Annotated in this window: 52 protein-coding genes and 1 pseudogene (2 of these 53 running past the window's edge); 14 read left to right on the top strand and 39 right to left on the bottom strand. The window is 65.8% G+C overall.

Annotation, left to right across the window (positions count from 1 at the left end):
* From ON29_RS01330 to ON29_RS01290, 8 genes and pseudogenes are all read right to left on the bottom strand, one after another.
* Window positions 1–414, bottom strand: the start of a protein-coding gene (locus ON29_RS01330; RefSeq protein ID WP_157172622.1) for a nucleotidyltransferase family protein. It extends 759 nt beyond the left edge of the window; the window shows 414 of its 1,173 coding nt (coding positions 1–414); its start codon is at window positions 412–414; the stop codon falls past the left edge of the window.
* A gap of 43 nt (window positions 415–457) precedes the next feature.
* The gene (locus ON29_RS34410) at window positions 458–2,749 is read right to left on the bottom strand and encodes a peptidase domain-containing ABC transporter (RefSeq protein ID WP_083863165.1); all 2,292 of its coding nucleotides are present in this window, start codon (window positions 2,747–2,749) and stop codon (window positions 458–460) included.
* Window positions 2,746–3,963, bottom strand: coding sequence for a condensation domain-containing protein (locus ON29_RS01320; RefSeq protein ID WP_157172621.1), 1,218 nt, complete (start codon window positions 3,961–3,963; stop codon window positions 2,746–2,748). Before ON29_RS01320 ends, ON29_RS34410 begins: the two co-directional genes overlap by 4 nt.
* Window positions 3,964–4,886: 923 nt before the next feature.
* Window positions 4,887–5,787, bottom strand: a pseudogene (locus ON29_RS34405) (IS5 family transposase).
* Between the two features lie 287 nt (window positions 5,788–6,074).
* Window positions 6,075–6,341 (bottom strand): phosphopantetheine-binding protein, encoded by a 267-nt coding sequence (locus ON29_RS01305; protein WP_040864230.1) that lies wholly within the window; start codon window positions 6,339–6,341, stop codon window positions 6,075–6,077.
* 67 nt (window positions 6,342–6,408) lie between these two features.
* Window positions 6,409–7,626 carry an acyl-CoA dehydrogenase family protein gene (locus ON29_RS01300; RefSeq protein WP_051174756.1) on the bottom strand — a complete coding sequence of 406 codons (1,218 nt, stop codon included), beginning with the start codon at window positions 7,624–7,626 and terminating at the stop codon, window positions 6,409–6,411.
* On the bottom strand, window positions 7,623–8,861 hold the full coding sequence (locus ON29_RS01295; RefSeq protein WP_051174778.1) for a type III PLP-dependent enzyme domain-containing protein: 1,239 nt from the start codon (window positions 8,859–8,861) through the stop codon (window positions 7,623–7,625). The genes ON29_RS01300 and ON29_RS01295 overlap by 4 nt, the downstream gene beginning before the upstream one ends.
* Window positions 8,854–10,311 carry a class I adenylate-forming enzyme family protein gene (locus tag ON29_RS01290; protein ID WP_040864229.1) on the bottom strand — a complete coding sequence of 486 codons (1,458 nt, stop codon included), beginning with the start codon at window positions 10,309–10,311 and terminating at the stop codon, window positions 8,854–8,856. The genes ON29_RS01295 and ON29_RS01290 overlap by 8 nt, the downstream gene beginning before the upstream one ends.
* Before the next feature lie 795 nt (window positions 10,312–11,106).
* Here ON29_RS01290 and ON29_RS01285 point away from each other — a divergent pair.
* The 3 genes from ON29_RS01285 (at window position 11,107) to ON29_RS34400 (ending at window position 15,016) form a co-directional block, all read left to right on the top strand.
* Window positions 11,107–11,937, top strand: a complete 831-nt coding sequence (locus tag ON29_RS01285) for an LLM class flavin-dependent oxidoreductase (protein WP_040864228.1) — start codon at window positions 11,107–11,109, stop codon at window positions 11,935–11,937.
* A gap of 91 nt (window positions 11,938–12,028) precedes the next feature.
* Entirely contained in the window at window positions 12,029–13,291 is a 1,263-nt protein-coding gene (locus ON29_RS01280) for a cytochrome P450 (RefSeq protein ID WP_040864227.1), read from the top strand.
* A gap of 18 nt (window positions 13,292–13,309) precedes the next feature.
* Complete coding sequence (locus ON29_RS34400) at window positions 13,310–15,016, top strand: NHL repeat-containing protein (RefSeq protein WP_157172620.1); 1,707 nt, start codon at window positions 13,310–13,312, stop codon at window positions 15,014–15,016.
* A 115-nt stretch (window positions 15,017–15,131) separates the two neighbouring features.
* On the opposite strand, the gene ON29_RS01270 is transcribed toward ON29_RS34400, so the two are convergent.
* The 10 genes from ON29_RS01270 to ON29_RS34395 all read right to left on the bottom strand — a co-directional run bounded on the left by ON29_RS01270 (window position 15,132) and on the right by ON29_RS34395 (window position 24,704).
* The gene (locus ON29_RS01270) at window positions 15,132–16,139 is read right to left on the bottom strand and encodes a phosphotransferase (protein ID WP_157172619.1); all 1,008 of its coding nucleotides are present in this window, start codon (window positions 16,137–16,139) and stop codon (window positions 15,132–15,134) included.
* Window positions 16,140–16,345: 206 nt separating this feature from the next.
* Window positions 16,346–16,960, bottom strand: a complete 615-nt coding sequence (locus ON29_RS01265; RefSeq protein ID WP_040864224.1) for a phosphotransferase-like protein — start codon at window positions 16,958–16,960, stop codon at window positions 16,346–16,348.
* The gene (locus tag ON29_RS35525; RefSeq protein WP_157172618.1) at window positions 16,953–17,510 is read right to left on the bottom strand and encodes a hypothetical protein; all 558 of its coding nucleotides are present in this window, start codon (window positions 17,508–17,510) and stop codon (window positions 16,953–16,955) included. The genes ON29_RS01265 and ON29_RS35525 overlap by 8 nt, the downstream gene beginning before the upstream one ends.
* Before the next feature lie 270 nt (window positions 17,511–17,780).
* On the bottom strand, window positions 17,781–19,022 hold the full coding sequence (locus ON29_RS01260; protein WP_083863163.1) for an ATP-grasp domain-containing protein: 1,242 nt from the start codon (window positions 19,020–19,022) through the stop codon (window positions 17,781–17,783).
* 2 nt (window positions 19,023–19,024) lie between these two features.
* Window positions 19,025–19,756, bottom strand: a complete 732-nt coding sequence (locus ON29_RS01255; protein ID WP_157172617.1) for a TylF/MycF/NovP-related O-methyltransferase — start codon at window positions 19,754–19,756, stop codon at window positions 19,025–19,027.
* Between the two features lie 59 nt (window positions 19,757–19,815).
* A complete protein-coding gene (locus tag ON29_RS01250; RefSeq protein WP_040864222.1) occupies window positions 19,816–20,997 on the bottom strand; it encodes a serine hydrolase in 1,182 nt (393 codons plus the stop codon).
* 3 nt (window positions 20,998–21,000) lie between these two features.
* Window positions 21,001–21,894, bottom strand: coding sequence for an aKG-HExxH-type peptide beta-hydroxylase (locus tag ON29_RS01245; protein WP_040864221.1), 894 nt, complete (start codon window positions 21,892–21,894; stop codon window positions 21,001–21,003).
* Complete coding sequence (locus tag ON29_RS01240) at window positions 21,891–23,066, bottom strand: radical SAM protein (RefSeq protein ID WP_040864220.1); 1,176 nt, start codon at window positions 23,064–23,066, stop codon at window positions 21,891–21,893. Before ON29_RS01240 ends, ON29_RS01245 begins: the two co-directional genes overlap by 4 nt.
* A 108-nt stretch (window positions 23,067–23,174) precedes the next feature.
* Window positions 23,175–23,354, bottom strand: a complete 180-nt coding sequence (locus ON29_RS01235; protein WP_040864219.1) for a hypothetical protein — start codon at window positions 23,352–23,354, stop codon at window positions 23,175–23,177.
* A 336-nt stretch (window positions 23,355–23,690) separates the two neighbouring features.
* Window positions 23,691–24,704 (bottom strand): ParB/RepB/Spo0J family partition protein, encoded by a 1,014-nt coding sequence (locus tag ON29_RS34395; protein WP_157172616.1) that lies wholly within the window; start codon window positions 24,702–24,704, stop codon window positions 23,691–23,693.
* Between the two features lie 339 nt (window positions 24,705–25,043).
* Here ON29_RS34395 and ON29_RS01230 point away from each other — a divergent pair, with 339 nt between their 5' ends.
* Window positions 25,044–25,781: a FadR/GntR family transcriptional regulator gene (locus tag ON29_RS01230; protein WP_040864218.1), complete on the top strand. Its 738-nt coding sequence runs from the start codon at window positions 25,044–25,046 to the stop codon at window positions 25,779–25,781.
* An 8-nt stretch (window positions 25,782–25,789) separates the two neighbouring features.
* Entirely contained in the window at window positions 25,790–26,500 is a 711-nt protein-coding gene (locus ON29_RS01225) for a sterol desaturase family protein (RefSeq protein ID WP_083863161.1), read from the top strand.
* Window positions 26,501–26,552: 52 nt separating this feature from the next.
* On the opposite strand, the gene ON29_RS01220 is transcribed toward ON29_RS01225, so the two are convergent.
* The gene (locus ON29_RS01220) at window positions 26,553–27,110 is read right to left on the bottom strand and encodes a TetR/AcrR family transcriptional regulator (protein ID WP_040864217.1); all 558 of its coding nucleotides are present in this window, start codon (window positions 27,108–27,110) and stop codon (window positions 26,553–26,555) included.
* A gap of 117 nt (window positions 27,111–27,227) precedes the next feature.
* Here ON29_RS01220 and ON29_RS01215 point away from each other — a divergent pair, with 117 nt between their 5' ends.
* The 4 genes from ON29_RS01215 to ON29_RS01200 all read left to right on the top strand — a co-directional run bounded on the left by ON29_RS01215 (window position 27,228) and on the right by ON29_RS01200 (window position 31,558).
* The gene (locus tag ON29_RS01215; protein ID WP_040864216.1) at window positions 27,228–27,980 is read left to right on the top strand and encodes a carboxymuconolactone decarboxylase family protein; all 753 of its coding nucleotides are present in this window, start codon (window positions 27,228–27,230) and stop codon (window positions 27,978–27,980) included.
* Between the two features lie 133 nt (window positions 27,981–28,113).
* A complete protein-coding gene (locus ON29_RS01210; protein ID WP_040864215.1) occupies window positions 28,114–28,320 on the top strand; it encodes a heavy-metal-associated domain-containing protein in 207 nt (68 codons plus the stop codon).
* A gap of 16 nt (window positions 28,321–28,336) precedes the next feature.
* Window positions 28,337–29,272 carry a DUF8832 domain-containing protein gene (locus tag ON29_RS01205; RefSeq protein ID WP_051174754.1) on the top strand — a complete coding sequence of 312 codons (936 nt, stop codon included), beginning with the start codon at window positions 28,337–28,339 and terminating at the stop codon, window positions 29,270–29,272.
* Window positions 29,273–29,308: 36 nt separating this feature from the next.
* Window positions 29,309–31,558, top strand: coding sequence for a heavy metal translocating P-type ATPase (locus ON29_RS01200; RefSeq protein ID WP_040864214.1), 2,250 nt, complete (start codon window positions 29,309–29,311; stop codon window positions 31,556–31,558).
* A 265-nt stretch (window positions 31,559–31,823) separates the two neighbouring features.
* Here the strand turns inward: ON29_RS01200 and ON29_RS01195 are convergent, their stop codons facing one another.
* Both ON29_RS01195 and ON29_RS01190 read right to left on the bottom strand, forming a co-directional pair.
* The gene (locus ON29_RS01195) at window positions 31,824–32,168 is read right to left on the bottom strand and encodes a hypothetical protein (protein ID WP_157172615.1); all 345 of its coding nucleotides are present in this window, start codon (window positions 32,166–32,168) and stop codon (window positions 31,824–31,826) included.
* 105 nt (window positions 32,169–32,273) lie between these two features.
* A complete protein-coding gene (locus ON29_RS01190; protein WP_040864314.1) occupies window positions 32,274–33,137 on the bottom strand; it encodes an SDR family oxidoreductase in 864 nt (287 codons plus the stop codon).
* Between the two features lie 85 nt (window positions 33,138–33,222).
* Between ON29_RS01190 and ON29_RS01185 the strand changes: the two genes are divergently transcribed.
* Window positions 33,223–34,050 carry a helix-turn-helix domain-containing protein gene (locus ON29_RS01185; protein WP_217999062.1) on the top strand — a complete coding sequence of 276 codons (828 nt, stop codon included), beginning with the start codon at window positions 33,223–33,225 and terminating at the stop codon, window positions 34,048–34,050.
* Between the two features lie 115 nt (window positions 34,051–34,165).
* Window positions 34,166–34,738 carry an esterase/lipase family protein gene (locus tag ON29_RS01180; protein WP_051174753.1) on the top strand — a complete coding sequence of 191 codons (573 nt, stop codon included), beginning with the start codon at window positions 34,166–34,168 and terminating at the stop codon, window positions 34,736–34,738.
* A 279-nt stretch (window positions 34,739–35,017) separates the two neighbouring features.
* Here the strand turns inward: ON29_RS01180 and ON29_RS01175 are convergent, their stop codons facing one another.
* The 10 genes from ON29_RS01175 to ON29_RS01130 all read right to left on the bottom strand — a co-directional run bounded on the left by ON29_RS01175 (window position 35,018) and on the right by ON29_RS01130 (window position 47,592).
* Window positions 35,018–36,112, bottom strand: a complete 1,095-nt coding sequence (locus tag ON29_RS01175) for a glycosyltransferase (RefSeq protein ID WP_040864212.1) — start codon at window positions 36,110–36,112, stop codon at window positions 35,018–35,020.
* A complete protein-coding gene (locus tag ON29_RS01170) occupies window positions 36,109–37,476 on the bottom strand; it encodes a glutamate-1-semialdehyde 2,1-aminomutase (protein WP_051174752.1) in 1,368 nt (455 codons plus the stop codon). Before ON29_RS01170 ends, ON29_RS01175 begins: the two co-directional genes overlap by 4 nt.
* Before the next feature lie 172 nt (window positions 37,477–37,648).
* The gene (locus ON29_RS35290; RefSeq protein WP_051174751.1) at window positions 37,649–38,983 is read right to left on the bottom strand and encodes a GNAT family N-acetyltransferase; all 1,335 of its coding nucleotides are present in this window, start codon (window positions 38,981–38,983) and stop codon (window positions 37,649–37,651) included.
* On the bottom strand, window positions 38,980–40,338 hold the full coding sequence (locus ON29_RS01160; protein WP_040864211.1) for a glycosyl hydrolase family 28-related protein: 1,359 nt from the start codon (window positions 40,336–40,338) through the stop codon (window positions 38,980–38,982). The genes ON29_RS35290 and ON29_RS01160 overlap by 4 nt, the downstream gene beginning before the upstream one ends.
* The gene (locus tag ON29_RS01155; RefSeq protein WP_040864210.1) at window positions 40,335–41,600 is read right to left on the bottom strand and encodes a hypothetical protein; all 1,266 of its coding nucleotides are present in this window, start codon (window positions 41,598–41,600) and stop codon (window positions 40,335–40,337) included. Before ON29_RS01155 ends, ON29_RS01160 begins: the two co-directional genes overlap by 4 nt.
* A gap of 11 nt (window positions 41,601–41,611) precedes the next feature.
* A complete protein-coding gene (locus ON29_RS01150) occupies window positions 41,612–42,922 on the bottom strand; it encodes a hypothetical protein (protein WP_245548767.1) in 1,311 nt (436 codons plus the stop codon).
* A gap of 35 nt (window positions 42,923–42,957) precedes the next feature.
* Window positions 42,958–43,974, bottom strand: a complete 1,017-nt coding sequence (locus ON29_RS01145) for a CgeB family protein (protein WP_040864209.1) — start codon at window positions 43,972–43,974, stop codon at window positions 42,958–42,960.
* A gap of 2 nt (window positions 43,975–43,976) precedes the next feature.
* On the bottom strand, window positions 43,977–45,230 hold the full coding sequence (locus ON29_RS01140; RefSeq protein ID WP_051174775.1) for a lipopolysaccharide biosynthesis protein: 1,254 nt from the start codon (window positions 45,228–45,230) through the stop codon (window positions 43,977–43,979).
* Window positions 45,231–45,388: 158 nt separating this feature from the next.
* Window positions 45,389–46,519, bottom strand: a complete 1,131-nt coding sequence (locus ON29_RS01135) for a glycosyltransferase family 4 protein (RefSeq protein WP_040864208.1) — start codon at window positions 46,517–46,519, stop codon at window positions 45,389–45,391.
* Window positions 46,516–47,592 carry a glycosyltransferase family 4 protein gene (locus ON29_RS01130; protein ID WP_245548792.1) on the bottom strand — a complete coding sequence of 359 codons (1,077 nt, stop codon included), beginning with the start codon at window positions 47,590–47,592 and terminating at the stop codon, window positions 46,516–46,518. Before ON29_RS01130 ends, ON29_RS01135 begins: the two co-directional genes overlap by 4 nt.
* Before the next feature lie 260 nt (window positions 47,593–47,852).
* Here ON29_RS01130 and ON29_RS01125 point away from each other — a divergent pair, with 260 nt between their 5' ends.
* Window positions 47,853–48,671 (top strand): glycosyltransferase family 2 protein, encoded by an 819-nt coding sequence (locus tag ON29_RS01125; RefSeq protein ID WP_040864207.1) that lies wholly within the window; start codon window positions 47,853–47,855, stop codon window positions 48,669–48,671.
* 42 nt (window positions 48,672–48,713) lie between these two features.
* Here ON29_RS01125 and ON29_RS01120 read toward each other — a convergent pair whose 3' ends face one another.
* Both ON29_RS01120 and ON29_RS01115 read right to left on the bottom strand, forming a co-directional pair.
* Window positions 48,714–48,923 (bottom strand): hypothetical protein, encoded by a 210-nt coding sequence (locus ON29_RS01120; protein ID WP_157172614.1) that lies wholly within the window; start codon window positions 48,921–48,923, stop codon window positions 48,714–48,716.
* Window positions 48,924–49,012: 89 nt separating this feature from the next.
* Window positions 49,013–50,113, bottom strand: a complete 1,101-nt coding sequence (locus tag ON29_RS01115) for a class I SAM-dependent methyltransferase (RefSeq protein ID WP_040864205.1) — start codon at window positions 50,111–50,113, stop codon at window positions 49,013–49,015.
* 14 nt (window positions 50,114–50,127) lie between these two features.
* Between ON29_RS01115 and ON29_RS01110 the strand changes: the two genes are divergently transcribed.
* Window positions 50,128–50,691: a dTDP-4-dehydrorhamnose 3,5-epimerase family protein gene (locus ON29_RS01110; protein WP_040864204.1), complete on the top strand. Its 564-nt coding sequence runs from the start codon at window positions 50,128–50,130 to the stop codon at window positions 50,689–50,691.
* Here ON29_RS01110 and ON29_RS01105 read toward each other — a convergent pair.
* From ON29_RS01105 to ON29_RS01090, 4 genes are read right to left on the bottom strand one after another with little or no spacing between them, the layout of a single operon-like run.
* Window positions 50,669–51,703 carry an NAD-dependent epimerase/dehydratase family protein gene (locus ON29_RS01105; RefSeq protein ID WP_040864306.1) on the bottom strand — a complete coding sequence of 345 codons (1,035 nt, stop codon included), beginning with the start codon at window positions 51,701–51,703 and terminating at the stop codon, window positions 50,669–50,671. The genes ON29_RS01110 and ON29_RS01105 overlap by 23 nt on opposite strands.
* A 5-nt stretch (window positions 51,704–51,708) precedes the next feature.
* Complete coding sequence (locus tag ON29_RS01100) at window positions 51,709–52,359, bottom strand: PIG-L deacetylase family protein (protein WP_040864203.1); 651 nt, start codon at window positions 52,357–52,359, stop codon at window positions 51,709–51,711.
* Window positions 52,356–53,129, bottom strand: coding sequence for a glycosyltransferase family protein (locus ON29_RS01095; RefSeq protein WP_040864202.1), 774 nt, complete (start codon window positions 53,127–53,129; stop codon window positions 52,356–52,358). Before ON29_RS01095 ends, ON29_RS01100 begins: the two co-directional genes overlap by 4 nt.
* Window positions 53,126–54,406, bottom strand: a complete 1,281-nt coding sequence (locus ON29_RS01090; protein WP_051174750.1) for a class I SAM-dependent methyltransferase — start codon at window positions 54,404–54,406, stop codon at window positions 53,126–53,128. The genes ON29_RS01095 and ON29_RS01090 overlap by 4 nt, the downstream gene beginning before the upstream one ends.
* Window positions 54,407–54,857: 451 nt before the next feature.
* Between ON29_RS01090 and ON29_RS01085 the strand changes: the two genes are divergently transcribed.
* A complete protein-coding gene (locus ON29_RS01085) occupies window positions 54,858–56,375 on the top strand; it encodes a sugar transferase (protein ID WP_040864201.1) in 1,518 nt (505 codons plus the stop codon).
* 226 nt (window positions 56,376–56,601) lie between these two features.
* On the opposite strand, the gene ON29_RS01080 is transcribed toward ON29_RS01085, so the two are convergent.
* Together ON29_RS01080 and ON29_RS01075 are read right to left on the bottom strand one after the other, a co-directional pair.
* Window positions 56,602–57,345 (bottom strand): lysophospholipid acyltransferase family protein, encoded by a 744-nt coding sequence (locus tag ON29_RS01080; RefSeq protein WP_040864200.1) that lies wholly within the window; start codon window positions 57,343–57,345, stop codon window positions 56,602–56,604.
* Between the two features lie 11 nt (window positions 57,346–57,356).
* A protein-coding gene (locus tag ON29_RS01075) for a lysophospholipid acyltransferase family protein (protein ID WP_040864199.1) crosses the window boundary here: on the bottom strand, window positions 57,357–57,671 show its end. The gene runs 435 nt beyond the window's last position; 315 of the gene's 750 nt are visible here — the last part of the coding sequence; the start codon falls outside the window, past its right edge; its stop codon occupies window positions 57,357–57,359.

Genomic DNA, 57,671 nt, shown 5'->3' with positions numbered 1-57,671 from the left:
CGACAACCGTCGCGATCCATCGCCGTTGTATACCAGATACTGCAGCACAACGCCCTTCGTCGCCAACGCCGGAAATCCTCTTTCCTGCAATACGCCGGCGATCTGCACTGCTTCCGAGGTCAACACGCGATTCCGGATGCGATTGGCGTTCAAATTTGTTCTGAGGAATTCTCGCACTTGCGGATAGAACAAGTCTTTTCTATCAGTTAGTTCAATCAGTGTGGCAAGCGCTCCGGCTATCTTTTGTCTGATCGCCATATTCACAAGGGTCATGCTGTCAGCTCGTCCCGCAGTAAGCGGAGAGAGCCAATCTTCTATCCACCCTTCCGGGGCGTCAGAGATAGGCGTGACACACAGCCGCTTCAACATGCACCATTCAAGTTCACTGGCCAGATCGCCCGAGAACCCACTCATAGGACACAACCTTTCAGAAATACTCATCGCGCCGCCGACTTCGTCACGACCGATCCGACATGTTTTGCTGGGGCGAAGAATCTCCGGGAAGATCCATCAATTCGCCGACGCCGTCCGTCATCCTCAGGATTCTCGAGGCGCCGACCGTGAGCGCCGCCCGGTGACCGAGAAGTATCGTCGTGATTCCGAGATCCTGAATATTGCGGAGGATCGCGGTTTCGGTGTCGGGGTCGACGGCACTGGTGGACTCGTCCAGAATCAGTAGGGAAGGCTTTTTGACCAGCGCTCTCGCCAGAGCCATCCGCTGCCGCTGCCCGCCGGAAACACCGGCGCCACCGGCACCTAGCAGAGTCTCGTATTTCATCGGCAAGGTGCAAATGAAATCATCGATCTCAGCAAGGCGTGCGGCCGACCTTACCTCGTCGAGCGAAGCGTCCGGGCAACTGAATCTGATATTGTCCAGAATGCTCCCCGACATCAAGGTACTGTTCTGGTCGACATAGCCGATGTGGCTGCGGTACGCGATCGGGTCGATTTCGGCCAGATCAATCCCATCGATCAATATCCGCCCCGCTGTCGGACTCAGCAAACCGCCGATCAGCATTCCCAACGTAGACTTCCCGGATCCGGATGGTCCGATGATCGGCAGCAGCCGACCGGATGAAATTTCGGCCGTCGCCTCATGGACCGATGCTGCGGTCGCACCGGCATAGGTGTACGAGACGCCTTCCAGCCGGATGCACGGTGGCCGGTCTTCCTGCGCCATGCCTCGCAGCCCGCCCCGCTCGACGGGGCTCGTCAGCACGTCATCGATGCGAGACAGGTCGGGCAGCAGCTCCACGAGTGCAGCCGATGCCAACGACAGGTTCGACAACGAGGCGAACAACCCTGAACTCAAGGCACCTAACGAGACCGCAGCGGACAACCCTGCCTCGCTGCGCACGGCAACGGACACCCCTATGAGCAGGACCAACAACGGCGCGGCAAACTGGATGGTCGCCATGAATGACGAGACCATACCCGCATGCCGTCGCTGCCTCGTCCCGTGAGTGAGTTCGTTCGCGAACGAATTCAGCCATCGAGCATGCGCGATGATTTCGGCACCCAACGACTTCACAGTCGTCATATTGGTGAGGATCTCGTGCAGGTCGTTGGACGACCTGGTGCGAGCTTCGAGCACATCCGAGGCCAGCTGCCGGTGTCGCTGCCACGACAGTGTCGTCACGAGTGCGAAGGAAACGATGCAGATGACTATTGCCAGCGATAGCCAGAATTCTCGGTAGCCGATGACCAGCACGTACCCGATGACCAGTAGGGCGTCGAATACGGCGCCGACCGTGGTAACCGAGACGATCTGCCTGAGTCGCGCAGTGGACCGGACCCGCTGCGCCAGATCACCTGGGTGCCGGGCGTGAAAGAATTCCAGCGGCAGTCGGCTGAGGCGTCCCATCAGTTGATGTGCCGCACGTTCTTCGAGAAGGCTCTGTATCGAGACGATCAACCGCGAGCGCGTGAAGTGCAGTATTCCGAAAGAAGCAGCTGCGCAAGTAAGCACCGCAGCCCATCGCAGCTGGCCTGCAGTGCCGCCCTGCAATGTATCAGCACCAGCGGTGACCATGCGTGCCAGAACAAAAGGAAAGGTCAACGCATAAACGAGGAGCAACGCGGAGGCGGCCAGGGCTCCCAGCCACTTGGGAGTTCGAGGGAGAAATGCTGTCGCCAGGGCTCTGCTACTGCTCTTACCCGCGGGTTCGGTTTCATGTCGGTCGGTTGTTGTGTGGCCTGTGAACTCCAAAGCCAAGCCGGTGAAGTCGACATCGGCATCGCTCCAGCTGATAACTCGACGCCCGACTGCCGGGTCGATGATCACAACGTGAGACCGCGTGGCCTTCACCAGCACGACAAAATGGTTGAATCGCCAGAACAGGATAGAACCGGATGCCAGATGCGCGAGCCCGGACAGGTTGGTGCGCACTCCGCGGCCATCCAGCCCGTGCCGCCGGCCGAGTTCGAGCAACCTCGATGCGGACACTCCGTTTCGACCGCTGCCCGCTTCTTCTCGAAGCTGCTGAGCGGATATGTGAACGCCACGGCTGGCAAGGACCATGCGCAGACACGCGGGACCGCAGTCGGCTGCCGTCATCTGGGGGTAGAAGGGCACATCGCAGGACTCGGCAGCCCGGAGGACGAAACCTAGCCTGTTCGGATCACGGCCGGCTCGGAACGCCACCGCTCCGAAAATGCTGGAGCGGCCGTACCGGTCGAGGGAAGGCTTGCGGAACCGGGGTCTACCCGGGAATTTTTCATCCGTCTCCGAAGCCACGTCCTGTGTCATTGCCCCGCCAATCGACTGAACAGGTGCGCCGACTCTTCGACGGAAAATGCAGCGGAGTTCGTCTCCAAGGTGATGTTGAAAGCCTCACCGGTATCGCTGACCTGCAGAGATATTGGCCTTGCCAGTGCATACGGCGCATTGAATCTCTCCGTGGGTACGACATCGGCTTTCCTGCTCCGGCTGCTGGGCCTGGAGGCGTCGATGTAGTTGAACACCGGAAAGGGACGCTTCGGTATGCCTTGTCGTAGCTCGAGGTTGCGCAGCTCCCGGCTGTCGATCTGCTGGTGCGCAGCCGCACGAATCAGCTGACCGGCTATTCTGTCCCGCCATGTCCGTCCGCCGAAGTCGATGATAATCGGACGAATTGTCGAAAACATGCCGACTTGGTCTGCCAGTCTTTCCGAACGGATCGTGTAGACGACATCGATCAGAGTTGCCCGCGGCTGGTACCTCCGCCAGGCGGAAACCAGACGATCGAGAAACATCGCGGAGGGACCCCAAGCCCCGGCCGCGGCGGTCCGCTTGAGCTCGACATATGGTTCACCGGCGAGGATTGCCTTGTGCGTTCGCGGGCGCGCTGGAGGAACAGCCAGGTGCCCGCCGAATGCGTCGTCGGGTAGATCGAGTTCACGTTCCCAGTGACGTCTTGCCGCCATTTCGGCCGCAGGTGTCAAGAGCACCCCGTCGACCGCGGCTTCGTACCGATCGGGAGGCATCACCGGATCTTCGCCTTGCGCGGCGGTGAGCACGGACGATCGGAGGGCGTTCAACACCAGCACGATCGAATGCCGGTCGATTGCGACATGCTGCAACGAGAACACAAGCTGATATTTGTGAGCCGAACCTTTGACAACTACGAACCTATAGACCCCGCGACGGTCCCGATCCCACTCGACGGTATCTCGGTAAAGAATGCTTCTTGCGTAGCGTGCTTGCCTATCGGCGGTCGCGTCCGACACATCATGGAATTCAACTGCCAGCTCATGCCGGTCGTACGGATCGACCTCTTGGAGATACCCATCTGACGCCGACCCCGAGAATCGTAGCCGCAATGCCGCGAATCCGCGTACAACCGCTTGTATTCCCGAGACGATATGCTCCGGTCGTACGTGATCGGGGAACATCATCGTGAATCCGAACGGGCTGCTGGAATGCTCCGCTTTCTCCTGCCACATCAGCAAGTCTGCCTGACCGGCGAGAACGGGAAACTTCATACACGACCTCGAGTAACGAATCTTCGGCGACCGAACGGGAGCACCAGGGGCCCCAGACATGTCTGGGGCCCCTGGCTGCACGTAACGAACACGGCGGTACTAGAAACCAGCGCAAGGCACTGCCCGGCCTCCGACGATGTCGTCGAGGTCGAGATCATCGATGAACTCGATGTTCACTTTCTCGAAGTCGATCTGCATAAGATTTCACCTCCTTCCGAAGTTGTCGTGGAAAGGGATCTCTTCTTCACGCCCGGCGGACGTTCCGAAAACCTACCCGGGAACATGGCGACACTTCGGAATTCAGCCCCCGCCGCCCGCGCATTGTCGGATCGTGAGCAGGCACTCGTTTCAACTCCTCGACACGATATCGACTGCATCTCGAGCGGAGCCGCCGTAAAAGTGATTTCGGCGGGACAGCAGCACGATCCACGCCGATAGCCAACCTCCGATCGACTACTGAGCGGAAGGAAATCTTACGAACAACCCCTCGCGTTCGACTCTAGGCACGCACCGAGGCGGTGGCAATCTCCCCGACGCACCGAACAGAGATAACCGAAGGACAACGGCGTGAAATAACCGTCCGGACCGGACATGGCCCTGATGAGATTCACGCACAAATCGCACAGCGCCGGCAACACGGCCATATCCGTACCGATGACAGTTACCGTCGGCGCCGAGGAGGACGGATAACTGTGGAATGCAAGCAGGTGCTCGTACGTCCCCCTGATAGAGCAAGACCAGGATGACGGAAAATCGTGCTGCCCTGGTCACCGGACAGCGAGCAATTTACAAGGCCCACTGGACGAATATGCGGGCGGGTCACCATGACCGGGCCCCATGCCTTTTGCGGTTTCCGCGCAGCCAGCGCACCCGGTAGGCATCGATGTGCCACCCGGCGGGGATCAGAGTCGACCGGTGCGCCGCTAGGTCGTGTCTCCCAATGATTTGAGCCATTCAACGACGAGGGCCAGGACGACTCCGGCCCGGTAGGTGATCGCGAGCTTGTCGTAGCGAGTGGCCACCGCCCGCCAGTGCTTGGCCCTGTTGAAGGCACGTTCGATGACGTTGCGGCGTTTGTAGATCTCGGCATCGAAGCTCGGTGGCCGCCCACCTGCGCGGCCCTTGCGTTTGCGGTTGGCGACCTGGTCCCGGCGTTCGGGGATCACGGTCTGGATACGTTTGCGGCGCAACAGAGTTCGGTTCGACGCCGCCGAGTAGGCGCGGTCGGCGATCACCACCTCCGGATTGCGCCGCGGTGCCCCACCGGCCAGTCGCGGCACCACCACCGCGTCGAGCAGCGGTGGCAGCAGCGGCGAGTCGTTGGTTTGACCGGGCGTGAGCAGCACGGCCAGGCCGCGACCGGCGCCGTCGGCGGCGAGATGGATCTTGGTGGTCAGCCCACCGCGGGAGCGCCCGATGGCATGGTCGGCCGGTTCATAGCCCGGTCACCGAGTCGGCGGCCGCGCCGGCGGCGTGTTGATGTGCCCGCACGATTGTCGAGTCGACCGAGACAACCCAGTCCAGGTCACCGGTGGTGTCGGCCAGGGCGACCAGAGCGGTCAGCACCCGGTCCCAGGTGCCGTCGGCGGCATAGCGGCGGTGGCGTTTCCACACCGTCTGCCACGGCCCGAAATGTTCCGGCAGATCCCGCCACGGCTGACTGGTGCGCAGCCGATACAGCATCCCCACCACCACCAGGCGATTGTTGGCGAAGTTACGGCCCACATGGCCCTCGGACTTCGATAGCAGCAACTCCAGTAGTTCCCACTGCTTGTCGGTCAGAACCTGGTATCGATCACCGATCGCGGTCGCCACGCACGACATGATGCACGATCGGCCCCGACCACGGGGCCGATCGATTCACCTCATTGGGAGACAGAACCTATACCGCCACGATGGGACTACCGCGCCAAGTTCTTCGAGGTCATGGGCGCTGGCGCGCGGCATGATCCGTGACGTGCGGTCGCGATGTCATTGGTGAGGCCCGCATTTCACAGTCTTTGGGTGGATGCGCGCAGGAAAGCTTGGTCCCTGCCGATGGAAACGCGGTGGAATTCAGCGGCCGAGACCGTGCTAGGTCACTGGGTCCGGCCGCTGCGCCAGTCGACGCATCACTGGACCGCTTTGTCGTCCCGCAGGCTATCAATGGCCGCCCAAAGTCCGGCGGGCGTCGCGAAGGTGTTCACGGAGAGCAGATGGTCGGGGATCATGACAGCGAAGGTCTCTTCGAGATCGAGCAGCAGCCTCACGGTGGCCATCGAGTCCAGGCCATGATCAGCGAGGTTCATATCCGGCGTCACCTCTGTGTCCACCGACAGGAGAGGTAGATAGGTGCGCAAAATCTTCTCGAACGGTTCGGCCCATAGTTGCCGACTCATGCGAACTCCTTTGTTACCGTGATTGGATCGGCCGTAGCGGCCACGCCGCTCGGTATATGCCCCCGTCTCAAGCCCTCTCGGCCGACTCCCTGTGACAGAGACCTGCGCCGGATTCGACACCGGCTGCGAGGGAGCCGGCTCCATCCAGCAAGGTCAGCGTGCCGATCGCGGTGAGTAGGCGGTCGTTGGAGTAGTTGAGACTGGCCGACCGCAAGTCACGGAAATGCCGCTCCAGCGGCACCGGTGCGTCGCGCTGATAGCCGGTCATCGCGCCGCCGAGCTGGACCAAGCGGTCCACTGCCGAGAACGTCAACTCCGAAGAGGCCACTTTGAGCGTGTCGAGTTTTATCTGAAAGGCATACTCATCCATCCCTCGCTTGGCACGCCTTCGATGCATCACCTCGTTCCGAATGTGCAGCAGATAGGCACCGCACAGCTCGAGCTCGACACGAGTGCGGGCCAGTCGGTGCCGGACGAGATCGCTGTCGATGTCGATACTCGCCGGGCGGTCCGAGGATCTGATGAGCGAAGTCATGGAGTTCAGGGCCGCCCGAGCCGCCCCCAGCCAGCACGCCGACCAGGCGAGATGGCCTGCCGGGATCATGCTGTCCACAGCCACCGCTCGGAATCCGCCCGCGGCCCCGATCAACTGGTCGGCGGAGGCGGTGCCAGAGAGCACCATTGCGACGCTACGCGTGCCGCGCATGCCCATCGCGTTCCAGTCACGCACCGTTCGAGCCTCGACCTGGCTGCGGTCCAGATACACGAGGCTGACCCGGTTGGGTGGTTCGTCGGCGCTCGCGCGCATGGTGACCAGGAAGCCGTCGGCGAACTCACCGCCGGTCACCACGGGCGCGTCGCGCCGCACCAACAGCTGCTGGTCCTCGCGGACAATTGCGGAACTCGCGGTCAACAGGTGGGCACCCTTGCCGGGTTCGGTGGTCACCGAGGCGAGGTAGTACCCGTCCACGGCGATGCGGCGAAGGAGAACCTCCCGCAGCGCGCCACCTGCGTGGCGGACAACGGTGTCGACCTGCTGGCAGTGCATCGCCCAGATCATGGCGGTGGACAGACAACCGCCCGCCAGCAGGGCCGCCGCCTCGACCATGTCTCCGAGGTCACCACCCATTCCGCCGTACTCGGTCGGGACCAGCAGGCCGAAAAGGCCCGCCTCGCGGAGCGCCTCGACACTGTCTCGGGGGAATTCGGCGTCGGCGTCGGCCTTCGCGGCGTGCTGGGCCAGCACCGGAGCCAGCTCGGCGGCGAGCGCAGCGGCTTTCGTCACGACACCTCCTCGACCGGTTCCTCTACGGGAAAGCTTTCATATGTCAGGCGCATCCGCCTCACTTCCACCACCTTGTCGTGCGCCAGGACGATCTCTGTGGGTGCCGGCCGCCCCAGGAACGCCACGAGGCTTGCACTCAACCCGTACGCACCCACATTGGGCACGACCAGCAGATCGCCCGGAGCTACGGTGGGTACTTCGACATCGCGACCGAGTACATCGGCGGGGGTGCAGAGCGGCCCGACCAGTGTCACTGTCGCGGTCTCACCGCCGGTATGGTCCGGGGTGGCCGACGGCCGAGCCAGCCTGCCCAATCCGGTCATCCCGCCGAGATGGTTGATCCCGGAGTCCAGCACCACGAATGTGCTGTTTCCGCTCGTTTTGATCTCCTGGACGGTGGTGACCAAACGACCGCTGTCGCCGACCAGGTACCGGCCGGACTCGAAGGCTATCTCGACTTCGTGATGGCGCCATCCGGGCAAACCTCCGTCCAGCGCGGCTTCCAAGGCTTTGCGCAGACCGGGATACCGTGGCCGACGCCCCGGCCGGGCGTACGGCGCAGCGAATCCGCCACCCAGGTCGACGACGAGCAGCGGCAGTCCGGCCCGGTCGCGCAACCGTGCGGCGAGGGCGATGTTCTCCCGGAAGGCCGCGATCAGACTGCTCTCGTCACGCGCGTTGCTGAGAGGGAACAGATGCAATCCCACCAGGCGGGCTCCTGGCACATTCATGAAGCGTCCGGGATCTGCGATCACCTGCTTCTCATCCACCCCGAACTGGGACTCGGTTCCGGTCATCCGCAGCCCGCTCGCTCCGACAGAGCTGCCGTTGACACGCAACAAGACCGTTGCTTCGGTGTGGTGCGCCAGCGCCGCCCGGCCGATGCGGTCGAGTTCGCCGGCAGATTCGACGGAGAAGCGTCGCACGCCTTCGGCGATCGCGTGATCGATCTCGGAGTCGGTCTTGCCCGGGCCGGTGTAGAGACAGTCCTCGCCGCGGAAGCCTGCATTCCGGGCAGCCGTCAGCTCACCTGGCGAACTGATCTCCGCTCGGCAGCCGGACCTCCGCAATTCCCGGGCCACCACCACGTGTGGATTGGCTTTGAGCGAGTAGTAGACGACCGATTGCGTCGGCAGGGCGGCCCGCAAATCCACGAGAGCCCGGGCTACCGCGTCGAGTTGGTAAACATAGAGCGGGCTCCCATACTGCCTGGTCAGGCTGGCAATATCAGGCATGAGCGGCTTGCGCTTCCGCACCATCTACCAAGGCAGCCAACGCCGTCCGGTCGATCTTGCCCCTCGGCCCGAGCGGCAGTCGCGACAATGTCCGGCAGCGCGTCGGCACCTTGAGCGGGTCCAGCCGGTCGCGCAGTCGACGCAGGACTTCAGAAGGCTCTAGAACAGTGACCGCGAACAGCACCGCTTCGTCATCACCGCGCGGTGGCACCACAGCGGCTTCATCGACATCCGGCACCGCGGATGCCGCCGCCTCGATCTCAGCAACACTTGTGCGTACGCCATGGTGTTTGAACAACTCGTCGCGGCGACCGTGGAAGAACAGGTTGCCACCCTCATCCATGTGCCCGTAGTCACCGGTGTGGAGCACCCGTTCGCCGGTGACGGCGTCCTTCTGGTAGATCCGTGCGGTCAGCTCCTCGTCCCGCCAATAGCCGTTCATCAAATGTGGTCCGGCAACCGTGATCTGGCCCTCCACTCCCGGTGGCACCGGACGCGCATCGTTGTCGACGATCCGCACACTGGTGCCGGGCAGCGGCGATCCCACCGAGCCGGGCAGGGCCAGGTCTTCGTTGGGTTGCCCGATCGTGATCCGTTTGCACTCGGTGGTGCCGTACATCAGTTGAACGGCTGCGGACGGAAAGGCCCGGCGCAACGCAGCGATTTGTGGCGACGTCAGTTCCTGGCCCGTATTGGTGAACAGGCGAATGGTGGGCGCCGTGCCCCGAACCGCCAGCCGCGCCAGCATCGTCGCGAGGGATGGCACCACTGGGGCAACGGTCACGCCATGGCGGCGCATGATTCCCAGTAGACCGGCGTCGTCGCCGGGTCCGGACAGTACCAGCGTCGCGCCGCAGAGGGCTGTCAGAAAGGTTTGATAGAGGCCGTAGTCGAACGAGAGCGGGAGCCTGCACAGCACCACATCGTCCGACCGATAATTCAGCCGAGAGGCGATCGCAGACGTCGCGAACAGTATCGAGCGGTGCGCGCACACCACGGCCTTCGGCGCGGCAGTGCTGCCGGAGGTATACAGGAGGAGCGCAGCCGCGTCGGGATCCAAGTTTCCCGGCGACGCAGGCTTCCGTGCCGTCGCCAGGCCTGCCGTCGGCAAGGGATCACTCATCACGAGTGCCGGCTCCGCGTCCCGATTGATCTGCTCCCATTGCGTCGGTCGCAGATCGGGATTGAGCGGTACGGCCATCGCGCCGATACGGGAGCAGGCGTAGATCGCCGCGATCACCCAGCGCTCGGCAATGGCGCGGATCAGGACCCGGTCACCGGCACGCACGCCCGCCGCAGCGATGTGTGTCGCGTATTCCGCAGTGCGGCTGTGCAACTCTGCATAGGTCCATGAACCGTTCCGATCAGCGACCGCGACTTTATCCGGATTTTGCGCAGCAACGTTGGCAACGAGTTCGTGAAGGAAAAGTGGCGCCGATTGGCGGAACATATACTATCAGCCTCCCCAGTGCTACCAGAAAAGTACATAGCAGCGTGCTCGATGTCAACGAAGTAAGAATTGAATCGTTGTTGGCGAGAAGCAATCGGTATCACAAGTTTTCGGCATCGGCGATCTCCGCGACAACGCGCCTACTGCATCCAGGTGAGCCTTCGGATCAATCGGCAGGTATCCGAAGACTTGAACATCGCCGGGCCCGACCGATAACCAAGCCGGTCTGCGCTCGCCACCTGCGTCGCACAGGTGTTGAACCAAGTGGCCGCGACATGGGCGGTTAGCCGATGCCCGACCCCGACAGCAACGTCAGCTGTTCAACTGCTGACCACCAGCGGTTGAACAGCCGCCACGGGCGGACGGCAGGTTCCGACAACAACTGGACAACACTAAGACTCGTCTTCGCGATCAAGCCTTACGTGCCACCCGGCAGCTGCCGCGAAAGGGCTGACCGCGACTACGTTGACTGTCGGACTGAGGATTTGGTCTGATTGGGTTGAGGACGGGGCCAACCCGATCACCCAGGGGGTCTTCTGCGATGCACGCTGCCGATTCGCCCGGCGAGTGATTCTCTTCTACGAGGTGAATCGGAAGCGTTTCCGGATTGCTAATACGGTTCGGTGACAACGCATTTCGTCCGCCACGCAGTGGCGTTGCTGTAAGACTCCCCGCCGGGAACCAGCGGGATGGTGATGTGGGGAAGCGGTAATCGGCATCGACTGGTTGGCGTTCGCCGTGGAGTAGCTGGCACCCGACTGACGGCGGGCGTGAATTGTGTGAGACGAGGACGGAATGCGTTTCGGGATCGATATCGCCCAGAAGAACATGCCGTGGAGCGAAGTAGTGTCGCGGGTGAGGTTTGCCGAGGAGCTCGGATTCGACTGTGCCTGGGGATTCGATCACCTCGCCTCGAATCCGGAGGAACACGTAGACGCGACCTTCGAGGGAATGACGACATTGGCCGCGTTGTCCGGCCTGACTGATCGAATCAGACTCGGACTGCTCGTGACCGCCGTTACCTATCGCCAACCCGCACTGCTCGCCGCACAGGCGATGACGGTGGACCATGCGTCGGGTGGTCGCCTGAACTTGGCACTGGGCGCCGCCTGGAACGCCGATGAGCACAAGTCGTTGGGTATACCCTTCCCGTGCGTCGCTGAAAGATTCGAGCTACTCGCGGATACCATCGAGGTTCTCAATCGGCTGTTCTCCGGTGCGCGGGTGTCGTACGACGGTGTCGTCGCGTCGCTCAGCAAAGCCCGCCTGCTTCCCGAACCTGTCCAGGTGCCACGGCCACCGCTTTGGATCGGCGGCACCGGGCCACGGCGCACCCTCCCCATAACGGCCTGGTATGCCGACGGATGGCACGCCTACGGAACGCCCACCTCGTTGAAGCCGTATATGCGTCGCCTCGACGAGCTCGCCACGGCCGCAGGCAGGAGGCCGTCGGACATCGTTCGGGCCTCCACGCTGTCTGTTACCGAACCCATGGACGACGTCCGTCGCAGCGTGGCGGCTTGGCAGGAGGCCGGGTGGGACTACCTGGTGTGTTCGTGGCCAGACGGAGGTCGCCGCGTGCTCGAGTCGTTGGCCGCGACGGTGATGATCGAGGCCGGGTGCTGATGCGGATCGTCGATCGGCGGTTGCCGGCGGGGTCGCACATGCGTCCGGTCGTCAGTGACAGAACCAGTTCGCACGAGATGGGACCGCAGCGATGGTGAACCTCGACGCGTTTGATCTCGACCCGCTGGATAGCGCACTCGCTGTCTTGCTGTCCACCGAGCGCGGACGCCAGGACCCGTACCCGTCGTATGCCGAGCTCTTGGCCAAGCCTGGCCTGCACCGCAGTGCGATGGGATCGCTTGTCGCGACACGCTTCCTCGACTGTGAGGTCATCCTCAAGAATCGGCGGTTCGGGCATGCGCCCGCCACGACCCCCGCTGATTTCACCACCGCGGAACAGTACGAGGCCTTCAGACAGCGATATCCGCGAGTCGCGCAGCGCGCTCCTGTCATGTTGGAGCTGAATCCACCGGAGCACTCCCGCTTGCGCGGGCTTGTCTCGAATGTATTCACACGCAGGGTTGTCGAGAATCTTCGGCCACGAATAACCGCTATCGTGGACGAGCTGTTGCGAGGCCTGACCGGCAAGTTCGATGTGGTGTCCGATTTGGCTATACCGCTTCCGGCGCTCGTCATCAGCGAGTTGCTGGGGATTCCACGCGATGGTCATTACTACGTGATTCCGCATATTCGCAGGATCATCCAGGCGTTCGATACCCCGCTACCGCGTTCACAAAATCTGGACGAGATCTACCGGGCGACCGAATTGGTCGAGGAGTACTTCACCTCCATCATCCGCAGCAAGCGGGCGAAGCCGGAGGAGGACCTGATCAGTGACCTGGTCGGAGTACAGGATTCGGGCGGGAAGCTCTCTGAGGCAGAACTGATCTCGATGCTTCTGCTCTTGTTCGTTGCCGGCTATGAATCCAGCACGAACCTGATAGCCAATGGCTTCCACGCACTGCTCACCCACCCGAGCTCGGTAGAACTGCTTCACCGCGACCCCGGTAGCATCCCGCTCGCCGTCGAGGAGATGCTCCGCTGGGACGCACCGGTCCAGTTGGTCGGCCGGGTAGCGCTCGAGGACGCGGAAGTATCTGGACAGGTCGTTCGTAAGGGGGAGCAGGTTCTGCTGTTTCTAGGTGCTGCGAACAGGGACCCAGCCCACTTCAGCGATCCGGACCGATTCTCGATCACGCGAGACGAGGGTGCCCCACTCAGCTTCTCCACCGGAATCCACTACTGCCTCGGCGCGCCACTTGCTCGGCTGGAGGCCCAGATCCTCTTCGCGGAAATGCTTCCGCTTTGGTCCCGGCTCGAGCCCGTGAGCGCCGCTCCTGTCCGGTTCCGCACCAACCTCGTGCTCCGCGGCGTCGCATCGCTGGAGATGCACCTGCGTACCGGAGGTCGATGAATGAGACAGCGAAGTTTTGTGGGCAAGCCCATCGTGGGGTGGGTTGCCGACAACTCGTTGCCACGATTCGGGCGGCTTCTCGAAGAGCCGCATTCCCGCCGCATTTTCGCCATAGATGTCACCCGGCAGTGGATCACACCTTTGGCGTCCGGACCAGGCGTACAGGTCGAGGGCCCGTCTGGCAGCTACATCTTCGATGTGACGTGGCACCCGGATTACGGCCAGTTCTTCGCGTTCGGTCGAACCCACAACCGCGGCTCATGGGCATTGCTTCACGTTGGTGAGGACGGTTCTACTCGGGGCGTAGGAGCACCAGCCGACATCGCCGTCATGTCCCTGTGCTATTCGGATGATGGGTGTCTGATCCTCGGCGTTGCCTCGGTAGAAGGCGCCGACGGCCGGCAGATAGGCGGCGGAATCGCTTCGTTCTCCCCGTGGAGCGAGTCCTTCCATTGGCTGTATCGGCCGCCCGAGGGAGAGCACTTCGTCCCGTCCGGTATCTGTTGGGATTCCGGTGCCGTCCTGTTCCTGCACACGAGCAGACATGCGCTCATGCGGCTGGTCCCGGACGGCCGGCCCGAGTGCGTTACCGGACATTTCGGACGACCGGCTTCAGACTTGCGCGGATTGAACACCCCTACCGGGTTGACCGCTTCGGATGGCCGTTACTTGGTAACGGACAGTGGAAACCACCGTGTCCTGCGGTTGGACCGAGATGGAAGCGTGCTGGGCAGCTTCGGCGGCACGGAGCAGGGTGCGCATCTCATCGATCCCCGGCACGCCCTCGGCGCCGAAGACAAGGTCTACGTCGCGGATCTGGGAGCACGCTCTGTGCTGGAACTAGGCACTGATCTGCGGAGCATGCGAGCGCGGTGGGGCGGGCCCGCTGCCACCGGGCTGGTGCTTTCCAGGCCCCGCTCGATTGATCGGGCAGCGACCGGTGAGCTGGTCATCGCGGACACGAACAATAATCGAGTCATCGGCGTGGACGACGACGGTGGCCTACGCTGGCAGCTTCGCGAGCTGAAACGTGCCGACGGGCGAAGCGAAGCGCTGAGGTGGCCGCGGAGCGCTCGCATTTCGGATGGCGGTCTCCTCATTGTCTCGGACAGCTTGAATTCGCGGTTCATTGTTGTCGGTCGAGACGGCTCGATCGAAAATGAGTTCGGCGTCGTGCGCCTGGGCGACGACTCGTTTGTCGTCTCGGACCCTCACGATGGCCGATGGCTGGGCGACGATGAGTTGCTCGTTGTCGACAGCGCTTCCGGATGGGTAGCCAGGGTCGGCTGCGACGGCATTGCCGCGTGGGTCGTCACCGGTCTGAACGATCCGCATCAAGCAGCTGCATTCGACGACCGGGTAGTCATCGTGGATCCGGAGATGGACACCGTTCTACTTGTGGATGCTGTGACCGGCACCGTGCTGTGGCGGAGGAACGAGTTCTTCGACTCGGCCGGGAACCGCTACCGCCTGTTCAAGCCTCGTGTTGTCCACACAGCATTCGACTGCGTCTTGATCGTCGACGCAGACAGCCAAGTAGTCGCCCTGGGGGAGGACTGGCTGGTGCGGTGGACCTGGAGCGGCGGCCTCGCTCCCGCCTGTGGGCGTGACGGAGATTTCGAAGTGCCTGATGCTCCGCGCGACCTACTCATGGATCACCGGAACAAGATGTTGCTCACCGACTATCGCCGCAACTGCGTACTCGAGTTGCAGGCTGACCAGTAGGTTGCCCATACGCCGCCCGCTGCGCCACGGTTCCCGCAGCGGCGCGGGCTATATGGCGGGCGCGTCAAACTGGTCCTACTGTGCCGATCATCCGATGAGCTAACCGCAGGCCCGCTCAGCACAGCTGCGCCCTCTTGATGACCCACTCGTACCGGCACGCCCAAGCCGCCAGGTATGCGGCATGCCGCGCCCGGGGCCTCCGCCACTCCGTCAACGATTGCCTTACGCCGGCGATCTCGATGACTGCGCTGGCGAGCGTTCTGACAGCCAAGTCGGACTCACTGATTCCCATTTCGACCCAAGCCGGCGCAAGCTCGAGGAGGTCCTTGTAATCGAGGCCACCGATACCATTGTCCATCGCTTCACGAACAAGAATTTGCAATCCCATACCGGGAAGCCCCCAGTACCCCTCGTCCCAATCGAAGATAACGGCCTGATTCGTCGAGGTGCGTAGATAGTTTCCTACATACAGATCAGCGTGCACCGGGGCGCATATTCCCTCGGGTGAGAGCGCAGTCAGCAGACTCGCCACAGATCGGAGCGCCGGAAGGCCGACTTCGATCATGGCCCGAGCGTCAGTCCCCGCCCAGTGCAGGATTTTGGGATCGGTCCAGTGGACTGGATCCCATGATTGTAGAAGTTCTTCGCTCCAGGTGGAAACTTCGTTGTGGCAGGCATCGATCAATACCCTCGTCGAATCGGCGCCGTACCGCGCAGCCGATTCTTGCAATGCCGCATAGATATTGAGACAATCCGCGGTGTCGCGCGCAGTTCCGCCTTCACCGTGGACATACTCGAAGTATGCGATACTGACCTCATCGTCGATGCAGTCGATCGCTAGGAGAATCGGCACAAATCCGGCCGACAGCGCAGCGCGCTCCAAAAGGGGGTAGAAATTTTCCAAACGGTGCGCAGAGTCGGGAGTCATTGATTTACAGAAGGTATCCGGCCCGCGCCCCATCACATGCTTTCGACTATTTTCGCCGACGATGGTGAAACCATTCTGTATCATGTAATGCTTTGCGCGCGCACTGACCTCTGGGGATATGCTTCGCGTGACTTTTTCGAGCCGCGAGCTCGCAATTCCCGACGAGAGTATGAATGGGTAACCGATGGCTGACAATTTAAAGATCCCCCCGAAAAATGGACGCGGTTTACTTGCTTCCGCGGACCATCCGTTGCTCGGCGGTGGGCACAATTCGGTCGAGTTGATGCCGTACCGGAATGTGCGCCCCCGCCTGTAATCAGTATCGTTCAGTTCACAAGGACCGACCGACCGTCGTGAACTAGATCATTCCGCCGTATGCCGACGCCCAACCCGAGTAAAGCCTACGAACGCTGAGAGCATTCCTTCTCGATCCAGTCGCACACTAGATCGGCTACCTCAGCGGATGTCATCCGAGTCGTATCCACGATCAGATCGGGCCGAGCGGCTTGCTTAGGAAGAGTGTTGTGATGAAGGGATAGCCCAACGGGATGTGCATGACGTCGCTGCCGGTCCGCCAACTGGTCGTCGGCCGCGCCGATTTCGATGATCGCGACCCGCGCTTCTCCCTTGGCCTCCAGCTCACGGAGGCGATTCTCCAGATCCTGGTTGACGCTGGGTTCGAAGGCTTGACCATCTACGATCACGCCTACGCCGGCGCTGAGCATTCCCACGACAGCCGAATTCATCGCATAAAGCATGGATATGGCATCGACGCCGTTATGGATTCGACGCACCCCTGGAGCGGCTGGTACATCCTGGTAAGTGAAACCTCTCTCGGCGTAACGCGCGTTAGCTACACCACCAGCCCACTGATCTGGAACCATACGATAAAGTTCGTCCACTCCGAACCGCAGCAACGGTTCTTCGATACGATCCTGAATGGCTGCTGTGAGCGTCGATTTTCCGGCGGCGGATGGCCCATTGATGACGATACACAGTGGCGCCTTGTCAGACATCGGTTCCCTCTGTTTCTGCGGTCAGTAATTGCGTCAAGAACTTACACGAGCGGCCCGCCTGGACGGGCACCGTCCCGTGAACGACTTGAGAACCCCAGATCAGCATGTCACCTGGCTCATGCTGGGCCGTCCAGCGAACGCGGCGCTGATCGCGGAAGGACGGAGTGCTCCAGTCCAACCCGCGACGCGCGCGGTGCGGCTCTTCCCACACCGAACTATCACCACTCGACTCGACAAAGAACTGCCCACCTACGTCGGCATTGTGAATCGACAAAGAGACAGTCGCCAGTACACCTGGCCAAGGGTCTCCTATCCGCCCGTGATAGTCGACGTGAGGATTGACGAACTGACCGACGCCATATTCGACATAGAACCACCCATTGTTACGGACGGCTTCCGGGTAGACGTACTGAATCGACGAAAGATTCCTGCCGAAGATGTCATCGAGGATCTCTTCCACCGCCGGAGGGATCTCTGCGCACTCGATACGGCCGCTCGGCTCATAAATCGCCGCTGCTTCCTTGCCGGTATGACCCGGAATTTCGTGCACCGAAACGACTCTGCGGCCGCCGGCCACATATACTCCGTCTGAGGCTCCGATAAAGTCCTCCATGAGATGCAACAGCTCGGCCGCCTCCGGCGGTCCGCATGCTTGCTCGACACTGTGTATCTCTTGCCCCGAACTCGGCACCTGTCCTCTCCCTCCTCGGGTTCGACCCAATTGGATGTATCGGCCTGCTATCAGGCCTCGGTCGGCTACTCGAACCGGACGCGCACCGGCGCGTGCCCGACCTGGGCGCCCGGAATGTCAAACTGGACATCAGTAACCCAGAAGCTGCGCGGTCATCGAGCACTCGATTGTCAACGTCACTTCCGAGACGGCTTGCGAGGCCTTTCTCGTCGCGTCCGCCTCAGTCGGGCCAGACGCTCGTGCGGCTACCACCCGCGAGGAACGAGTCATGTCCGCGGTAACCAGATCACCGCAATTGACCAGCACCTCGACTTGGGCTTCGGACTGCGCCGCACTACGGACAGAGCGGACACGCCCCCGAACAGGCGAATACCCGAACCACACCGCCCGGCTGGATCCAGCGCGGGGCAGGACCTCGGGTACGCGCGAAATCACCGAGGCGCCCGCCGCCTGAGCGAACGTGAGGTCGTACATGTCGATACCGATTGCGTCCGCCACGAGATCAGGGATTCCATGACCACCGAGGCGAGTGTGCGTCTCGATGAGATCGACTCGGCCGGCTTTCCCGAGAACAAGCTCGGTGTGAGTCGGGCCGTACCGCACTCCCAGTGCGCGTAGCGCGGCGACTGTGCCCGCCACGACCGCATCGGCCTCCGCCGTCGACAGGTCGGCCGGAACGCAGTGGCCCACCTCGGCGAAGGTCCGCTCATCGGTGTATTTCTGCGTGATTGCCACTGGGCGATGCTCGCCGGCCTCGGAGATGCACTCCACACTCAACTGACGCCCCGGCTTGAACTGCTCGACCATCACACGCTGCGTGCCGGCAATAGGGTGGGCCACGTCATGTGCCCGGTTGAAGGCGGCCGCACACTGGCGTAGGTCTGCGAGTTCCGAAACCCCGCGACTGCCGGTCCCCATAGCCGGTTTGACGAGGTAGCGATTCTGCGATTGCCCGTGAGCGAACAGTTCAATCGCTCGATGATCCGCGGCCTCCGCGAACTCCACGGTGCCCAGCCCGGTGGCTGAAAGCCTTTTGCGCATCTCGATCTTATCGGCGACTATCCTGGCGACATCTACGCTGTGGTGGCCGTCCAGCTCCAGATCCGCGGCGATGATGGCAGCTATTATCTGCTCGTTCTCGCCGAAGGCGACCACGCGGTCGACAGGACATGCCTCATCGACCTCTCTCGCGCTGTCGCGCCACGTCGTCGGTGCACTATTACGCTCAACATGAATTTCGCTACGGAAAATGCCTGGCGACGTCGGCTCGGCAGGCTTGTGACAGAGAACCGATGTGCGCACCTCTGGATGCGCCCTAGCGAAATCCGCGGCGAGGGCGGTACCCACGACGAGCACGTGGCTAAGAGCCATGGCTATGCCATCCTTTGGTCCAGGGGTGAGTCCCACCCGGCACGATGAACCCCGAAAGCCAGGTCACCGAAGCCGAGAATCACATCGAGCTCCAGGCGGCCGGCGGTGACTTCATCCCAGGCTTTCTTCACCCCCGCCATCTCGGCCCACGCGTGCGGATTCTTGGCCAAGTCCGCATAGTCGTCCATAATCACTGTGGCGCCGGGTACCAGCCGTGGAAGCACCGCTCTCAACGCACACGCCATAGACTCGTAGAAATCTGCATCGATATAAGCAAAAGCTATCTGATCCGGCAATTCTACGAGCGTGTCTTCGAACCAGCCGGGGTGAACGATCGGGGGGGTCAGCTGCAACCGCTCGTGCAGCTCCAGCACATCTTCTGGAGACGCTCGTACATCGCCTTCCTTCAGATGGTCACCATCGATCTCGGATGGTCGTGGCAGGCCTTCGAAAGAGTCGAATACGTGGATCTCGCGCGTCGACCGGCAAAAGTCCAGAAGTGCCCGCATCCACGCGGACATCGCGCCTTTGTAGCACCCCAGCTCGACGACAGCGCCGTGCTCGGTCCGCGAAAGACTGGCCATCAGCTCCCCGTACACCGACAACAATCGATCGCGATCAATCGTGTTGTAGTGCTCGCGGAGCAGACCGGCTCCCAGCTCGCGCAGGGCAGCCGGAAGAGGCTCCCTCTCCAATGACATAATCGAATCTGCGGAGACCTGAACTTCCGCCACGCCCACTCACTTCCGTTCCACTGAATTGAATTGCTGCCGAGCCGACGGCCCGCTTGCCATTAAGGGGACACCCGATCGAGCGGTATTCCCCTCGCGTGGTTTATAGACAGATAGATCGTGTCGCCTCGTTCGACGATCTCCAGGTGGCCATCGGAAAATGAGCCGGGGGTCTCGCGCTCGAGTCTGCCGAGCACTCGGTCGCCCGCGGTCACGACGAGTGCGCCGTCAGGCGCTCCCGTGAGGGACAGCTGAACACCGAGAGAAGCAGCGGCGAACGTTCCCTCGAATGCAAGCAGACCGCCGGCCACGTGCTCGCGCGCGCGGCTCGTCGTCTCGGTCCCTCCGACCCGGAGGCCCGTGTGGGTGGCCATGATATTCAGCGGAGTCAGCGCAGGGTTGTTCGTGAGCGCGACATGGCAGCGCACGTTATTCGCGTCGATGACGGCCGCAGCCTGAAATCCGCCGTCCTGGCCGGCGGCGTAGAACATATCGCTGCTCAGCGCCAGGCCTCCATAATCCGGCCGGATCTTGAAACCATTCGTTATGCGCTCGATGAGCGTGGCCAACTCTTGGGCGTTGGCCCAGAAGTTGGTCGAACCCCTCCCGTCAACAAACGAGCCGAATTCGAGTACGTCATCGTTCGCGCCGACTTCGTAGCCGCGAGCACGGGCAGGCACAACTGCACGTGGATTGGTAACAAAGTTGCCGACGTCCGTGCCCAGCCAATCACCCACGAGATCTTGGAGCAGGGCGCCGGTCACCCGTTCGATTGCCACCCCGAGCAAGAGATAGTTGGTGTTGCTGTATTGCCGTTCGAAGCCTGGCACCAGTTGCGTCTGCTTGATCGCGAGTTCGAATGCATCGGACACTCCGTATGCGAAGGTCGATCTCTCGCCGAACAGCGGGATCAGCGACCGAAAGTCCCACAGTCCTGTTGTATGCGTCAAACAACTCTCGACAGTGACGTCGCGCAACGGCCCCGGAAGCCCGGGAAGCAGAGCACCGATGCGGAGTTGCTCACGATCATCTCGACTGCTCCAGAGCCGCGTCACGAAGTGTGCGGTCACCAGCTTCGCGATGGATCCACAGTTCACTCTGGTCTGGAGGGTGAACCTTTCACTGCCCGCCAGATTGGCCAAGCCATCCGCTCTGGCACGCTCGGCGCCGTCCGGGCCATACTCGGCGCACGCGTAGCCGTACTCCGGCTTGAACTCACCCCAGGGGGAAACCACGACGGACATGTTCTATTCCACCGCCAGCGCATAGACGGCCGCGACACGCTTGCCGAGGTCGTCGGGCAGCATCGACACAGCGGATGCCACGGACTCCTCGCAACTGCGCAGCCGATCCCTCTCCGCACCGTGGAACGGGCGCAGCCAGGACCAGTCCAAGCTATCGTCCGACATCACGCTCGCCAAGAAGGCGGTCACAATCGAGAAGGCCATGATCGAGTGAACAAACCCGAACAGTGGCCGCTTCGTGTCCTTCCATGGTGACCAGAAGGCGGGCGTGTACGGGTCGAGACGCAGACCCCGCGAGGCCAGCCAGTCGTTCAAGTAGGCATGTGTCGCCTCGTGAATCAAGTCGCGAGCGACAAGCTCGGCTCGTGGCATTAGGTGAAGGTGCACGACGTACGGAAGCCCTCCCGTAGCCCACGTAGCCGTTGGCGCTCCTGGGGTCGCGATGCCGAGAACCGCTACGACGCCGACTGTGTCGCTGAAGCACTGCAGGTTTCCGGTTCGCTCGAGCACCCGCACAGCGTTCCCCAACAGTTCTCGTTCCTGCGAGGAAGGACTCGCGATGGCAATTCCCCGGGAGAACATGCACTGATCCTCGTCGAGCCCCGTGCACTGCAATGCCTTGACCGAATCCACCGAGACCAAGGCCCTAGCGCCGTGCTCCAATAGCTCATGGGCGGATGCGCGCAACTCGGTTTCGCTATCCTGGGAGTTCTCGATGGATTCCCTGAGGTGGAAGGCAACTTCGTTTGCGATCGCGTAGTCGGCGAGTTCGTCCCCGCGAATTACGGGGTGGTCGAGTCCGAGACTTTCGAGCCCGTTCCGGACGAATCGGGCCCGCCGCGCACGAAATTGCCGAATCTCGTCGTCAACCGTAAGAAAGCGGCTGATCTCACTCATTCTTCGCTCCTCTGAAGCAACCGGTCCACACTGCTCACAATTTTTCGGCGAGCATCACAGAATTCCTCCGAAAGACCTGCATCACGCATGACTTTGCGCATGAACAGTTCACTGCCGCGGCAGCCGGCCCAGGCAGAACAGGCCTTGCATTCTTCGAGGAATGGCGCCCAATCGGCACCGGCCTGATCCAACTGCGTCTCGAGGAATTTATCGATCTGGTCGGTCGTGGTCTCATTGAGGGCGAACTCGTGTCCGCGGTCATGCCCCGCGACCCTGCCGCCGGGGTAGAGCGTCAGGAGCTGGCCGTCCTTCGTCAGCGAGTAGTCGGTGTACGTACCTTCCAGGCCCGACAGATTGTTGGCTATCGACACCGTTGGCTCCAACGAAAACGACCGCCATGCACCTGAGGAGATCCATGCGTCTTGGGCATCCTCGACGAACTGCGCGTAGTCGGCGGGGCCGATGGTCCAGCCGGGCCGGCCGCCGCTACCGCCCCCCTCGTTCGCGTACAGCTCCATGAGCTTTCCACTGACGGTGGCACGTGGGCGCACAGACACGTCCTGGTCATAGCAGGGCAGTAGCTTGACCGATGCGAGGCCTTCGAAGTCCTTCACCGACTCGACGAACTCGCGCCCGCCACCGATATGGGCTGCAGTGACAACACATATCAGACCGAAGGAATGGCCCGTATCGCCGAGCAGCCTGATGCCGGCCAGCGTGGCCGCATCAGTCGATCGTCCGTTGTAGTCGATGCGGTACTTCGACTGCGGCCCCAAGCCGTCGAAGCTCACTCCCCAGGTCAAGTCGGGGCAGTACTCGTCGAAGAGTTGGAGCCAGGAGGCGTCGAGTCGGACGGCATTGGTCTGGATCGCCACCGACTCCACGGTGGGGCAATCCCTCAATACTTCCAGAATCGGTGTCATTCTTCGCTTCCCGAGCAGGAGCGGTTCTCCACCGTGCAGGATGCAGTGCACACTCCTGGACCCCAGCCGATCGAGAAAGTGCTGAACCTGTTCGGGATTCAGGGCACCTGCCTGGTCGGGCTTTCGCCGCTCGTAGCAATACGAACAGTCGATATTGCAGGCCTGACCTACCAGCTTGAGGATCGCGATCACAGAATTGTCGTCGTGGCGTATTTCCACAGGCACAGGCTTCACTGTGAACGACTGCATCTCTTACTCGCTCTCGCTCTGCTGTAATTCGATGTTTCCCGGCGCCCGGGAAGAGGGTCCGATAGCTGGCACGGGGATGGCTGATGCACCCCCGTGCCAACTCGCGCGTCAATCCTGAGCGCGCATCTCGTCGGTCAGCAACGCCCAGTCCCGCGTCGAAACGCTAGACGTGAAGGCCGTAACCACTCGGTCCTGCCAGACCGGATCGGACTCGCGCATCGCTTCCATGAATTTGGCGAAGCCGGCACGTTCCTGAGTGGCCTGCAGATCGTTCTTGTTCTGGTTCATATTAACACCCCCTTAATTTCTCGAGAAATAGTCGTTCTGTACTGATTCAATACAGCACAGGATATTTACGATCACATGACCCATTGTGTCTGTCAAGATTCCAACTTTACGTACTCAACAGTCATGGAATGGGCCGGATATTTCTACAGGTGAGGCCGAGTCGGCATGGTGAATCCCAAGAGCTACACCGCCCGGCGACGGCGCCACAAGGCGTCCGTCGATTCCGATATCGGGAGCGTGCTACCGCTCGGAATTCGCACCGAATCGCAAATACAGTTCGCAGTCGATCTGTACCGCTGACATCGAGGTACTTCCAGACCTGTGGATGGATGACTTTCAGGCGGCTCCGGAGTCCGCCTCGAATGCCGGGGGCCCCTGGTCAACGTCGGCAGCAAGTTCTTCGGCAAGGTCTTTCCACACTTGCGCCCATCCGCCTGCTGCCTTAGCGATCAACATCACGGTGTGCGCGGGCAGGCGTCCGAGCACGTTGTCTCTGGCCGAATGGTCGGACAGGTCGAGGCTCAGCACTGGCAGCAGCGTGCGGCCCAGTTGACTCGCCCGTAAAGCCGGATCGCGTTGAAGCAGTCCTACAACACGACCGTAATCGACAAGATCTCGTCGAGAGGGGCGCGGGCTGCGCCTGGACCGCGCACCGTCGGGCACTGCGCTCTCGCCGCACGCCAATCTGCGGCGCACGTCCGCCACTGTCGCCGGCGACAAGCCGACCTGTTCGGCGATCTCCCGCAGCGACCGGTTCCCATCCGACTCCAGGAGTTCTTTCGCTCGTAGCCTCGCTTCGGCGCTGTGCAGCGGCCGTATCTTGCCGTCGCGGCCGTGTCGCGCGTTCAACTGCTGCTCGTCGCCGGTTGAACTTCGTAATGTCGCCACAGTCCGCGGGCTGACGCCGCTTGCCGACGCAACCAATCGATCCGACCATTGCGGGTGACTCTCGATGATCCGACTTGCCGCCGCGAGACGTTCGGCCCGAGTCAAGGGCAGGCCGTGGGCTACGTTGCCCTTGACGGCCAACACGAACGCATCAATCTCGTGCCCCTCGAAGAAGCGCACCCGAATTGTCGCGTCACCGCGCCATTTTGCCGCACGCAGCCGATGAGCCCCGTCGACGACACGCATCGTAGAGCGGTGCACGACAATTGGCGGCCACCGATCCGATGTTTCCGCCAATGCCTTGACATGAGCTTCGCTCTCACCGTCTTTCCGAGGCGAAAAGCCCAAACGCAATCGGTATAACGGAACCTCGACTGTTTCGGCTGCCACCTGACGGCTCAACATATCGTCGAGCTCATTGCGGTCCCCCGCTGCTCCGGAACTTCGGTCCTCATCAGTCATTCGCGCGCATCTCCCCGTACTCCCCGTTACTCGACTTACAGCTCGGCAAGAGCCTGCGGCGTGCCAGCCCGCTGCTTCGTCCTCGAACTGGTCGGCCGCTCTCCACCGTACAATTTCCCGCAGCTTGCCGACTCGAGCCGGATTGCGGGCCGACATGCAGGTCAGGCCCAACGCACAGGTCATGGCCGAAAGCCGGCGTCCGGTCCGGACGGCTCAGGTGTCCGGACCGGACACCTGAGCGGCGAAGTCTTCGGCTGGCACGCGACGCCTTCGGGCAGTATGCGCGAGCGACTGGTCTGACCACTTGACCTTCTGACCATCTCGGCGCACAGTAGACGCATGGCGTTGCAACCTGTGGTCAAGCGGTCGGTGTCGGCGGATGTCTTCGAGCAGATCGCCGCGGATGTGCTCAGTGGCGAGCTGGCGCCGGGGGCGACCTTGCCCAGTGAGCGGCAGTTGGCGGAGGCGCTGGGGGTGTCGCGGCCCGCGGTTCGGGAGGCGCTACAGCGGCTGGCGGCGGCCGGGCTGGTGGCCGTGCGGCAAGGAGACGCGACGACCGTGCTGGACTATCGGCGCGGGGCGGGGCTCGAGGTGCTGCCCAGATTGCTGGTGCAGGCCGGGGAACTCGACCCCGCTGTCGCACGCAGCATTCTGGAGGCTCGCCTGCACAACGGGCCGAAGGTGGCGGAGTTGGCCGCGCGCCGGGTCGGCGCCGTCGGCGCGGAAGAGATTCGCCCTCTGCTGGAGAGCTCGGTCGAGGCGCTCGCCGCCGAACCGGACCTGATCGCCCAGCAGCGGCACGCGATGGAGTTCTGGGATCACGTCGTGGACGCGGCCGACTCGATCGTCTTCCGGCTGATGTTCAACATGTTGCGCGCCGCCTATGAACCAGCGCTCGCGGCGCTGGCCCCGATCATGTCCGCCGAGGTGGGCAACGTCGAGGCGTACCGCGAACTGGCCGCCGCCATCGCGGCGGGCCGGCCGCAGAAGGCGGCCACCACCGCTCGGGCGCTGCTCGAGCCGGCGACCACCGCTCTGATCGAGGTCCTCGGTGGACCGCCGGTCACGCACAGCTAGGAACCATCATGACCAAATCCAAGACATCCGATCGGGAATCGGCCGACGCGCGGGCGCGGGTACGCAAGGACGAGCGGGCACTGCGCCGCGGACTCACCCTGGGCCGGGCATTCGAGGAATTCCTCCGGCACCCTTCCCCGTGGATGATCGGAACCACGCTGGTGGGCGCACTGATCGCCCGGATCGTCGTCGGCGACTGGCAGCCCACCGATCTGCTGGTGCCCGCCGTGATGCTGGCGTTCTTCCCGGTCTTCGAATGGATCGTGCACGTCACCGTGCTGCATTGGCGGCCACGGCGGCTCGGCCCGATCGCGCTCGACAGCGAACTGGCCCGCAAGCACCGCGAGCATCACGTGGATCCGCGCGACATCCCGCTGATCTTCATCCCGACCAAGACGCTGGCGGTGCTGGTCGTCGTGTTGATCGCGCTGGCGACGTTCGCCTTCCCACGCGCGAGCCTGGGGCTGACCTTCCTGATCACCATCACCCTGCTCGGCCTCGGCTACGAGTGGACGCACTATCTGATCCACACCGACTACAAGCCGAAGGGATCGCTTTACCGGGCGGTCTGGCGCAACCACCGCCACCACCACTACAAGAACGAACACTACTGGTTCACGGTCACCAGCTCCGGCACCGCCGACCGCCTCTTCGGCACCTATCCCGACCCGGCCACGACCGAAACCTCACCCACCGCGCGTAGTCTCCATTCGGCCTGACGGGAGCCCTGGGATCACTTGGTGGTCATCGCACCGGCGGCGATCGGAAGTTCTACCGCGCGGCGAGCAAACGCTCCGCGATCGCACGCGCCCGGGAGGCCGCATCCGGATTCCCCTCGCGAACAGCGGTGACGATCGCTCCGTCCACCAGCAACGCGAGTTCCGCGGCCATTCCCGAAGCATCGGACCAACCCGCCTCGGTGAGAAGTTCGGACAGGTAATCGATCACCCGCCGCTTGTGGCGATCGGCGGCCCGATGGGCGGCACTGTCCCGATCGGCGACCTCGACCATGGTGTTGATGAACGCGCAGCCGCGAAAGTCCTTGCGGGCGAATCGGTCCGCGAGGGCGTCGAAGACGGCGAGTGGGCGCGCGGCCGGATCGTCGGCAGTCCTCTCGACCGACTCCCGCAGCCAGTCCAGCCAGCGGCGGTCACGATCCTCCAGCACCGCGACGACCAGATCGTCCTTGCTCGCAAAATGGCGATAGAAGGAGGCGCGGCCCACGCCGGACTCCTGGAGCAACCGATCGATGCCGACGGCACGAATGCCTTCGGCATAGAACAGTTCTTCCGCCGTGGTGAGCAAGCGCTGCCTGGCCTGGGTTGCCATGGTGCCACCCTAGCAGAACGGAACCGATCAGTGCCGTCTACTTGACCAAAACGGAACTAGTCAGTACCGTCTCATTTCGGCACCGATCGGTACCGTTTGTCCGAGTTGGAGGCTTCGATGTCCCGCCTGCCCCTTGCATCCACCGACTCCACCGATGCCGAGCAGGCCGACCTGCTCGCCGAGGTACAGCGCCAGCTGGGCCGCGTCCCGAATCTCTACGCCGCCATGGCGAACAGCCCCGCCGCCCTGCGCGGATACCTCAACCTGCGCGACGCGCTGACCAGGGGAAAGCTTTCCGCCCGGGTTCGCGAGCAACTCGCGCTGCTGGTGGCCAGTGAAAACGGTTGCGACTACTGCACCGCAGCGCACACCATGCGCGCCGAGCGGATGGGCTTCACCGAGCAGGCGATCGCCGACACCCGCGCTGCGCGCGCCGAGGACCCGTACGCCGACGCGATCCTGCGCGTCGCTCGGGACATACTCCGGTCCCGCGGCCGGATCGACGATGCCGCGCTCGCCTCGGCCCGTTCCCGCGGCGTCAGCGATGCGGAACTGGGCGAGATCGTCGGCCACGTCGCACTGAACGTCTTGTCCAACTACTTCAACCACGTCGCCGAGCCGGAACTCGACTTCCCTCCCGCGACGCCGACGAAAGGTTCTGCGATGGAGGCTGAATGGCGGCCCGCGAGCGAAGTGACCCTGGTCGAGGGCTACTCACTGCTGGACCGGGAGGGGCTGACCACACGCACCGTCGATGACGTGCACATCGCGATCGAAGGCGGGTTCCTGCACGTCAAGGTCTCCGACGCCGCGGAAGTGCAGGTGGTCTCGGCGCCCGCCGTCGCACTGGTGACCTACCGCGCATCCTGACCGCCGACCAGCGAGCCCGGTCCGCAGCCCATCGCGGACCGGGCTTTCGTCTGCGCGGGCACTTGACATAGATATACCCTAGGGGGGTAGGGTAGATTTCGAAGCAAACGCCCACCACACGAGGAGAACGACCATGAGCACCAGCACCGTGACCGTCACCGGTATGACCTGCGGCGGTTGCGCCGCCTCGGTCCGCACCGAGATCGGGCGCATCTCCGGCGTCGATTCCGTCGCCGTCGACCTCGCCGACGGCCTGGTGACCGTCGAGAGCGCGACTCCGATCGATCGCGCCGAACTCACCGCGGCCGTGGCCCGCGCCGGCTACACGGTCACCGACTGACGGACGGAGCACTCCGATGAACGCATCCACCAAGTTCGGCGGTTTCGCCCTCGGCCTCGCCGCGGTCTTCGGCATCGCTCTCGCGGCCGGTTCGCTCATCGGGCCGGAACCCGCGGCCCATGACTCGGCCGCACACGCCGCCGACCAGGGCGAACCCAACTCATCACCCGGAGGAACGATGGCAACCGACCGCGGCTACACCCTGCGGCTGGACACCGTCCAGACCACCGCCGCGGCGAACGTACCGCTGCGCTTCACGATCCTCGACCGCGCCGGAAAACCCGTAACCCGGTATGTGCGCAGCCACGACAAGGATCTTCACTTGATCGTCGTGCGCCGCGATATGGCCGCCTTCCAGCATGTGCACCCGGTGCTCGACGGCAACGGAACGTGGAGCGTCCCGCTCGACCTCACTCGCGCCGGTGATTACCGGGTGTTCGCCGACTTCACCCCCGAGGGCGGCGACAACCTGACGCTGGGCGCGGACCTGCGGGTGGCGGGCGTCTACGACCCCCAGAAGCTGCCCGCGACGGCTTCCACCACCACCGTGGGCGACTACACCGTCACGCTGGAGGGCGCTGTGGTCCCGGGCCGGGCTTCGCAGGTGACGCTGTCGGTGAGCAGGGCGGGCAAACCGGTGACCGATTTGCAGCCCTACCTCGGCGCTTACGGCCACCTGGTAGCCCTGCGCGCCGCTGACCTGGGTTATCTGCACGTCCATCCGGAAGGCCACCCCGGCGACGGCGTGACCGCGCCCGGACCGGGAATCACCTTCTCGGTGACGGCGCCGAGCGCGGGCGACTACCGCTTGTTCCTCGACTTCCAGCACGAGGGCGTGGTCCGCACCGCCGAATTCACCCTGACCGTCGCGCCGGGCACCCCCGCCGTAGACGCCTCCACTCACAACGAACACACTGGTCAGCAGCAGGCGCCGGACGGCCACGCGCACTGACCGACGACCGTCCGCGCACAGAACGGAGCACCCACGATGACCACCGCGACACAACCGCCCCCCGCCGGGCAGGTCGAACTCGTGATCGGTGGAATGACCTGCGCGTCCTGCGCCGCCCGGATCGAGAAGAAGCTCAACAAGCTCGACGGCGTCACCGCGACGGTCAACTACGCGACCGAGAAGGCCCGGGTCGAGGTCAACGGCAGCGTCTCGCCCGACGAGCTGATCGCCACCGTCGAACAGGCCGGTTACACCGCTGCCCTGCCCGCCGAGCCGGAGCGCTCGGAGGAGGCCGAGACCGAGGACGATCCCGCCGCCGCCCTGCGCACCCGCCTGCTGGTGTCGCTGGTGCTGTCGGTGCCGGTGATCGCCATGGCGATGATCCCGGCGTTGCAGTTCACCAACTGGCAGTGGCTGTCGCTGACCTTGGCCGCCCCTGTGGTGGTGTGGGGCGCGCTGCCGTTCCACCGTGCGGCATGGACCAACCTGCGCCACGGCACCGCGACCATGGACACCCTGGTCTCGATGGGGACGCTCGCCGCACTGGGCTGGTCGCTGTACGCCCTGTTCTGGGGCACCGCAGGCACGCCGGGCATGACGCATCCGTTCGAGTTCACCATCTCGCGGATGGACGGCACCGGCAGCATCTATCTCGAGGCCGCGGCGGGCGTCACCACGTTCATCCTGGCCGGACGCTTCTTCGAGGCGCGCGCCAAGCGGCGGGCGGGCGCGGCGCTGCGGGCTCTGCTCGAGCTGGGCGCCAAAGAGGTGTCGGTGCTGCGCGACGGAACCGAGCAGCGTATTCCGGTGGAGCAGCTGACCGTCGGCGACCGGTTCGTGGTGCGTCCCGGTGAGAAGATCGCCACCGACGGCATCGTGACTGAAGGTTCCTCGGCCGTCGACGCCTCGATGCTCACCGGTGAGTCGGTGCCGGTGGAGGTCGGCCGAGACGACGTCGTGGTCGGCGCGACCGTCAACGTCGGCGGACGGATCGTGGTGCGTGCCACCAGGATCGGTTCGGACACCCAGCTGGCGCAGATGGCGAAACTGGTCGAGGACGCGCAGAGCGGCAAGGCGCAGGCCCAGCGGCTGGCCGACCGGATCTCCGGGATCTTCGTGCCGATCGTGATCGCGCTGTCGGTCGCGACGCTGGGCTTCTGGCTCGGCACCGGCGGATCGGTGGCCGCGGCCTTCACCGCGGCGGTCGCCGTGCTGATCATCGCCTGCCCGTGCGCGCTCGGGCTGGCCACGCCGACCGCGCTGATGGTCGGCACAGGTCGCGGCGCGCAGTTGGGCATCCTGATCAAGGGCCCCGAGGTGCTGGAATCGACCCGGCGGGTGGACACGATCGTGCTGGACAAGACCGGCACCGTCACCGCGGGCAAGATGGCGCTGCTCGATGTCGTCCCCGCCGAAGGCGAGCAGGTCCCCAGGATTCTGGAACTGGCCGGAGCGCTGGAGGATTCCTCGGAACACCCGATCGCCCAAGCCGTCGCCAAGGGTGCCCGCGAGCGGGTGGGCGAGCTGAAGCCGGTCGAGGATTTCGCCAACGTCGAGGGCCTTGGCGTGCAGGGCATGGTGGACGGCCACGCGGTGCTCGTCGGCCGCGCCCGGCTGCTCGCCGACTGGTCACAGCACCTCGACGACGATCTGACGCAGGCGATGCGCGCGGCAGAAGCCGAAGGCAAGACCGCCGTCGCGGTCGGCTGGGACGGCAAGGCGCGCGGTGTGCTCGTGGTGGCCGACGCGGTGAAACCGACCTCCGCCGAGGCGATTTCCCAGCTGCGCGCCCTCGGTCTCACCCCGATCATGCTGACCGGCGACAATCGGGCCGCCGCCGACGCGATCGCCGCGCAGGTCGGCATCGATGAGGTGATCGCGGAGGTGTTGCCGCAGGACAAGGTCGACACCGTCAAGCGGTTGCAAGCCGAGGGCAAAGTGGTGGCGATGGTGGGCGACGGCGTGAACGACGCCGCGGCACTGGCCCAGGCCGACTTGGGCCTGGCCATGGGCACCGGCACCGACGTGGCCATCGAGGCGGGCGATCTGACCTTGGTGCGCGGCGACCTGCGGGCGGCGGCGGACGCGATCCGGCTGTCGCGCCGCACCCTCGCGACCATCAAGGGCAATCTCTTCTGGGCCTTCGCCTACAACGTGGCCGCGATCCCGCTGGCCATGGCGGGCCTGCTGAATCCGATGCTCGCGGGCGCCGCGATGGCGTTCTCCTCGGTCTTCGTGGTCAGCAACAGCCTGCGGTTGCGCGGCTTCCGCTCCACCGCGAACTGACGAAAACACCGGACGGGACGGCACACGTAATGTCGTCCCGTCCGGGCATCCGCCAGGAGGTCTCCATGTCGGCAATCACCGAAGGCGCGGCGCAAGCCGCGCGGCATCCGGCGGCACGAGCGGCGGCCAGATGTCTCGCCGCGTGCCTGCTCGCGGCCGCTGCTCGAGTTCTACGCTCGAGCGCAGCGGATTCCGGCAAAGCATGCGCATAACGCCATGGGCGAGCGTACCCCTGGCACACCGAAATCCGAAATGAAAATCTCGCTCAGCCGCGAAGGGTGGTGACCGTGACCAGCGAAGGCTGGATGGGCGACCCGTACACCTCGATCGACACCCCGCCGGTCGGGGTTTCGCTGGCCCACCGGGCGTGCTCGGTGATCCCATCGCCGAGCAGAGCTTTCGCTCCGGGAGACCAAGCGACGGCCACCTGGCTCAGCGCCGGTCCGAGGTTCAGGTTCGCGATCGCCGCGGACTCACCGTTGTCGAAGTAGACCTCCGTGCCGCCGGGGAAGGGGTTCACCGCGACCGCGGACGCACTCGCGCCGCCGAACGCGGCGGCCGATCCGCCCGCTACGACCGCTACCAAGACCGTCATGACCCGTTGACGCATCCGAATTTCCTTTTCGTGTAAGCACACCGGCCGACCGGCCGGTCCTGTCACCCTTGCCGAGCAGGCACCGTTCGGCAATTCGATGTGGCGCTGATCACAGGTACCCTACGGCGTGCGCTCGCCGGCCACGAACTTACCGGCGTAATCGGTGGCCCATTCGGCAAAAGTTCGGGCACGCCCGAGAATTCGGGCCACATCGTCGGTGACGATCGCATTGTGCCCCGCGCGCACATATGCCTGCCCGGCCAGCGCACCGTCGGCGAATTCGACGGACATTCCGGACGCGAGCATATATGCCCTCGCTTCGGTTTCGGGAATATCGGTCACGTCGACGGGACGGCCGGTGGCAGTAGCCAGAATGGCCGCCAGGTCGTGCGTCGTCAGCAATTCCGGCCCGGTGAGGGTGTAGATCCGTCCGGCGTGATCGGCGGAGGTCAGCGCCTCGACCGCCACCCCGGCGACGTCGCGTGGATCGATGACGCCTTGCGCCGCGTCACCGGTCATGTTCGGCACCGGCTGCCCGGCACGGATCGCGGCGGCCCAGCTCAGGGTGTTGGAGGCAAACGAGCTGGGGCGCAGGATGGTCCAGTCGACGCCGCTCTCGCGCGCGGCCTGCTCACCCGGCAGATGCCAGGTTCCGACCCGGCCGAGGCCGGTATCGCCGGTGCCGATCGCGGAGAGTTTGACGATCCTGCCGACTCCCGCGTCCCGCGCTGTCGCGATCAGCGCACGGTCGGCCTCCACATACTCCGGACCCAGCACGCCGACGATGAACGCGGCCTCCGCACCGACCATCGCCTTCGCCATGGACGCGGGGTCGGTGTAGTCGCCGCGCACCACGTCGACGCCTGCGGGCACCTCGGCCCGGTCCGGGTCACGGGTGACAGCACGGATCGCGGTTCCGCGCGTGCTGAGCTGCCGGACGATTTCACTGCCGATGGTGCCGGTCGCACCGGTGATCACGATCATGGGAACCACCGTGCCGGGCATTCGCGCAGGTCTCTAGGAAATTCCGGCACACCTGCGGGAGGCGCGACTGCATACAGTGGATGCCGTGACCACCCTGCTGCGCCCGCCGGTCGTGACCGCCGACCTGGTCGAGACGTCCGAGCCGGCGCCGGAGTCGCTGCGCCCGTGGCTGGCCGAACTCGGCCGCATCCCGACCGTAGTCGACCTGTCCGAGCCGTTCGCGCACATTCCACAAGCAGCCACCACGATCGTGCTGCGGGCCGAGCACGGAGCCGCCGGTGACGACCGCGTCGCGCTCGTCGTCGGTCCGCAGACCAAGGCGAGCTACTCGCGCGCGAGCAAGCCCGCAGGCTGTGTCCGTCTGCGGCTGGCGCCGGGTGCGGTCCCCGCGCTGCTCGGCGTCTCGGCGGCCGACCTCACCGATCGCGTGCTTCGACTGGACGATTTACCCGGTCCGGTCGCACTACTGGCTTCCGAGCTGATCGAACTCGCGCACGACGAGGTCGTGCCTTATTTGGAGAACGAGCTGCCCCGCCGCATCCCCGACGACCCGGCCCAGCGCGCCCACCGCAGACTGCTCGCCACCGCCGTGGCTGCCATCGCCGCCGACCGTCCCCTCTCCGTTACCGCTTTGGCCGCGCACCTCGCGGTGAGCGAACGACAACTTCGCAACCTGTTCACCAGCGGAATCGGCATCTCCCCCAAACACTTCGCACGCATCGACCGCGTCCGCCGGGTCTTGTCCCGGGCCGAAGACACACCATTGGCCGACATCGCCACGGGCACCGGCTACTACGACCAGTCCCACATGACGGCCGATTTCCGCAGCCTGATGGGTGTCCCGCCCACATCCTTCCTCCGAGGTGAGGTGCCCGCCCCTTCCCCGTGCCGCGCGCTCACCCGTTTCCGCTGATCGGCGGTCCGAACGCCCGAAGCAGCAGCGTTCGTTCCCCTTCCACGAGGCCGACCGTGGGTTCAGGACAGGAGCGGCGCAGCGAGCGGCTGGTCCGGATACGCGGGCGCTGGTGATGATCCTTTTCGTCCACGGCTGGCAGGGGTCGGCGGCGGACTGGAATTACATGTGGAGCCGATTCCTGGACGCGGGATACTCCGCGGATAGCATGGCACGATTCAGCTACGACACCGCCCGGTCGAACAAAGACATCGCACTGGAGGTGCAGGCGCAGGTCGATGCGTTGCGCGCGAAAACCGGTGCCGCCAAGGTCGACATCATCAGCCACTCCATGGGCGGTCTCAACAGTCGCTGGTACCTGAAGAAGCTCGACGGCCTGAATTCCGTCGATGATTGGGTCTCCATCGCCGGCCCCAATCACGGCACCGATGTCGCCAACGGATGCTTCGACACCTCGTGCGCGGAGATGCGGCCCGGCTCGGCCTTCCTGGCCGAACTCAACAGCACCGACGAGACCCCCGGCCGGGTGAACTACGGCACCTGGTGGTCACCGTGCGACGAGATCATCAACCCCGATGACAGCACCATTCTCGGCGGTGCCGCCAACACCCAGACGCAGTGCCTCGGCCATGTCGCTCTACTGTCGTCATCGACGGTTTTCGAGAGCGTGCGCGACTTCGTGAAGTAGTCGGCTGAACTCCAGCCCGGCCCCGTCTCGCATCCGCGAGGCGGGGCTGAATTCACCGGCAGCACCTACACCGGACAGCATCCCGAGCCGACACCCGACTACCACAGCGACCTATTCGGACGCGGCTCTAGCACGAACGCCCGCAATACAGGCGTTCAGAAGGCAGACGGGGGAAACCCTCCGCACCGTCCGGCGGGTCTCACCGATCGCCTCGATCACCATGCGGCCAGGCATATCACCCTTGCCGAGCCAGCGTCCGGCAATTCGACACGAGGCCGATCACACATCGACGCATGCGGCCATTCGTGCCCGGAATGCGGGTGGTGCGAACGTTTCCGCATGGGCGCGGATGACGCGGGGATCGTAGTGGGCGTTGTCGAAGTCCGCCATCGCCGCGGCCAGGCGGGTGACGACGTCCGTATCGGGGCCCGGAGCGACGTGTTCGCCTGTCATGCCCGGTCGTACCGTGTCGAGTGCACCGCCGGCGCCGAGGGCGATCACCGGGGTACCGCAGGCCATGGCTTCGACCGGGACGATGCCGAAGTCTTCCACGCCGGGCATGAGCAAGGCTCGGCAGCGTTGGTACATCTCCAGCAGCGTGTCGGTAGAGGTGGCGCCCAGAAAAGTCGTCTCCGGTCCGGCGAGAGCTTCGAGCTGAGACCGGAAGCGTCCGTCGCCCAGCACGACCAGCCGTTCCCCGGCGAGTTGAGCGGCTCGAATGGCGAGATCGGCGCGCTTGTAAGGAACGAGGCGACCGGCGTAGAGAAAGAAGTCCTCCCGGGCACGTGCGGGATCGGGGGTGAAACGGTCGACATCGACGGGAGGATTGATCACGGTGGCGGTCAAGCCCCACCAGTCGCGGATCCGGTCGGCGACGGCGGTCGAGTTGGCAATCACCCGGGCCAGGCGCGGCGCGGCGCGCAGCTCGGCATGGCGGGCCAGTGCGCCCACGGCGCCGAGGGCGAACTGGCCGGCCCGTCCGCCGGCTTCGCGGATGCGGAACTCCCGGTCCCAGGCCCATCGGGCAGGGCTGTGCACATAGGCGATCACGGGTGCGTCGGTGGCCAGTGCGGCCTGGGTGGCGAATGAGTGGTGGCTGACGACCACGGCGTCATAGCCCCGCAACGGCATTCGTCGCAGGGACCGGGGGACGAGCGGCAGCAGAGGGGCGTGCCGGCCGCGGGTCAGCGCGTGGGCGCGGGAGAGCCAGGTGTCGTGGACGTGCTGGACGGGCGAGCGGATTCCGCTCGGCATGACGATCGGCGCGTAGATGTCCGCGCCGGGCCAGGTGCGGGCGAACTCCCCCACCACGGCTTCGGAGCCGCCGAATTCGGTGAACCGTTCGTGGACGATGGCGATGCGGGGTGCGGTCATCGAGATGTGCTCGCTTCGATCTGTCGAGGTGCGGCGGTGCGGCGAAGCGCGGGAGCGACCGCTCGTCCGCGCAACAGTCCGTCGACGGTGCCGCGTTCGAGGGCGGTCCGGTACACCTGGGCCGCGTCCACGCAAGCCGACAAGGTGACGGCGATCGCTTCGTGGTCGTGTGCCGCCGAGGTGACGAAGGATTGCCCGAGTACTCCGCGCTGAAGCAGTTCTTGCAGGAACAAGGTGCGGAATGCCTGGCAGGGTTTTCCGTCGGAATCGAGGGTTTCGAAGATCAGGCACGAGGAGCGACCGCGGACCCGGAGGTGATCGCCGATGCCGAGTTCGTCCGCCACTGCCGCGAACCCGGTCGCCAGCGCGGCGCCTGCCGCTTCCATGCGGGAGATCGGATCGCCGGCCCGGTAGGCCGCGGCCACCGCACGGAAGGCCGCGAGCCCGCTGGTTTCCGGGCCGTGCGTGGTGGACAGCAGGAATACGCGGTCGGCGCCGGTGCGCAGGCCGCCCCGCTCGAGGTATTCGCGTCGTCCGGCGAGCGCGGAGATGGGGAATCCGTTACCCATGGCCTTGCCCCAGCAAGACAGATCGGGAGTCACGCCGTAGACGGACTGAGCACCGCCGGTGGCCCAGCGGAACCCGGTGATCATCTCGTCGAATACCAGCAAGGTGCCGTGCCGATCGCACAGGGCGCGTACCGCTTGGAGGTAGCCGGACTCGGGTTCCGCCGTTGCGGTGGCCGCCTCCATGACGACCGCGGCCACGCTGTCGCCCGCCAGGACCGTGGCGAGAGCGTCGACGTCGTTGTAGGGGAACCGGACAATTTCGGCGCCGACATGCTCGGGGATGCCTGCCGACATCGGTGTCGTCGCGATGAACCAGTCGTCGACGGAGAAGAACGGCTGCTCGCAGACGGCGATCCGCTGGCGGCCGGACACGGCCCGGGCCAGCCGAACGGCGGCGGTGGTGGCATCGGAGCCGTTCTTGGCGAACTTGACCATGTCCGCACCGGGAACGAGGTCCAGGAAGTCCTCGGCCGCGAGGAGTTCCAGCTCGGTCGGCCTGCTGAAGTTCACCCCGTCGGCGATGGTGGTCGTCACGGCGTCGAGGACCGGTGCGTAGGCATGGCCGAGGGTGACCGAACGCAGGCCCATTCCGTATTCGACATACTGGTTGCCATCGGCATCCCACACTCTGCATCCGTTGCCGCGCACCAGTATCGGTGCCATCTGCTCGGGGTACTGGTCGGCTCCGCGGGCGTAGGTGTGAGCGCCGCCGGGCACCAGCTCGTGCAACCGACGCTGCAGCGCATTGCTGCGGGCGAACCCGTGGTGCGGTGGGACGTCGGGGTGCGGGTTCATCTGGTGCTCCGTATGCGGTGCGGGCGGGATACCGGCGGGAAGCCGGGATTGCACGGACGGGGATACGCTCCGGCGTCGAGCGGGTCGCGGAACCGACCGGAGGCGTTGTGCTCGTGCGTCGGGGCGCACCCGGTCGCCGAACTCACGGGCTCGGCCCTCCACGGGTCGGGCGTCATCCGGGGGCAGCCGTGCCGGCCGGATGACTGTACGCCCAGAGGTCGTGATCGCCACGGGGGCCGAAGACATCGAGGTACCCGCGCATCCGCCCCTCCTCGGCGAACCCGGCCGCGGCCGCCACGGCCGCCGCGGCCGGGTCGGATACCGGGATCGCGGTGGCGATGCGGAGGATTCCCAGCCGTTCGGTCGCATGGCGCACCAGCAGGCGGAGCACGTGTGCGCGGAGTTCCGGGCGGGCCGAGGCATCGGTCCAGACGCTGAGCCGGACGTTGCGATCGAACATGTCCAGCCCGTGCAGCCGGACTTCACCGACGAAGCGGCCGTCGTCGAGGATCGTCAGCGTCAGCCCTGGCCGGGAACGCAGGCCGATCCTGGCTTCGGCGAGTTCGGCCAGCCAGTGGCGCAGGGAATGCCGGCGCGGCCAGGCGGCGGGTGACATGTGCGGATCACGTGCCAGCGTCGCACGGTTGCGGATACGGGCCGCTCGGCGCTGCCGGAAGTCGGCGAAACGGCGTGATCGCACCAGCACCCGCCCGCGGTCATCGGAGTCGGTGAGTGCGATGGCGGCGCTGCCCCGCAGCCACCGGAACACCTGCCGCAATCGGGATAGCTGGTACCGCAGATACGCGGCTGCGATGCCCGTGCGGGGCGGCCCGTGCGGGGCGGCAGAGGCGGCGGGCAGTTGTGGCGTCATCGGGTGGAGGCGTTGCCGGGCCGGATCGACGGCGGTGAACCCGCGGTCGGGCCGATCGGCGCGGGTCACCGCCCACAGCTCGTGGTCGCGGCGTGCGCCACCGGCATCGAAATAGGCGCGCATCCGGGCTTCGTACCGCAGGCCCGCCGCGGCCGCGATCTTGGCCGCGGCGATGTTGCCGGGCGCGATCGGTGCGCTGATTCGCATGAGGCCGAGGCTGTCGAATCCGAAGACCGTCATCATGGTCAGCACGAGAGCGCCGATACCGCCGCCCGCGACGGCGGAGCCGATCCAGATGCCGAGCTCGGCGCTGCCTGCCGCCGCGTCGATCGAGGCCAGTTCGACCTGTCCGGCGAACCGACCGGCCACCTCGATGACCATGCTCATCCGCCGCCCGGCGCGTGCGTCGGCCCGGCTGTCGAGGCATTCCCGTACCCAGTGGCGGGCGGTATGGCGGGCGGGCCAGTCCTGTTCCGAGCTGACCCAGTAGGGCTCCATGATCGCGCGGTCACGGAGCCGGATCCGCCGCCACTCCGCGAAATCGTCGAAGCGCGGCGGCCGCAACCGCACCGCCGTCCCGAGGGGACCGGTGATGGCCTGGTGTGCTTCGGTGCGGCGGTGCCGTCGACGGATCATCCGCCGGGACGCTTCCTGCCGAGCGCTACCGTGCTCAGCTTGCCGTCGTCGGAGACGGTGAGCCGCCAGTATCCGCCGTCGGGCGCCTTGAGCACGGGACCGTTGTCGGCGTGTTCGCAGACCCAGGTTCCGTCGGCGGTTACCGCGGCGCGGATGGCGCCGTCGCCGCTCTGTGCCTGGAACACGTCCGCGCCGTGCGGCCCCGCTTGGGACACCACGGTGCCGGTGAAGCGCGGAGTGCGCATGCCCTTGCGCCCGATGACGTTCCAGCCGGTCGGAAACGTCTCGACGGGAATGTCGTCGGTGATCCCGGAGATCAATCCGACCGCGGTGCCTTCCGGACAGCCGACGGGATCCACGCGCACCGGGATGCCCGGCGGCCGCGACTCCGCGTCGAAGATCACGTTCGCCAGATACGGCTGTCGGCAGTAGTTCAGTTCGAGCCCGACCGAACGGGCCGCGACCTTCGCGTTGACCATGCCGAACTGCGCGGGTCCGCCGCGCCCGTTCTCGCCGACCGACAGGGCGACCTCGGCGCCTTCGAACCACACGTTGGTCAGCCACCAGTCGTTGGCAGCGCCGTCGACCCGCAGGTGGCGGTCGGTGGTGAGCGGATTCTGGTCGGAGACGAATTCGACGTTGGTGAGTGCCAGCCCGGCGTTGTGGTCGTTGCCGGTGCCGAGGACGCCGGTGTGATTGCTGGTGAACTTCGAGGACGTGACGTAGTTCTGGATACAGGATGTGGTCAGCCCGATCCCGAAGTTGTTGATATCGCAGTTGATGAAGGCGGTGCCGCCGGTGTTGTCGCGCAACACGACGCCGCGCTGGGTCAGGTACTGCGGATGGTTGTCGCTGAGGTGGTTGCCGCGCAGTACCACCGCGTCGAAGGAGCAGCGGAAGCATTCCGACAGCTCGACCGCGGTCGAGCCGGGACCTGTGGTGAAGATCCCCAGCCTGGCGAAACGGACCCGGCTGCGCTTGCGCAGCCGCACCAGAGTGCCGTTGCCCGCGTAGACGATCGTGGTGACGTCGGCGCCGTCGCCGAGAATCGTGGCATAGTCCGGCAGATCGGGCATCGACTCGACCCGGTAGTGCCCGGCGGGCAGGTAGAGCACCAGCGGCCCGTTCGGGTCCGCGGCCACGGCTGCGGCCAATGCCCTGGTGTCGTCGGCGATTCCGTCTCCGACAGCACCGAAATCCCGGACGTTGCGTGCTCCGGGCGCATCGGTGGTGGGCGACCGGAACTGCGGGTCGTCCGGCTCGGCCGTGCCGCAGGCGGCGGTGAGCGGAATCGCTGCCGCCGCACCCAGAGTCGCGGCGAGCAAGCGGCGCCGCCGGAGAATGTCGTCGCTCATACCCTCAACCATCCCACCAGTCGGTCTGCCGTCGATCCGGGCGTGTGATAGCCGACCACGCCGGTCGGCCCGGACGTGCCGAACGCGGTCAGGGCGGCACGCAACTGTGGTTCGGTGAGTCTGCCGAGATCGGCGACGCCGAGGACGGCATCGGATAAGGGCGCCACGGCGACCGCGTCGGCGGCGGAGCCGACCGGCGCGGTCTCGATGACCACGCGGTAGTAACGCTCGCGCAGATCGGCGATGAGATGAGCGAAGTGCTCCGAGGCGATCAGGTCGGAAGTGTCCGGCTCGATGTGCCCGATCGGCAACACCGCGACCCCCGTCCCGCCCCAGTCGTCGGTGATCGCCCGGTCCAGTGGTACGCCGCCGCGCAGCAGTATCGTCAGGCCCGGACCTGGCATGGCACCGGAGCTTCCGCCGCCGGTGGTGTCGGCGTCGACGAGAATCACCGGATGACCGGCATCGGCGAAGGCCAGCGCCAGGGTGTTCGCCACCTTTGATTGTGATCGGTCGGTGAGGCTGGTGCATTCGATGATGTGGGCGTCCCGCAGGTGATTGCGCAGTCGCCGGGCCGCCTCGGAGGTGGATTCTCCGTGGTCGAAGGCGGCGACGACCGGGACCGGCGCGACCTCGGCGAGGTTGCTACTGGTGCGAATACGCCGGTCGGTGCGTTCACGCAGAAATGCGGCTGCGAAGCCGAGCAGCAGTCCACCGAACAAACCCATGGCGACGAACCGGCTCGTGCCGGGGCCTGACGGAGCGGCCGGTAGCCGGGCACGGTCGACGACCGAGACGCGGGCGGCGGGAGCAGCGCCTGTTTCGATGGATTCGAGACTGTCGACCAGAGCACGGAACTGGGCGACCGTGGCGTCGGTGAGATCACGCGCCCGCTGCGCGGTGGGCGCGGAGACCGCGATCTCCAGGATCGTGCTGGCGGGCGGCGACGAGGCGGTGATCCGGCCGCGGAACTCGTCCGGCGATTCCGTCAGCCCTTGGTCGTGGACGACCCGCTCGGCGACCGCGGCGCTGGTGGCCAGTTCGAGATAGGACCGCACGCGCTGCTGGGCCGCCAGGCCGCCCTGGTAGGAGTCGTTGACCGAGGTACCGGTGGCCATCGAGACGTACAGGGTGCTGCTGGACACGTACGTCACCGCCCGCGATGAGGCGTTCCAGACGGCGGCCACCGTCACGGTCAGCGCGATCACGGCGATCAGCACCCACCGCCGCCGAACGATGTGCCAGATATCGATCAAACCCATGGACTGCGACCTCATGTCTTCGTAACTGCTGAAGCGTGCGCCGGTGCCGGGAGCGGCGTCGGGCGGCGGAATTCCGTGACGATCAAATGGACGAACCAGGCGAGCACGGCCGACTGCGCGAATTTGCCGAGATTCTCGAAGCTGCCGAGGACGCCGCGTTCGAACAGGGTGGAGGCGCCGGTGATCGCGAGCCCCAGCACCAGGACGGGGAAGTACCGCGAATACAGCGATCGCTCCCAGGCGAGCAGCAGAACGAAGGTGAACACGACGGCGACGACCACGCCCGCCTCGCCGCCGAGCAGATAACCTTCGTTGACGTTGCCCTCCGCCAAGGACACCGACACGGTGCTCATATCCACCGACGCGCCACGCACGTCGTTCGCCCAAGCCGTGCCGGATTGGAGCTTCTCGGCGCCGAGCACCTGCGCCGGGATCAGGCTGAGGCTCGCGTGGTGCAGTACTTCGCCGGGGGACAACCAGCCGCCCGGGCCGACGAAGTAGGCATCGGTGGCGGCTTCGAGCAGGTCGAAGCGCCGCAGGATACTCAGGAACGGCCGGACGTTCGCCGGGTAGCGGGAGTCGACGACGGTGGCGTCGAGGGCGGCCGTGCCGGAGTTCTTGAACGACTGCAGCCAGCCGAACCCGGCGACGCCGAACACGCCGATCAGCGCCACACCAACGGTGGTGCGCCGGTTCCAGCCGAGCATCGAAAACCGTACGGCCAGAGCGAGTGCGGCGGCGAGGATCGGTGTCTTGGACTGCACGGCCGACGACCAGTACAGTTCGCCCGCGAACAGCGCGCCGAGCGCCAGAGCAGTGGTCTGCGGCCGGGCCGGCCGGAGGAAAACGATCATCCCGAGCGCCGCGATCCCGGCGAACGTGGCGACAAAACTGAGCAGGGGGTTGCCGCTGCTGACCTCACCGGCGGTGCCCAGCGATCCGGTGGCCACCGAGGCCGCCCGGCCCAACAGCCCGAGCGCGTAGAGCACCAGCAGCGTCGGCATCATGTCGGGGTCCGCGACCGCGGCCGGGACGGGGCGAGGCGGGTGCCGACGCCGCCAGAGCGCGTAACCGATCACCAGCAGCGCGTAACACCACAAGCCGAACACGACGTGGTCGAGCACCAGACCGATTCCGCGGTCGTACCCCAGACCAGCCAGCCGGGGGTCGGAGATGTTGTCGCCGTAAGACGGGTCCGGCTGCACCGCGAGCAGCACCAGCGGCCGCGCCACGTAGGACAGCGACCAGAAAAGGGCCTGCGCGATGAAGAACACGCGGGCGATGCCGGGAACCCACAGTGCGGCCGCGGCGACCGTGATCAACGCGGCCGCGACGGCGGCTATATCGGTGTAGGCGTTCAGTTCGCGACCTCCGCGGCGAGGCCCACGATCTGCCGGGCGCGATCCACGTAGCGATGCCCCCCGGCGGTGATCCGCCGGTGCCCGGCCGCCGCGACCTCGGCCGCCTGCTCCGGATGGGCGGCAACCCAATCGAGAACCGAGACCAGCTCGTCGGTGCTGTCGAACAGGAAGCACTCGACGGTGTCGCGCAGCAGGTCGGCGTGTTCGCCGGTGCGTTCACCGACGAACAATCCACCGGCCGCGGGCACCTCGAAGGTGCGGCAGGTGTGGGTGTCGCGGTTGCCGGAGTTGAGCAGCACCAGATTGGCTGTCACCTCGGCGATCGCGGCCGAATACCCGGGGCCGTACACCGCGCCGCCGACGACGGCGCGGGTGGCGCGCAACTCCGGAACGCGGCGCCAGCCGGGGCCGCGGACCAGCAGGCCCGGTCCGTAGCGGCGTGCCAGGGACACCAGTTCGGCGCGGCGGTCGGGCCGGCACACTCCGATGAAACCGACCAGATAGTCACCGGCACCGCGGCGCGCCGCCGGATGATGCCACGCCGGGTCGTAAGCGCTGAGCACGAAACCGGCGGCCCGGGCACCACGCGCCCGCAACTCCGGCACGTTGTGCTGTTTGGTGGTGACGATCAGGTCCCAGCCGGGTTCCGCGGCCAGGTAGGCGTCGGTGAGGTTCTCGGGGTTGGACACGTCGTCCGGGCTGTAGTGCACATGCAGTGCGGCGGGCACGTCGAGCAGTCGCTGCTGGTCCAGATGGATCCCCTTGAACACGAACAGCATGTCGGGCCGGAACGCGGCAGCGTTGCGTTCGATCCGGGTGTGTAGTCGTTCGGTCGTGCGCCGCTCGCGCCGACCGGTCGCCTTCGCGTACACCCACGGTGGCGACAACCTGGCCGGGAGAGTCACCGGTGTGGAGTCGACCACGAGCACGTCGTGGCCGGCTTGCCGGAAGCCGTCGGCCAGCGAACGTGCGTTGCTACCGAGCCAGTCGTCGCCGACGAACAGAATTCTCATGGTCACGTTTCCTTCCGGGGCACGACAGGCAGCGGCACGGTGTCGGCTTCGGCGTGGTCGCGGCGGGCCAGGAACCGCATCCGCAGCAGATGCCAGGTGGCGACGGTGAGTTCGGCCAGCAGCAGGCCATAGACCAAGGTGTGCACCGAGCGGGTCCAGATGGTCAGCAGCAACGCGCCGATGGCGACGAGAGTCCCGAGCAGCGCGCCGAGCAGGACTCCGGTGGTGTCCTGGCGCACCGGCAAGATGGCCGTGGTGATGAACGAGGTGACCGTCGTGGCGGGCAGGATCATCGCCTCGATTCGCAACAGACCGGTGGACGCGGCGAATTCGGCGCCGAAGATCATCCGGATCAGCAGGGGTGCGGCCAGCCAGATGCCCGCCGAAGCGAGTGCGGCGACGGCGACGGTCACGGCCAGCGCCTGCGTGCTGTACCGCCAGAACCCGAGATGGTCCCCGCGTCGGGCCATACGTGGCAACAGTGCGAAGCCGATGGCGTCGAGCAGTGATTGGACCGCGCGCACCAGGCGGTCGCCGGCCGAGTACAAGCCCAGCGAGACAGCGTCGAGCACGGCCGAGTACAGCGTCGCCGCGCCTTGCCCGTAGCCGGTGACCAGCAGCCGGGAGACGAACACCGGCGCGCTGCGGCGCAACACGACGCCGTAATAGCGGGGACGGGCCGGTGACCCGTACCGGCGCCAGGCATCCCACCATGTCAGTGCCACCGTCGGCACCGAGGACAGCAATAGGCACAGCAAGGCGACGTGCGGGTTCGGCAGTTGCGGAAGCAGGCCGACCAGCAGCCCGAGATAGCACAGCCGCCCGATGCTCTGATACGCGGTGGAGGTGCCGAACCGCCCCTCACCGATCAACAGCCAGTCCTCCGACAGGGACCAGAAGCCACCGACGAACAGACCGAGCAGCACCATCTGCGCGGCTTCGGGCACGCGCACGGCAAAGGCTACGGCGAGCGCGACACCGAACAGCGCCGCCGTGGCGAGGCGGATGGCCAGATAGTCGCCACGCAGCTGGTTCATCTCCCGGAACCGAGTGTCCTTGCGCGCGTTGATCTCCGGCACGCGGGCGGACAGGAACTGCGTGACGCCCAGATCCACGACGAGCGAGCCGATGAAGTAGGCCGACATGCCGATGGCGAGCAGGCCGAGGCCGTGGGCGCCGAGTACCCGGGCGATCAGCGGCACGGTGACGACCGTGACGATGTACTGACCGTATCTGCCGAAACTCACCAGTGCGATATCGCCGAGTACCTCGAACCGGCTCGGCTTGCTGTGCGCGCCACCGCCTCCTGGGCCGCGCGCGCCGTCGGTGCGACGGTGCACCCCGCCGGGGCGCCGGGGGAGTTCGACCCGGGGGAAGACGTCGGTGGTCAGCGTGGCGAGGTAATCGGGTTCGGTCACGGCGGCGCCACCTCGTCGAGGAAGCGGGTGACCACGCGCGCCGTGGTGTCGATGTCGAAGTCGCGGGCGCGGTCGGCGCCTGCGGCGGCGATCCGGGCGCGGGCGGCCGGATCGCCGAGCAGTTCGGTGAGAGCCGCGGTGAGAGCGGCTTCGTCGCCGGCGGGCACCAGTCGGCCGGTACGCCCGTCGGCGATGATCTCGGCCGGGCCGCCGGGCGCCGTCGCGATCACCGCGCAGCCTGCGGCCATGCCTTCCACCACCACCTGCCCGAACGGCTCAGGCAGCACCGAGCAGTGCACGAGCACGTCGGCCTCGGCGAGATACCGGTCGGGGTCGTCGACGTGACCGGTGAACGTCACGGCCAGACCGAGTTCGTCAGCGAGTTGTTCCAGGTACCGCCGGAACGGTTGTTCATCGAAGAACGTCCCGCCGACGAGATACACCGCCGCGGGCCGGGTCGGCACCGCCGCCAGGGCACGCAAAAACACGTCCTGGCCTTTCCATGGGCTCAGCCGTCCCACGACGACCACGACCGCCTCGGCGGCCGCGCGAGTTCGGGGCGGCGGCGGTGTGGCGGGCAGGGCGACACCCGGGTAGGCGACGACCGCCGGGATGCGCACCGGCAGTGTGGCACGGGTGCCGTGACTGTTGGCGAGCAGTCCCCGGCAGAACAAAGCGGCCAGCAGCCGAATAGTGGTAGCAGGGAGCAGGCCGAAGTAGTCCCGGGACACTCGGTCGTGGACCTGCCAGACGAGCGGCACCCGGGCGCGGCGGGCCGCAACCGCTCCCAGCACCAGCGCCTTGGTGCTCTCGGCGACCAGCACCCGAGCGCCCAAGTCGCGGACCGTGGCCCCGACCGTCCAGCCCAGCCGCAGCAGCGCGAGAAACCCGGTGATCAGCCGCAGCGGGCCGGACCGGGTGGTCATCGCCCTGCTGTCGAACCGCCCTGTCACGACACGGGTGTCGATCCCCGCGTCGCGGGCACGTGCCATCACCGGGCCGTCCTCGGTGGACACCAGCGCCACTTCGGTGCCATGCGCGCGTAGCGTGCGCAGCAGCCGCAGGGTGGCCAATTCGGCTCCGGACGGCGCGGCGGTGTGGCCGAGGAAGACGGCGGGCCCAGTCATGCGAGTTCCCGATACAGTGCGGCGTGCCGCTGTGCGGCGGCATGCCAGCTGAAGGTCTCCGCGTGGGCGCGGCACTGCTCCGGCGTCGGCCGACGGCCGGAGATCGCCGCGCTGATCCGAGCCGCGAGCGAGGTGGGGTCGCCGGGCGGCACGATCAGCGACGGATCCAGGCCCCGCACGGCGTCGGGCAAACCGCCGCACCGAGTGACCACCGGCGCCCGGCCCGCGGCGAGCGACTCGAGGGCGATCAGGCCGAATCCCTCCAGGGCCACCGTCGGCACCACGGTCAGCGCGGCGGAGGTGTAGCGGGCGGCGAGTTCCTGGTCGGGAATCCGGCCGGTGAACTCGACGCTGCCGTCGAGCCCGCCCTCGATGGCTCCGCGCCGGAGGTCCGCCTCGGCGCTGCCGGTTCCGACGATGACCAGACGAGCCTCCGGATGCTCGGCGAGTACCCCGGGCCACGCGCGCAGCAACACATCGATCCCCATCCGGCGCTCCAGCCGCCGCACGCACAGAACGACCGGCGGGGCCGCGGGGACGGGGGCGGCTCGGAACCGGCTGAGATCGACTCCGGGCGCGATCACCTCGACGCGATCCGCCGCGATGCGGTAGTCGTCGCACAACACAGTGCGGAAGTGATCGGAAAGCACGACGAAACGATCCGCGCAAACGTAACGCAAACGTTCGATGAGGTATTTGGCGAAAGCTGCGGCGGGATGCTGTCCGTGCATTCGGCTCTCCGCCGCCCACGGACCGTGGAAATGCACGACCAGTGGTAGCCGTCGACCACGCCGGTCTCTGGCGGCCGGGCCGTAGAGGCAGAAGTGGCGATCCACGACGGTGCCGGGGTACAACGCGTCGCGAGCGCGGAACGCGGTGCGGGCGCGGTGCAGTGTCGACCCGCCGACCGGCCCCCAGGATCGGGTACCGGCCGCCGTCCGGTCGGGCGGGCCGAAGGCGGCGGCGGACAACGAAATCCCAGGAACGTCCAGCAATGCGCCGTGCAAGTCCGTGAAGTATCGGCCCAGGCCGCCGGGCGCGGCGCCGAACCACTCCGATCCGGTCATGTGCACCCGCACCGCGCCGGAAGCGCCGATCATGACCCGATCCCCTCATCCCGCATGCCGCACTTCGGAGCCGTCGGCCGAACTCGTTTACGGCCGGGAAGTATAGGACTGGCCACCGGTTCCGGCCTTCCCACACAGATGCGCGGTATCCGATTTCCGGCACCGGGCATTACGAGTCCGGATGCCGACCCCAAGCGAAATATGGCATAGTTTGGGCAATTACGAGGCAATGTCCGATTGCGGTTCTGACAAAAAGGCGGCTGGCGATGCGGAAACTGTCGGTGTGCGTGCCGGCCTACAACGCGGAACGAACGCTCGCCGCGACCCTGGATTCGGTATTGGCGCAAGACCTCGATTTCGAAGTCGTGATCCTCGACAACGCGAGCACCGACCGCACCGGCGACATCGCGCGGGCGCGCCACGATCCGCGGGTGCGTGTCCTGCGCAACGATCGCGTACTGCCGATCGGCGCGAATTGGGACCGGGTGATCCGGGAATCCACCGGGGACCTCGTGAAGGTGGTCTGTGCCGACGACCTCCTGCGTCCCGGCACCCTCGCCGCGCAGTCGGCGGTGTTCGACGACGACGCGATCGCGTTGTGCGCGGGCAGGTTCGACGTGATCGACGAGTCCGGCGAGCTCCTCGAGACCGGGCTGGGGCTGCCGCAACTGATCGGCATGCACGGCAGCCGCCGGCTGGCCCGGGTGATCGTGCGTCGCGGAGCGGCCGACTTCGGCCCCACCGCGGCCGCCATGTTCCGGCGTACCGACTACGACGCCGTCGGCGGACTGCGCGGCGACCTCGTATTCCCGATGGACGTGGACCTGTTCGCCCGCGTCGGCAGCCGCGGCGCTTTCCTCGGGCTCGACGACATCGTGGCCGCCTGGCGGAACTCCTCGTTCAACCTGTGCAGTCGCACATCGACCCGCAGCAAGCTCACCGAGCAGCTGCGATTCCATCATCGGCTGGGCGCCGATCACCCGGAGCTCGTCGGTCCGGCCGACGTGCTGGCCGGTGACCTGCGCCTGGTCCGGGCCTTGGGGACGCGGCTGCGGGTGCGCGCGCGGGCCGCGGTCGGCCGCTGAACAAGACCGCGGTTGCTGCTGTCCGGTAGTGGCCACCGCCGATCACACCGTCGAGGCCGGGCCGTCGACATCGCCGCTCGGCGACACCGGATCGGCGCGGCGGCGCCCACGCACCGATCCGATCGCCTCGATGACGGCGACGGGCACGAGACCGCCGGACCGGTCGGCCACGCCCGTCGGCACCATGACCGGTGCGACCGGGTCGGCCGGTGCATGCCGCTGGTGTCGGCGCATCCGAGGGGTGGTGTTCATCGGTACGGCTGTCCTCGCTCGGGAACTGCTGGCCGGGTGCGGCGCGGGAAATGTGGTCGTCGGGGCGGAGTCACACGGTCGGGGGTCGGTCATCCGCTTCCCCTTCTGGGTCCGCGCGGATCGTCCACGAACCAACGCCCGTCGAGTTCTGGAAGTCCGGTCGACACTTCATCCAGTAGGTCGGGCAGCGTCAACAGCACCCGGTCGGGTGCTGCCGCGATCAGGTCCCGCGGGCTGATGATCGGGATGTCGGTGCCGGGCATCCGGCGTCCCCGTTTGGCGGGTGCGGCGTCGGCGACTCCGGCGACAAGTCCCTGGTGCGCACCGGCCAGCGACAGCAGGGCAACCGCCCGGGACGCGGCGCCGTAGGCGTAGACGCGCTGTCCGGCCGCGGCCGCATCGATCAGCCAGTTCCGCAGCGCGCGCACATGGTCGTCCACGAACCGCTGGAGCCGATGCAGCGACTCCGGGGTGACGAGTTCGCGTTCGCGGGCCAGGATCTCGCGCACGGCGCGGTCCGGCTCGGTAGGGCCGCGCCGAGCTGCTACCAGCACCGTCCCGCCGTAGAGGTCGAACTCCCACGCGGTGGTCACGCCCATGCCAGCGGCGGTGAGCGCCAGGCTCAGCGCATGCAGGGAGTAGTACGCGAAATGCCCGTGCCGCAACGCGTTCCACTGCCGTTGTGCCACGATGGCGGCCAGCGAGTGGAACTGCAGCAGGAGCAGCCCGCCCGGCGCGGTGGCCGCGGCGCGTGCGGCGAACGCGGCCCGCTGGTCGGGTTCGTGCATGATGCCGAAACAGTCCACGACCAGGTCCGCCCGCGCCGCGTCGGCTTCGGTGCAGCCACGCTGGGCCAGCAACGGCAGCCAGGAACCACCGTGCGGACTGCCGAACTCGATGACCGTGCGGCCGCGCAGCAGGCCGGCCGCGTCGACCCGGGCAATCGCATCGGCTGCTTGATCGCGGAGGGCTCGCGGCTCCACGCCACGGGGTTCGGCGGCCACGGTGTCGTCTTCGGCGAGCTGCGCCAGCTCACATTGCGGGCACCGCACCATCCGCAGCGGGTGCGTGGTCTCCGCCGGTCTCACCGGTCGGCCCGCGGGCGGGAAATCATCGGCTGCGGGCACCGTCCCGAGATCGAGGACGGTGTGCAGAACGGCGCCGGAGCAGGCGCGGCAGCGGCCGGTCATGACACGATGTCGGTGTGCGTATCGAGCAGACCGACCTGGTCGGCGTGGTGGTGCTGGTGCCAGCGCCCGTCCGGGACGACCGGGGCCTGTTCACCCGGACCTTCGATGCCGCGGAATTCGACTCCCATCTGGGAATTCCAGGGTTCTCGGCCGGTTTCGTGCAGGACTCGCAGTCCCGGTCGCACCGCGGGGTGGTGCGCGGCATGCACGGCCGGTCCGGGCGCGGAGAGGCCAAACTGGTCCGCTGCGCACACGGCGCGGTGCATGACGTGCTGGTCGACATCCGGCCGTCGTCGCCGACGTTCGGCCGGACGCAGGCGTTCCGGCTCGACGACGAGGAGTTCCGGCATCTGTACGTGCCACCGGGCTTTCTGCACGGATTCCAAGCACTCACCGACACCGCCGATGTGTGCTACCGCATCGATCGGCCGCACGATCCTGCCGAGGATCTCGGCGTCGCCTTCGACGATCCGGACTTGGCGATCGCCTGGCCGCTGCCGGTGACGGCGGTGTCGGATCGCGACGCGAACGCCGGACGATGGAGCCATCTGCGGGCTACCCTTTCACCGGCGCGGTGACCGCACGCAGTCGCGGGTCCAGAGCGCCGGATGCTCGCAGCCGCTGCAGCCACGCGAGCCGGGTGAATCGCTGGGAGAACGCTTCTTCGGTGAGGCCACGCTCGGTGTACTCGCGGTAGAGTTCGGCGGCGCCGTCGGGCACCGACCACTGCGCCTCGAAACCGAGCACCGCGCGGGCGGCGGAGAAGTCGACCCGGTAGGAGCGGGGGTCGGCGCCGGTCTCCCCGGTGATCAGCAGTCGCGACCCCGGCACGGTGGCCACCACCGACTCGGCGATCTCGGCCACGGTGAGATTGTTTCGCTCCGTGCCGATGTTGAACGCCCGGCCTGCGACGGCGGACGCCGGTGCGGTGAGGCAGCGTTCGAAGGCCGCCGCGATGTCGCGGGCGTGGACCAGCGGCCGCCAGGGCGTGCCGTCGGAGAGCACCTTGACCGCACCGGTGAGGACGGCGTGTCCGACGAGGTTGTTGAGCACGATGTCAGAGCGCGGACGAGGGGAGAATCCGAACGCGGTGGCATTGCGCAGGAAGACGGGAACGAAGTCGTCGTCGGCCAGCGCCGCGACATCGTCTTCGACGCGCACCTTCGACTCGGCGTAGGGAGTGATCGGCCGCAGCGGCGCCGACTCGGTCACCAGTTCGTCTCCGGCGGCACCGTACACCGAGCAGGTGGAGGCGTACAGGAACCGGGACACACCGGCTTCTTTCGCGAGCCGAGCCAGACGCACCGAGGCGCGGTGGTTGATTTCGTGGGTGACCTCCGGCGCGAGCGCGCCCAGGGGATCATTGGACAGCGCGGCGAGATGGACGACCGCATCGATGCCGCGAAGGGCGTCGATCTGCACCGATCGCAGGTCGAGGCGCAGGCCCTCCGGATCGCCGGCGAACTCACCCAGCAGGCAGTCGGCGAACCAGCCCGTGTCGAGCCCGACGACCTCGTGCCCGGCGGCTTGCAGTATCGGGACCATGACGGTGCCCAGATATCCCTGATGCCCGGTGACCAGGACTCGCATCGTTGTCACTCCCTTTCCCATGAGATCACGGCCTTGTCCACCACGAACGCTTCGGCGTACTCGGTGCGGCACTGCACGCCGCGGATCCGCGCGGAGGCCAGGAACGCGGTTTCGTCGAACCAGTCGCGCCCGGTCTGCGATGGGTAATACCGATGCAGCAGTCGCGATTTCCGCTGGACCAGTTCCGCGTCGACCGGGTGGAATACGGTCGGCGCCGGTGTGTCGACCTCCGCCTTGAGGATCTCGTAGCCGAGGATCAAGTGGTCGCGGAACTCGGTCGGCACCAGCTTCGCGAGCGTGCGGTGATCCTGGTGCGCGTCGCCCGGTTGCGGGGCGAACACCAGGTCCGGTTCACCCGCACGGCGAAACTCCGCTACGGCCGTCTTGATCCGATCCCAGTGCGCCGGTGCGCGTCCGTCCGGGACGTCGAGCACCGTCAATTCGGGTGTCCGTCCCGAGCAGAAGGCGGTGAGCGCCGCCCGTTCTTCCCGCTCGCGCTCGGTGCCTGCGCCGGATAGGACCAGCGCGCGCACCCGCATACCCGGATGGGCGCTGGTCAGCGACAGCAGCGTGGCTCCCATGCCGATCGGGATGTCATCGCAATGCGCGCCGAGCAGGGCGATCTCGGCGGGCCGCGGGGAAAGCAGAGCGATCACTGCTCCCACACCATCCATGGTCGGTGTCCGCTGCGGTAGGCCGCATCGAGTTCGGCGCGCTCCTTGAAAGTGTCTGCCGGTTTCCAGAATCCGTCGTGGCGGTAGCCGAACAACCGGCCCTGGCCCGCGAGCGTCCCACAGGCGTCCTCCACCAGATCGCCACCTGGTGGCAGCAGGTCGAATATTTCCCGGCCGAGCACGAAGTAGCCGCCGTTCTCCCACAGGGGCATACGCGCCACGGGAACGATGTCCTTGACCTCGCCGGTGGCACTGAGGTCCACGCAGTGGAACGACGATTGGGGTGGAACCACCAGCAGAGATGCCGCGGCCCCCGAAGCGTGGAACTGGCTGATCACCTCGTCCAGGGGAGCGTCGGTGAGAACGTCTGCGTAGTTGGCCAGGAAGTACTGGTCGTCGCCGAGGTGCTCGCGCACCCGGCGCAATCGCTCTCCGATGGCCGACTCCACGCCGGTATCGACGAAAGTGATCGTCCAGTCGTCGATATCGCTGCCGAGCAATTCGACCCGGCCGTTGCGGATCACGAAGTCGTTGGACGCCGACTCACGGTAGCTGAGGAAGAAATTCTTGATGTGCTCGGCGCCGTATCCGAGGCACAGGATGAATTCGGTGTGACCGTAGTGCGCGTAGTACCGCATCACATGCCAGAGCAAGGGGCGTGGGCCGACGAGTTGCATCGGCTTGGGCACCATGTCATCGGTGCCGCCGCGCATGCGCATGCCGTAGCCACCGCAGAACAGGACGACTTTCATCCGCGCCGGTTTCCTTTCGACTCGACGGCCGGCACGGTCGGAGCCGGGGACGCCGGGTCGACGATGTGCAGCTCGGGCAAGGGATAAGCGAGCCGACCGCCCCACTCGGCGACATGCCGCAGTTGTGCGGTGATCTCGTGCTCGAGATTCCAGGGCAGCACAACGATCACGTCCGGACGATCGGCGTCGAGCCGGGACGGCGGGTGGATCGGGATTCGGGTTCCCGGCGTGAATCTGCCGTGTTTGTAAGGATTGCGGTCGACGGTGTACTCGAGTAGGTCGGGCCGGATACCGCAATAGTTGAGCAGTGTGTTGCCCTTGCCCGGCGCACCGTATCCGACGACGCGTTCGCCCCGGCGTCGGCAGTCGAGCAGGAACGCGAGCAGCTCATGCCGCACGGACTCGGCACGCCGCCGCAGCGATGTGTAGCCGTCCGCCGAGTGCAATCCCGCGGATCGCTCGAGGTCGAGCACTTCCCGCACCCGGTCGCTCACCGCCGCCACGGCGGCATCGGGGCGCACCCACAGCCGGATCGATCCGCCGTGCGTCGGCAGCTGCTCGACATCGACCACGGTCAATCCCGCGACAGCGAGCGCACGTTGCGCCGAAAGCACGGTGTAGTACTGGAAATGCTCGTGGTAGATGGTGTCGAACTGGCCGAGCCCGACCAAGTTCAGCGCATGGTGCACCTCGATGGTCAGCATGCCGTCGTCTGCCAGCAGGATGCGTAGCGCACGGGTGAATCCGCGCAGATCCGGAATATGGGCATAGACGTTGTTGGCGACCACAAGATCTGCGGGGCCGTGTTCGGCACGGATCCGGCGAGCCGAATCCTCGTCGAGGAAGGTGGTTTCGGTGGGTACGCCCGACTCGCGAGCCGCGGTCCCGACGTTGACCGAGGGCTCGATGCCCAGGCATCGGATGTCGCGGTCGACGACGTGACGGAGCAGGTAGCCGTCATTGCTGGCGACCTCCACCACGAAAGAGTCCCTGCCCAGTCCCAGCCGGGCGGCCGCGGTGTCGACGAACTCGCCCGCGTGGCGGACCCAGCTGTCGGAGTAGGAGGAGAAGTAGGCGTATTCGGTGAAGGTCTCCTCCGGTGTGATCAGCGCCGGAATCTGCAGCAGCAGGCAGTCGGCGCACACCCGCAGATGCAAGGGGTAGGTCGGCTCGGGCAGGTCGAGTTGGTCAGCGGTGAGGAACGATTCGCACGGCGGCGTCGCACCGAGATCCAGAATGCTGGACACTCTGCCGGAGTCACAGAGTCGACAGCGCACAGATCCGATCCTTTGCTCTAAACGTTCCGGCCCGTCGGAACGCCTGTCGCGGCGCGCGGAAGCATCAGCTGCCCGGCGTATCACGAAATGCGCTTGACGAGAACATCATTCGTCGTACGGGCCGGCACTGTTGCGACCGTCAGCGTACCGACGGCAATATCGGCCGGATTCCACATCAGCGTTACAAACTGTGATATAGAGCACATTCCATATTCACCTTCATGGTGTTATTCCAGATGCGTATCGAGATGGGTCGCCGGTTTGATCCGGAGCAGTTAACATCCCGATCACGCTACTTCGCGCATACCTTCCGACCGGCGAGAGATGTTGTGACACTTGCCGGTCAAGTGCCGATGAAGCGTTCGGTAGAGGCGGTCGGGACGCTGCCGGGAAAGACGATCTCCGGATCAGGTAGCAATTCCACCGTTGCCCCAGGAGGGGTGTTCGCTTGATGAAATCCAAGGCTGTCCCGAAATGGAATGGGACCGCCGAATCCCTACGATCCTTCGCGGCTCTGCCGGTTGACAATTCGAGCCGTAAGGCCTGGCGGTCGGAGTACGTACGTCGTCTCGCCATCACCGACTTCGCCGCCGTTTCCGTCGCTGTGGGGAGTGCGCAGCTGATCCGTTTCAACGGGGGCGGCGCTCCGCCGCTGGCCTGGGAGCAGCCCTACCGGGTCGGTTACACGGTGGTATCGGGCGTGCTCGCCATGGGCTGGTTCGCGATCCTCGGCAGCGCGGGTAGCCGTGCGCCGCAACTGGTCGGCAGCGGTGTCGAGGAATTCCGGCGGCTGATGTCGGCGACCATGCACCTGTTCGGCGTCCTGGCTCTCATGTCACTGGCACTCGAAATCGACTTCGCACGAGGTTATCTCGCGATCGCCTTTCCGGCCGGCCTCCTCGCGGTGGTCGGTGGACGACTGTGGTGGCGCCACCAGCTTGCCAGGGAACGCCGCCGGGGACGCCACCGTTCGGCCGTACTCGTGGTCGGCACTGCCGAAGCGGCCGCGGCGATGTCCGCGGCGTTGGCCGCAGACCCGGGCGCCGGTTACGACGTCGTGGGCGCCTGCGTGCCGGGTGGCCAACCGGGCGATGCGCCATTGGCCTTCGCCGGCGGTTCGGTCGCCGTAGTCGGTGACGACAGCGCTGTGCTGCGGGCGGTCCTGCACACCCACGCCGACACCGTCGCCATCGGTCCCTCCCGCCATCTCGGCCCGACCGAGCTCCGCAGGCTCGCTTGGGAACTGGACGCGCTGGGAGTCGAGTTCATGCTGGCGCCAGGGGCGATCGACATCGCCATATCCCGGCTCACCAATCGGCAGGTCGCGGGGATGCCGATGATGCACATCGCCGAACCGCAGTATGAGCGCGCTCGGTCGGTCAGCAAAACGGCTTTCGACATCGGCTTCGCCACAGTGTGCCTACTGGTGCTCGTGCCGGTGTTCCTGGCGATCGCGATCGCGGTGAAGACCACCAGCCGCGGCCCCGTCTTCTACCTGTCGGAACGCATCGGCCGATACGGCCTGCCCTTCCGCATGATCAAGTTTCGCAGTATGTACGACGATGCCGACCGGTATGCCGAAGCCTTGATCGCACAGCAGGGTGGAAATCCGGTCTTCTTCAAGATGAAGGTCGACCCCCGGGTCACGCCGGTCGGGCGGTTCCTGCGCAAGTACAGTCTCGACGAACTGCCGCAGTTCCTCAACGTGCTGCGTGGCGATATGAGCGTTGTCGGGCCTCGACCGCAGGTGCGGCGGGAAGTCGACACCTACGACCACATGATGGGCCGACGCCTGCTCGTGAAGCCGGGGCTGACCGGCTTGTGGCAGGTCAGCGGCAGGTCGGACCTTCCGCTCGAGGACGCGGTGCGACTCGATCTGTCCTACGTGGAGAACGTGTCCATGCGGATGGACCTGCGGCTGATCGCGCGCACGGTCGGTGTCGTGGCGCGAGGCGACGGAGCGTACTGATGACGCCGCGGGCGGTGGTTGTGAAGTCCCGACCATCGCCACAGCGAAGGACGAACTCAGCCCGCATCGGGAACGGATACCCCAGCCATTCGCGAGCCGAATGCCGACTGATCGCTCGATCGAGTAGGAACCGCACGGTGTCGGTGGCCGTATCAGACGAGTGCCAGCGTGGTGTCAGGCCGGACACCGAGAGTGGTTGCCATGACGAAAAACAGTCCGCGTCGATTCACCGCGCCTTCGCGCGCCGCCGCCTCTCCATCTCCTCGCGTTCCAGCACAGCCGCCTCCGCGAGGGTCGGGGCGGTCCCGCCGAGCCGGGCGGGGACCCAGCGGGCGCCTTCCACCATCGGATAGTCGCGTTGCGCGCGTTCCAGCAATTCGCTCATCCGACTGCGCAGGGTGGCGGTGAGTTTCTCGACCGGTTCGTCGGGTGGGATCGGCGCGCCGATACGGATGTCGACCGGGAAACGATGGCGGCCGAGCTGTTTCGGGATGTCCTTGGTCCAGATCCGGTGGGCGCCCCAGATAACCAAGGGCACGATCGGGACATCGGCTTCCAGAGCCATGCGCGCCGCGCCGGATTTGAATTCCTTCAGTTCGAAGCTTCGGCTGATCGTCGCCTCGGGGTAGACCACTACCAGTTCGCCGTCGCGCAGTGCGGTCACCGCGCGGGCGTACGACTGGGCGCCCGCCGTGCGATCGACGCCGATCGCCCTGCAGTGCTTCATGAGGAAGCCGACGATGCCGTGCTCGAGTTCGGCCTTCATCATGAACCGGACGTTGCGGCCGGACTTCCGCCCGACCAGCCCGACCTCCATGAAATCGAGGTAGGCGGTGTGGTTCACGGCCAGCACCGCGCCGCCGGAGCGCGGAATGTGCTCCTGCCCTTCGACATCGATGCGCAGACCCTGTGCGAAGAAGATGGCGCGGGCCATGCCGGTGAGGATGTCGTAAACCGGTTCCCGCGCCATCACAGCTCCCGTTACTGCCCCGCCGCGTCCTTGCGCGCGGCCTTTGCCTCGGCTTCGGCGGCATCCATCGCGTCCGCCTCTTCCAGGGTAGGAGCGCTGCCGCCCAGCCGTGCGGGAACCCAGTACGCGCCGGGCTCGTGCACGTAGTCCTTCTGCAGGTCCAGCAGCATGTCCTGCATGGTCGAGCGCAGCTCGGCGGTGAGTTCGGCGACGGGCTCGAACGGCTGGATGGGTTCACCGACGGCGATCGAGATGGGGGTGTTGGTGCGGCCGAGCCGCTTCGGGAAACCCTTCGTCCAGACCCGCTGCGCGCCCCAGATGACGAT

Origin of the sequence: Nocardia exalbida NBRC 100660, assembly GCF_000308575.1 — a bacterium.
Classification (GTDB): domain Bacteria; phylum Actinomycetota; class Actinomycetes; order Mycobacteriales; family Mycobacteriaceae; genus Nocardia; species Nocardia exalbida.
This window is presented reverse-complemented; position numbering and strand designations above follow the sequence as displayed.

Bases quoted from the DNA above. Each gene is read 5' to 3' on its own strand.
- ON29_RS01145 (WP_040864209.1), bottom strand. From the start codon at position 43,974: ATGAGAATTCTGTTCGTCGGCGACGACTGGCTCGGTAGCAACGCACGT.
- ON29_RS35290 (WP_051174751.1), bottom strand. From the start codon at position 38,983: ATGATCCGTCGACGGCACCGCCGCACCGAAGCACACCAGGCCATCACC.
- ON29_RS01095 (WP_040864202.1), bottom strand. From the start codon at position 53,129: ATGAAAGTCGTCCTGTTCTGCGGTGGCTACGGCATGCGCATGCGCGGC.
- ON29_RS01240 (WP_040864220.1), bottom strand. From the start codon at position 23,066: ATGCAGTCGTTCACAGTGAAGCCTGTGCCTGTGGAAATACGCCACGAC.
- ON29_RS01135 (WP_040864208.1), bottom strand. From the start codon at position 46,519: ATGACTGGGCCCGCCGTCTTCCTCGGCCACACCGCCGCGCCGTCCGGA.
- ON29_RS01085 (WP_040864201.1), top strand. From the start codon at position 54,858: ATGAAATCCAAGGCTGTCCCGAAATGGAATGGGACCGCCGAATCCCTA.
- ON29_RS01290 (WP_040864229.1), bottom strand. From the start codon at position 10,311: ATGTTCCGCCAATCGGCGCCACTTTTCCTTCACGAACTCGTTGCCAAC.
- ON29_RS01260 (WP_083863163.1), bottom strand. From the start codon at position 19,022: ATGGCTCTTAGCCACGTGCTCGTCGTGGGTACCGCCCTCGCCGCGGAT.
- ON29_RS01230 (WP_040864218.1), top strand. From the start codon at position 25,044: ATGGCGTTGCAACCTGTGGTCAAGCGGTCGGTGTCGGCGGATGTCTTC.
- ON29_RS01285 (WP_040864228.1), top strand. From the start codon at position 11,107: ATGCGTTTCGGGATCGATATCGCCCAGAAGAACATGCCGTGGAGCGAA.
- ON29_RS01125 (WP_040864207.1), top strand. From the start codon at position 47,853: ATGCGGAAACTGTCGGTGTGCGTGCCGGCCTACAACGCGGAACGAACG.
- ON29_RS01120 (WP_157172614.1), bottom strand. From the start codon at position 48,923: ATGAACACCACCCCTCGGATGCGCCGACACCAGCGGCATGCACCGGCC.
- ON29_RS01320 (WP_157172621.1), bottom strand. From the start codon at position 3,963: ATGAAGTTTCCCGTTCTCGCCGGTCAGGCAGACTTGCTGATGTGGCAG.
- ON29_RS01115 (WP_040864205.1), bottom strand. From the start codon at position 50,113: ATGACCGGCCGCTGCCGCGCCTGCTCCGGCGCCGTTCTGCACACCGTC.
- ON29_RS01080 (WP_040864200.1), bottom strand. From the start codon at position 57,345: ATGGCGCGGGAACCGGTTTACGACATCCTCACCGGCATGGCCCGCGCC.
- ON29_RS01205 (WP_051174754.1), top strand. From the start codon at position 28,337: ATGAACGCATCCACCAAGTTCGGCGGTTTCGCCCTCGGCCTCGCCGCG.
- ON29_RS01210 (WP_040864215.1), top strand. From the start codon at position 28,114: ATGAGCACCAGCACCGTGACCGTCACCGGTATGACCTGCGGCGGTTGC.
- ON29_RS01250 (WP_040864222.1), bottom strand. From the start codon at position 20,997: ATGTCCGTCGTGGTTTCCCCCTGGGGTGAGTTCAAGCCGGAGTACGGC.
- ON29_RS01155 (WP_040864210.1), bottom strand. From the start codon at position 41,600: ATGGGTTTGATCGATATCTGGCACATCGTTCGGCGGCGGTGGGTGCTG.
- ON29_RS01225 (WP_083863161.1), top strand. From the start codon at position 25,790: ATGACCAAATCCAAGACATCCGATCGGGAATCGGCCGACGCGCGGGCG.
- ON29_RS01195 (WP_157172615.1), bottom strand. From the start codon at position 32,168: ATGCGTCAACGGGTCATGACGGTCTTGGTAGCGGTCGTAGCGGGCGGA.
- ON29_RS01280 (WP_040864227.1), top strand. From the start codon at position 12,029: ATGGTGAACCTCGACGCGTTTGATCTCGACCCGCTGGATAGCGCACTC.
- ON29_RS01105 (WP_040864306.1), bottom strand. From the start codon at position 51,703: ATGCGAGTCCTGGTCACCGGGCATCAGGGATATCTGGGCACCGTCATG.
- ON29_RS34410 (WP_083863165.1), bottom strand. From the start codon at position 2,749: ATGACACAGGACGTGGCTTCGGAGACGGATGAAAAATTCCCGGGTAGA.
- ON29_RS01265 (WP_040864224.1), bottom strand. From the start codon at position 16,960: ATGTCTGACAAGGCGCCACTGTGTATCGTCATCAATGGGCCATCCGCC.
- ON29_RS01295 (WP_051174778.1), bottom strand. From the start codon at position 8,861: ATGCCTGATATTGCCAGCCTGACCAGGCAGTATGGGAGCCCGCTCTAT.
- ON29_RS01220 (WP_040864217.1), bottom strand. From the start codon at position 27,110: ATGGCAACCCAGGCCAGGCAGCGCTTGCTCACCACGGCGGAAGAACTG.
- ON29_RS01200 (WP_040864214.1), top strand. From the start codon at position 29,309: ATGACCACCGCGACACAACCGCCCCCCGCCGGGCAGGTCGAACTCGTG.
- ON29_RS01245 (WP_040864221.1), bottom strand. From the start codon at position 21,894: ATGAGTGAGATCAGCCGCTTTCTTACGGTTGACGACGAGATTCGGCAA.
- ON29_RS01235 (WP_040864219.1), bottom strand. From the start codon at position 23,354: ATGAACCAGAACAAGAACGATCTGCAGGCCACTCAGGAACGTGCCGGC.
- ON29_RS01215 (WP_040864216.1), top strand. From the start codon at position 27,228: ATGTCCCGCCTGCCCCTTGCATCCACCGACTCCACCGATGCCGAGCAG.
- ON29_RS01175 (WP_040864212.1), bottom strand. From the start codon at position 36,112: ATGACCGCACCCCGCATCGCCATCGTCCACGAACGGTTCACCGAATTC.
- ON29_RS34395 (WP_157172616.1), bottom strand. From the start codon at position 24,704: ATGACTGATGAGGACCGAAGTTCCGGAGCAGCGGGGGACCGCAATGAG.
- ON29_RS01190 (WP_040864314.1), bottom strand. From the start codon at position 33,137: ATGATCGTGATCACCGGTGCGACCGGCACCATCGGCAGTGAAATCGTC.
- ON29_RS01180 (WP_051174753.1), top strand. From the start codon at position 34,166: ATGATCCTTTTCGTCCACGGCTGGCAGGGGTCGGCGGCGGACTGGAAT.
- ON29_RS01305 (WP_040864230.1), bottom strand. From the start codon at position 6,341: ATGAGTCGGCAACTATGGGCCGAACCGTTCGAGAAGATTTTGCGCACC.
- ON29_RS01160 (WP_040864211.1), bottom strand. From the start codon at position 40,338: ATGAGCGACGACATTCTCCGGCGGCGCCGCTTGCTCGCCGCGACTCTG.
- ON29_RS01170 (WP_051174752.1), bottom strand. From the start codon at position 37,476: ATGAACCCGCACCCCGACGTCCCACCGCACCACGGGTTCGCCCGCAGC.